Here is a 57,313-nt window from a genome sequence, read left to right as displayed (position 1 = left end):
ACACCATTTCAATATAGTCCAATTGTATTTTTGTCATATCGAGCGCAGTCGAGATGTGACGAGGGTTCTCGACTGCGCTCGAACTGACAAAATGGACTATTTTATAAGTTATAGGTATTATTTTTGAAAAGATTGTGGGGGAGAATGGCCACGAATGCACGAATTGTTTTTGAAAAGTTTGTGGGGAGAATGACCGCAAATTCGCTAATTGTTTTGAAAAGATTGTGGGGGAGAATGACCGCAATTTCGCAAATTTATTGAATTTTCTATTTTCGGGTTTGCTTTGTGAGATGCTGATTGATTATATTTTTTAACCCTTTCTGAGTTTTTGACTCTGAAAGGGTTTTGTTGTTTAGTACGGATGACCGCAAATTACTTCGTCTGTTCTATCGCTCGAGTCATGAATTATAGGAAACACCATTTCAATATAGTCCAATTGTATTTTTGTCATATCGAGCGCAGTCGAGATTTAACGAGGGTTCTCGACTGCGCTCGAACTGACAAAATGGACTGTTTTATAAGTTATAGGTATTATTTTTGAAAAGATTGTGGGGGGAATGGCCACGAATGCATGAATTGTTTTTGAAAAGTTTGTGGGGAGAATGACCGCAAATTCGCAAATTATTTTTGAAAAGTTTGTGGAGGGAATGGCCACGAATGCACGAATTCTTTTTGAAAGATTGTGTGGGGAATTGCCACGAATGCACGAATTGTTTTTGAAAAGTTTATGGGGAGAATGGCCACGAATGCACGAATTGTTTTTTGAAAAGATTGTGGGGAGAATGACCGCAAATTCGCAAATTATTTTTGAAAAGTTTGTGGGGAGAATGACCGCAAATTCGCGAATTATTTTTGAAAAGATTGTGGGGGAATAACCGCAAATTCGCAAATTTTTTTTTGAAAAGATTGTGGGGGGAATGGCCACGAATGCACGAATTGTTTTTGAAAAGTTTGTGGGTTGAATGGTCGCGAATTACTTCGTCTGTTCGCTATCGCTCGAGTCGCAAATTGGTTTTGATATTGGGACGGTTAAAAAACTAAAACTATGGTTGTTTTCTATCAAGTGTTGTCTGTTTTCATTGAGGCTTGTTGTTGTTTGTTATGCAAGATTAATGTTATCTTTGTCCAAACAATTTAGAGTGCCATTCTTTTTGGCTCTAGCTTATTAATATCCATGAATACCATACCTACTCAAAACGACGATTGGTTGTTTGAAATAACACCCAAAAATTCTTTTTTTTCGTTTCCTCTCAAAGAAGTATGGCACTATCGTGATTTGTTGTTGCTTTTTGTTAAACGGGACATCGTTACGGTATATAAGCAAACCATTTTGGGCCCCCTTTGGTATTTGATACAGCCTTTATTTACGGCGATCACTTTTACCATTATTTTTAATTCGGTTGCAGGTATACAAACTGGAACGGTACCACCTTTTTTATTCAATATGGCGGGGATTACCGTTTGGAATTACTTTACGGCCTGTCTAACGGGGACTTCGGATACGTTTCGAGCGAATGCTAGTATTTTTGGGAAAGTGTATTTTCCAAGAATTATTACGCCGCTTTCGATTGTGATTTCTAATTTGATCAAATTGGGGATTCAGTTTGGTATTTTCTTTGCTTTTTATACTTTCTTTTATTTTCAAGGTGCTGCCGTAGCCCTTCATTGGTCGGTTGTTTTTCTTCCGTTGCTTATTACTATTATGGGTCTTTTGGGCTTAGGGTTAGGTATGCTTATCTCTTCATTGGTTACTAAATACCGCGATTTTAGCCATCTCATAGGTTTTGGTGTGCAACTGTTGATGTATTTGTCGGCAGTGATGTATCCTCTGTCATTGATTGAAGACAAACTGCCTAAGTACGGATGGCTCGTTCATTATAATCCTTTGGCTTATATCATCGAAACGTCACGCTTTATGTTATTAAATGTGGGAACCTTGTCTGTAAACGGACTCCTTTTTACTTTTGTCGTAACGATGTTTGTTTTCTTTGCAGGTCTTTTGGTTTTTAATCGAACCGAGAAGCGTTTTATTGATACGGTGTAGGAAGTGTTCAGTAGTCAGTTTTTAGTACTCAGTTGATTTATAGTTCGATAATAAATGTGTAAAGATATTATTTTAAAAGCCGAAAACATCTCCAAACAATACCGCTTGGGTACTGTTGGAACCGGTACGCTCAGTCACGATTTGAACCGTTGGTGGCATAGAATACGAGGGAAAGAAGATCCGTATTTGAAGATAGGCGAAACCAACGACCGCAGTACGAAAGGGACTTCCGATTATGTTTGGGCCTTGCAAGACATCAATTTTGAGGTACAACGTGGCGAAGTGTTGGGCATCATTGGAAAGAATGGCGCTGGGAAGTCGACTTTATTGAAGATTTTATCCAAAGTCACCGCACCCACCACGGGGAGTATCAAATCGCGAGGACGTATTGCCTCTTTATTGGAAGTAGGCACTGGATTTAATGGAGAACTCACCGGACGCGAAAATGTCTATTTAAACGGTGCCATTTTAGGCATGACCAAAAAAGAAATCACCGAGAAGTTAGATGCAATTATAGCTTTCTCAGGTTGTGAACGTTATATAGATACTCCTGTTAAAAGATATAGTAGCGGAATGACCGTGCGTTTGGCCTTTGCCGTAGCCGCATTCCTAGAACCTGAAATATTGGTGATAGATGAGGTCTTAGCGGTAGGGGATGCCGAGTTTCAGAAAAAAGCTATTGGGAAGATGCAAGATATCTCGAAAGGCGAAGGAAGAACGGTCTTGTTTGTGAGTCATGATTTAAGTGCAATAAGCACTCTTGCTACAAGAACTATTGTTTTAAAAAATGGTAATATTTTTGCCATTGAAGAAACTAATAAAGCAATATCAATATATTCTTCTATGGATCAAGATGATAAGGTTTTTGTTCAAAAGGAAGTTATTGGTATGCCCTCGGTAACTAAAGTAGAAGTAGTTACTTCTGAAGGGGGAACATTGCAAGCAAACGGAAAATCTTTAATGATTAATTTCGAGATATTAATGCCTAAGGAAAATTACGAAAATTTGTCTCTTTCTTTTCAAGTTATTGACAATCTAAATAAAGCAGTTTTATTTGCTTATGTTTTTGATAATGATTCCCCAATTTGTAGAAAAAAAGGGATTAACAAAATAAATTATGAGTTTGATAACCTCAGACTTTATAAAGGGAACTATTATCTTAAGATTCATTTAGCAAATTCAAAAACAAGAGAGAAATTTCAAGAATTTGACTGTTGTGGTTTTGAAGTAGAGATGATTAATCAAAAAGAACCAGAATGGGGTTGGCAAAATAATGTTTGCCAATATATAGATGATGGTAAATGGACCACTGATTATTGATAAGAATGAAAAAAATAATAAAAACAATTGTAAGCAAATTAAAGTTAGCCTTAAAAGAGCAAAAGGCGAAAAATGTTTACAATAAGTATAAAGACTATACGATGATACCATCTTTAATCTTTATTGATAATGTATTGTTATGTGATAGCATCAATTCAATAGATGGTTGTGTCGTGGAGTGTGGTGTTTGGAGAGGAGGAATGATCGCAGGAATTTACGATTATTCAAAACTAAAAAGAAAATGTATTTTGTTTGATAGTTTTGAAGGATTACCCAGCGTGAAAGAAAATGATGGAGATGCAGCAAAAGTATGGCAGGAATCAAATAATGGAGTGGGCTTAGATAATTGCAAAGCAGAAATTTCTTTTGCAGAAAAAGCAATGAAATTAGCCAATTCAAAAGATCATAGTATTGTTAGAGGTTGGTTTGATCAAACTTTGCCTATAGCGAATATTAATGAACCTATTGCTATTTTGCGTCTCGATGGTGATTGGTATGATTCTACAATGGTCTGTTTAGTAAATTTATACCCTTTAGTTGCTGAAAATGGTATAATCATAATTGATGATTACTATGCTTGGGATGGCTGTTCAAGAGCGATTCATGATTATTTGTCACAAAATAATTTGCCTTTAAGAATTTCCCAGACAACAAATGGGGTATGTTATATAAAGAACACAAAACAAGGAAGAAAATTCTAAAATTATGACTCCAAAAGATTATAAAGATGATTTTCATGCTATACACTTTCAAAACTCAATAGATTCTGCTAATGAGGTAGTGCCACTATTTTTGTCTTACTTTAAGCCAAAAAAGGTTTTAGATATTGGTTGTGGACTAGGAACTTGGTTGAAAATATTTGAAGAAAATCAATGTGATATTTTCGGAATTGATGGCGATTATATTGCAGTCAAAGATTTGGTTATAGGAAGCAACAAGTTTAAACCCTATAATTTAAATTTAGAATACAATTTACAGACAAAATTTGATTTGGTTATATCATTAGAAGTTGCTGAGCATATTTTGCCGGAAAATGCTGAAATATTTATTGAATCAATGTGTTTGCATGGTGATGTTATCTTGTTTTCGGCTGCTATTCCTGGCCAAGAAGGAACTTTACATTATAATGAACAATACAATGACTATTGGATTGATCTTTTTTCTCAAAATGGTTATCAGTGTGTTGATTTTTTAAGACATAAAATTTGGAATAATAGCAAAATTAGCTGGTGGTACAGGCAAAATATTTTGATTTTTATTAAAGAAACAGAAATAAATAACCCAACTTATGACTTAATGACAAAAGAAAAAAGTCAGAACCAAAACTCGTATGTACATCCAGAATTGTATAAATACAAGTGCGCAAAAGTCGAAGGATTAGAGAAATTAGTAAATAGTCCGACTAAACTGTTGAAATATTATTTAAGACGAGTAAAAGCAAAATTGAAATGACAAGAGAAGCAAATCTTATTCGATTAGAAAATGTAGAAAAAATAAATATTTCAAATAGAGATTATTTAGTTTACTTATCTTTTCATAAAGAATTAAAGATAGCCATACAGAATTATGCTAAAGGTAAATTGTTAGATATTGGTTGTGGCAATAAGCCTTATGAGATTTGGTTTAAAGGGAAAATCTCGGCCTATATGGGTTGTGATATTGTACAGTCAAGTTTAAATAAAGTTGATGTTTTATGCGAGGCCAATAATATACCTCTTCAAAGCAATAGTTTTGAAACGATTATTTCTACACAGGCTATAGAACACATAGAAGATTATCAAGGAATGATTCATGAGGCCTTTAGATTGTTGAAGAATGATGGGTGTTTTATTTTATCAGGTCCTTTTTATTGGCATTTGCATGAAGAGCCCTATGATTTTTTTAGATTCACAAAATATGGGCTAAAATATATTTTAGAAAAATCTGGATTCGAAATAATTGAAATTACTCCAAATGGTGGAGCATGGGCGACTCTTGGTCAAATGATAAATCACACTTTTGGGTTTAATAACACCAATGCAAATTCAATTGCCAGAGGAATCAAATATCTGTTTCGTAAATTGAGAATTTATATTTTGGTAAATAGAATTTTTAGTTATTTGGATGCAAAAGATTTCAATTCTATAAATACAATAAATTATGTTGTTGTTGCAAGAAAAAAATAAATTATGATCCCAATTTTATCCATAATTATTCCTTGTTTCAATTCTGAAGCAACTTTAGAAAGCACTTTGGAGTCTGTTTTACACCAAGATTTTCAAGAGTGGGAAGCTATAATCATAAATGATGGTTCAATTGATTTAACTGAAGAGATTGCTTTAAAATGGATAAATCGTGATAACAGGTTTAACTATTTTTCAAAGCAAAATGAGGGTTTAGGTAAGACTAGAAATTTTGGCATTTCAAGAGCAAAAGGGAAGTATATTTTACCATTGGATTCTGATAATTTAGTAGCGAAAGATTTTGCAAATGAAGCGGTATCAATTTTAGAAAATAATATTAAAATTGGTGTGGTCCATGGTGATGCAGAATATTTTGGAGAAAAATCAGGATTATGGAAGGTTAATGAATTTGATTTGACTAAGATGCTCATTGGAAATTATATAGATGCTTGTGCAATTTATAGAAAAAAAAATTGGGTTGAGGTTGGAGGCTATGATGAGAATATGCCATATCAAGGTCATGAAGACTGGGAATTATGGATTGCTTTTGGTAGTATTGGAGTACAATTTAAATATTTAGATAAAATCACTTTTAAGTATAGAGTGACTAGCAATTCAATGATTAGATCCTTTACTGATACGATGGAACAACTAAACAAAGATTATATCTTTAAAAAATATAGTAAACAGTATCAGAAATCTTACAGAGATGTTTATTCGTTGTATAAAAAGAACGAAAGAAGATACGTTAATAATTTAAAAAGCGAAAAATTTGTAATTAATCTTTTCACAAAGAAATTTTTGGGAATCAGACTTTTTAATATTAATGATGAAATTATTTAAAATGATAAACAGTAATCCTTTAGTTTCAATATGCATTCCTACCTATAATGGGGGTAAGTTTATTAAAGAAGCGTTACAATCTGCCGTAGAACAAACATATAAAAATATTGAAATTATAATATCAGACGATAATTCTAATGACGAGACATTGATTATTATCAAAGATGTTCTAAAAGATTGTACCGTACCTTTTTATATTTATAATCACGAACCAAAAGGGATTGGTGAAAATTGGAATCATTGTGTTAAAAAGTCAAAAGGAACTTATATTAAGTTTCTTTTTCAAGATGATGTTTTAGCAATTGATTGTGTAGAAAAAATGATTAATCTAATAGAATCAGATCCGAAAATCGGAATGGTTTATTGCAAGAGGAACATTATTTATGATGCAAATAATCGTGATCATATTTCATGGATAAATAATTATGCAATACTTCATAAAAGCTGGTTTGAGTTTGAGGTTGAAGAAGGCATTACAAAAGGGACAACATATTTGAAAAATATTAATTTGATGAAAAATCCTTTAAATAAAATAGGGGAGCCGACTGCTGTTTTGATTAAAAAGGAATGTTTTGAGAAAATAGGATATTTTAATATAAAGCTAAAACAATCTTTAGATTTTGAATATTGGTATCGATTGATGAAATTTTATGACATTGGGTTTGTAAATGAGAAGTTGATTTTTTTTCGCTTACATCCTGACCAAGCTACATTTGCAAATAGAAAATCAAATTTGAACGAAATGGAATCTTTGAGAGAGTCATTATATAGAACTATATTTTGGCAGTTACACCCTGAAAGGAGATGGAAGCTTTTTAAAACTCAGAGTAAAATTGCTAATTTGGTTAGATTTTTTAAAAGATTATTGTCAAAGAATTAAGAACCCTTTTTTTAGAATCCTATTTATGCTCGCCACCATCATCCCATACTGCAAACTTACCTTCTTCGAGGCTGCATTACAATCATTTGCCAATCAAAGCCGTCAGCAATTGGAAATGTATATTGGGGATGATTATCTATCGGCAATAACCATTTTAAAAATACAATTGGTAGTATAGTCTTGCTAAAAGTTGTTGCTATAACGAAAATTTTATGTAAAAAAAATAAAACTTTATCGCATATCGATAACTTTTGTTGTAAATATAAAAAGTTATCGATATATCGAAAACTTATTGTATTTTTGTACTTGATGAATAGATACAATCACCATGACAGCAATTCTATATCCCGAACAAATACAAGCTCGAAACCATTATATAGATAGGGTTAGGCCGTTTGTTGGACAAAATATAATAAAAGTGCTTACTGGGCAAAGACGCGTTGGAAAGAGTTATTTACTTTTTCAGATTATGCAAGAAATTGAAAAAAGTGCTACGGCTCAAATTTTGTATATCAATAAAGAAGATTTGGCATTTTCGTTTCTAAAAACAGCCGAAGATTTGCATCGTTATGTTGTTGAAAACAAGTCGAAAACAGGGAAAACTGCTGTTTTTATTGACGAAATTCAGGATATAGAAAATTTTGGATCCGCTTTGCGTTCTTTGCTTTTACATCCCTATTTGGATTTGTATTGCACAGGGAGTAATGCCAATTTATTGTCAGGTGATATTGCGGGGTATTTGAGCGGTCGTTATATCGAAATAGTGGTTTATAGTCTTTCCTATACCGAATTTTTAGATTTTCATCATTTAGAATCCAATTCCCAGAATTTGGATAAGTATATAAAATACGGAGGCTTACCCTATTTGAAACACTTGCCCTTAGAGGAAAATATTGTCTTTGAATATCTCAAGAATATATATGCTACTATTGTATATCGAGACATCATTAATCGATTTGCAGTACGAAATACTCCCTTTTTAGAACAATTAGTTTTGTTTTTGGCTGGGAATACGGGCAGTATTTTTTCATCCAAAAAAATAAGCGATTTTTTGAAATCACAACAGGTAAAAATGTTGCCAAAGCAAGTACAAACCTATATTTCGTATTTGACCAATGCTTTTTTGATACACAAAGTGGTGCGCTATGATCTGATTGGGAAACGCGTTTTTGAGTTTGGAGATAAATACTATTTTGAGAATTTAGGCATTCGAAACGGAATTTGTGGCTATCGATTAGAAGACCGAGGGAAGCTATTAGAAAATGCCGTTTATAATCATTTACTGTTCAAAGGATATAAGGTTAGTGTTGGGAAATTAGATCAGCTAGAAATTGATTTTATTGCTCAAAAAGGGGGGGAAACTCATTATTTTCAAGTGGCATTAACATTGAATGCCCCCAAGACCATTGAAAGAGAGTTCGGGAATTTGGCCGCAATAAAAGATAATTACCCCAAAACAGTGATCACTTTTGATGCTTTTTCGGGAAATACTTATGGTGGTATCAACGCCATTTCGTTAGAAGAATTTTTGTTGTCTTAAATAGCTGTTATGCTCGCCATCATCATCCCATATTACAAACTTACTTTCTTCGAGGCTACCTTACAGTCCTTGGCGGCGCAAACCTGTCAAGATTTTAAAGTGTATATTGGCGATGATGCGAGTCCCGAAAAACCAACGGAATTGTTGGAACATTTTCAAGGGCAATTTGATTTTGTCTACCACCGTTTTGAATTCAATTTGGGAGGTGTGTCTTTGACCCAACAATGGGAGCGCTGTATAGCCTTATCTGATAATGAACCCTGGTTGATGATTTTGGGGGATGACGATGTGTTGGGGGAGAATGTAGTGGAGGCGTTTTATAACAACTAAAAAGAGATAAATAGAAAAAAAATTACTGTAGTGCGTTATGCAACAGAGGTTATTGATGAGGTTGGAGTTGGAATATCTAGATTATGTATGCTCTCTCAAATTAAATAATTTAAAACAATTTAAAAATGAAAATGTATTTATATAAGTTATTTAGAAAATTAGGTTATAAAATTTCTAATGAGTCAAAGAGGAAAAAAGGATTACAAGCTGAAATCAAAAAATTAGGTATAAGGAAAGACTATAACAATTTAGTTTATAGGTCTTTTAATTTTTTTTCTCTGATCAAAGAGGAATATCCAAACATTATTTTGAGAGAGTATAAAAATGGTGTTTATGCAGAATTCGATGATTTAAAATTCTACGTGGAAAGCCCTGAAGAATTTTATATTTTAAAAGAGGTATTTGTTGAAAAAGATTACAACTTTTTATCTAATGGAAGTTGTGTAGTTTTTGATATTGGGATGAATATTGGAATAAGCTCATTATTTTTTGCATTGAAAGATAATATAACTAAAATTTATTCTTTTGAACCAGTTGTAGCAACATTTAATCAAGCGCTTTATAATTTCGATTTAAATAAAAAGTATTCTAATAAAATTGAATCATTTAATTTTGGTTTAGGTGGATCTACAAGAGCTGAAAAAGTTCTATATGACTCACAAATGAAAGGAAATTGTGGAATACGATTAGATTTAAGTCCAAGTATAACTATTGATAAAGCACAAGAAATTGAAATCCAAATAATATCGATAGAAAAAATAATTAAAGATATTATTGATAGGCATCCTCACCAAAAAATTGTATTAAAAATAGATTGTGAGGGTGCAGAATATGAAATATTAAAAAAATTAGAAAAAGAGGACTTGTTAATTAAAATAGATGTTTTTATGATTGAATGGCATGATAAGGGTTCGGAAATTCTTGAAGAAATTTTGATAAAGAGTGATTTTAATATTGTTTCTAGAGCGTTAAGCCCAATTACAGGAATGATCTATGCCTTTAAATAAGTAAGATATGACGCCATTAATCTCCATTATTATACCTACCTACAATCGAGCGCATTTAATTGGTGAAACGCTTAATAGTGTTTTGGAACAAACTTACACGAATTGGGAATGTATTATTGTGGATGATGGGAGTATGGATACTACCGATGAGGTAGTGGGGAATTATGTAAAAAAAGATAGTCGCTTTCAATATCATTATAGGCCAAAAGATAGGAAAAAGGGACCCAATTCTTGTCGTAATTACGGTTTTGTGTTGAGTAAAGGAGAATTTATAAAATGGTTTGACAGTGATGATGTGATGCATTCAACGCTGCTTGAACAACAAATAGCATCTTTCGAAGAAGCCATTGATTGTAGTGTATGTAAAGTAGCACATTATGATTTTGAAAATAAAATAACTTTAAAGGAAAATACAATTTACTCTAATCAGTTAATAGAAGATTATTTGGTAGGTCGAATAACTTTTTATGTTTCTGGACCTTTATGGAGAAAAAGTTTTTTAAATAATCAAAATGAATTATTTGACGATAACCTTTCTAATTTAGATGATTGGGATTTTAATTTGCGGATGCTGTATTGTGAATCTAAAATTGCTTTTATTGACATACCCTTGATTAAATATAGGATTCATAAGGATTCTTTGTCCAAAGAAATTGGGAAATTTAATTTTGATGAAATACAATCTGAGATAAAAGCAAGAGAAAAGCATATACGGATATTATGTAATAATCAATTGGTCAATCCAACCATTTTGATAATGTATATAAAAGCAAGATATCAGTATTTTTTGAGAGAAGCTTTAGTTCGAAAGGATGAATACAAATGGCATTATTTAAAAGGTCTTTTGAAATATCAAATGCAATTATTAGACATTACAGGTATAATGAAAACCTTTTTTGGGTTTATTCTTTATTCATTATTCAATAAGGGATATAAGTTTTTGTAGTTATGAAAATTCTCTTTGTTTCTATGCCTTCCGTTCATGTGATTCGCTGGATTGAAAATCTAAAAGATACTTCTCACGAATTGTATTGGTTTGATGTATTAGGTCGGGGACGGCTAGATACTTTAGATTCGGTAACCCAATTTGTAGATTGGAAGAAAAGAAAAGTGAAATATATCAAAGGCGAATATTTTTTAAATAAAAAATTTCCAGTGGTTTATGAAAAAGTACAGCCTTTTCTTGAAGTAATTGCAAATGAAGCATTAGAAAATATAATTAATGAAATTCAGCCTGATTTAATTCATAGTTTTGAAATGCAAGGATGTTCCTATCCTATTTTAAAAACTATGCAAAAATACAAGTGTATTAAATGGTTGTATTCTTGTTGGGGAAGTGATTTGTATTATTATCAACAGTTTGCATCACAATTGATAAAAATAAATCAAGTATTGTCTAGGGTTAATTTTTTGCATACTGATTGTAAACGAGATTTTGATTTAGCGAAAAAGTTGGGATTTCAAGGAAAACATTTGGGTGTTATTCCAGGTGGAACAGGGTATCATATACAGGAATTAGAGCCCAACAAATTACCTGTAGCAAGTCGAAACATAATTCTAGTAAAAGGATACGAACATCATTTGGGTAGAGGATTGAATATTTTAAAGGCCTTACATGGTATTCAAAATAAAATCCAGAATTATGAAGTGGTGGTATTTGGGGCACATACAAAAGTGATAGACTACATTAATTCTCAAAACCTAAATTTTACAGTTTTTGACCGTCATGGGCTTTCACATGATGAATTATTGAAAATAATGGGAAAATCATTAATCTATGTAGGGAATAGTATATCGGATGGTATGCCCAATACCCTTTTAGAAGCGATTGTAATGGGTGCTTTTCCGATACAGTCCAATCCAGGTGGAGTTACAGAAGAGATAATTGAAAATGGTAAAAATGGTTTTTTAATTAAAGATCCTAACAACATAAAAGAAATCCAGCAGTATATCGAAGAGTCATTGAAAGATGAAGAAAGATTAAGAAATGCTCAAAGTATTAATCATACTATCTCTAGACAATTAGATTATTTTTTAAACCAGAAAAAAGTTGTTGAACTATACGAAAGATTTAGATAGATGCTCGCCATAATACTCCCATACTATAAAATCACTTTTTTCGAGGCTACCTTGCAGTCTTTGTCGGCGCAAACCTGCCAAGATTTTAAGGTGTATATTGGAGACGATGCTAGTCCTGAAGATCCTGCAGCTTTGCTAGAGCGGTTTCAAGGGCAATTTAATTTTGTTTACCATCGTTTTGAATCCAATTTAGGAGGTACTTCACTGACCCAACAATGGGAGCGTTGTATAGTCTTATCCGATAATGAACCCTGGTTGATGATTTTGGGGGATGATGATGTGTTGGGGGAGAATGTGGTGGAGGCGTTTTATCAAAATTTGCATAAAATGAACCAAGAAGTAATTAATGTGGTTCGGTTTGCAACGCAGATCATTGATGAGAAAGGAGAAATAATTACAACTATTTATCTTCATAAAGTCATTGAAAAATCTACTGATTTTTTGGTAAAAAAGTTCTCTAAACAAACCAGAAGTTCATTAAGCGAATATATTTTTAAGAAAAGCGTTGTTCTTGATATTGGCTTCAGAAACTTTCCCATTGCTTGGCATGCAGATGATATGGCGGTTTTGGAGTTTTCTAATTTTGGCAATTGTTATTCCATTAACGAAAGTTTAGTGTATGTTAGACTCTCTTCGATGAATCTAACCGGTGATGGGTCTTTGGATGATCTAAAGAATAGCGCTACCTTTGAATTCTGTAAAGTGTTGTTTGAAGAGTATTCGTCAAGATTTACGCTATCTCAAAAAGCCATTATTTTAAAAAAATTAGAAATGGCTTTTTGGAATATTCCTAGTTTTAAACATTATGGTGGTTTAGTGGCGCATTATGCTAAACAATTAGGGGGCGGAAAAACAATTGGCTTTCTAATTGGGACCTTTCGAACTTTGCTTATACTGTTCTTAAAAAAAACACATTTATTTTCTAGTGTTCATTTAATTCATTCCAAATTATATAAGAAATGAAAAATTTCTTTTTAGTCATTCCTACTCGAGATCGTATTGATTTTCTTTCCAATCTGTTGTTGGATTTGAACGTTTTTGCTCCTTATATCTCTCAGGTGGTTATCGTGGATCAAAGTGTTGAAGATTATACCACTAATCTTGAAAAGCTGCAATTGAACTATCCATACACTTTAGTTAAAAATGATCGGTCTCATTCGGTGAATCATTCTAGAAATCAGGCTTTAGCTTTTTACAAAGAGGAAGATTGGTTGTTTTTTTTGGACGATGATTTGCGCATACCAAGTCAAGCTTTTGAACAAATTGTAGCCACCTTGCAATCTAATGTTATTGATGTGCTGATTCCTGGGATTCAATTTGAAGGAATGGCAGAAAAGGAGTTTCAATATCACACGGTTTTAGATACTATTGCTAAACCGCATAATTTTTCGAAAGGGCGGTTTCGTTTGCAAGTGTGCTCAGGTCTCAATATTGTCAAAAAAGAGGTATTTAAAGAAGCTGGTTTTTATTTTGACGAGCACTTTACCATTTGGGGTGACGATTGGGATTACGGGATGCGCTTGTTGCAGGCTGGTGCGAATATTTATTTTGAACCAAAGATATTAGTTGAGCATTTACATGCTCCGTCAGGTGGACAAAGGGACAAAGGTAAAACATTGGATGTAGGGTTAGAGAAACAAAAACTATATTTTTATTTTTTTAGAAAACATTTTTCTAGAGCGGTGGTAAAACAACAATTGTATTTGGGAGTCATTGAAGGCGCCAAAATAGTATTGCGTTCAGGAAGTATAACCCAGCTAAAGAATACTATAAAAGGATACAAAGTATCAAATTTGAAGAAAAATAAACAATGCGAATAGGCTTCAATCCACAAAAAGATAAAAAACAAGCGCCTAATGATTTTTTTCATCAGGTTGTTATTCCAGTTTACATCCCCAATCAAGAAGGTTATTTTAAGGACAGTTTTGCGATTTTGAAATTGTGTTTGGAATCATTATTTAAAACAATCCACAGTAAAACATACGTTACGATTGTCAATAATGGAAGTGATACGATTGTAGTAGATTATCTTGATTTGCTTTTCAAAGAAAATAAAATTCAGGAATTAATTCATATCGAGAATATTGGGAAGATGAATGCTGTTCTAAAGGGATTAGCAGGTCATGCGTTTGAATTAGTCACTATTTCGGATTCGGATGTGTTTTTTTTAGCAGGTTGGCAAAAAGAAACTTATCAAGTATTTGATTCATTTCCAAGAGCAGGTTCAGTTTCTCCTTGTCCTAATTCAAGATTGATTCGGTATTATACATCAAACATTATTTTTGAAACTTTTTTTTCAAAATCCTTATCTTTTCGAGAAGTAAAAAATCCTGAAGCCATGATGTGTTTTGCTAAGAGTATTTCAGATCCCAACTTGTTTAATGAAAGTCATTTGTCGAAATGTTTAACAATTGGGAATAACGATTTTTTTGCTTTGATTGGAGGAGGACATTTCGTTAGTACTTATCGTTCCATAATTTTTAGTAAGCAAGATTTGAGTCGAATTGATTATAAGTTAGGAGGAGATAGCGAGACCGAAATCCTTGACAAGCCTATTGCTTTTCAAGGTTATTGGCGTTTGTCTACAGCTGATAATTATGCTTTTCATATGGGGAATACACTCGAAGACTGGATGTTAAAATCAGTTGAAGATTTAAAAGAAAATAATGTGACTTATGATAAAGTTCCTCTATTGACAAACATAGAATCAAATGCTTTTATGAACTGGTTTAAAATTAAAATATTTTCGAAGATATTATTCAGAAAATCAATTTGGAGATTATTTTTGAGGTATAAAGGATTGACAAAGGAAGAGGCTGCTTCTTATTAATTCTTGATGGGTTTTCAATAAAAATCATGCAAATTGAAAGTAATATTTTCAATTTGCATGATTTTTTGTTTTTTAATATTTAATGCATTGGTAATTAAAGCATTAGTTATTGTTTTTGTTTCGATAAAAAGTTGTTTTATTCTTTAAATTTGTCTTTTTCGACTGTTATTCTTGTTTTTTAGATAGTTTTTTTGATTAAATTTGTGCAAATTGAAAATGTAATTTACAATATGCGTGATTTTATCCAAAGAAAGATAGAAGCTACTATTCAACAGTATCTTAAAATATTTCCAGTTGTTGCTGTTTTAGGGCCTAGACAATGTGGTAAATCTACGTTGGTTAAAAACTTGTCTCAACATTGGGGGGCTTCGTTGTTTTTGGATTTGCAATATGATGCTGATTTGGGGAAACTCGATCAGCCGACCTTTTTCTTTGCATCCAATGCTGATAAAATTATCTGTTTGGATGAAATTCAGTTGGTTCCACAATTGTTTTCGGTCTTGCGAAGCGTGGTAGATCAAAATCGTCAAAATGGAAAGTTTGTGTTGTTGGGTTCTGCTTCTCGGGATTTGATTCAACATACTTCAGAGAGTTTAGCAGGCAGAATTGGAATGGTATATTTATCGCCTTTTACCCTCAACGAATTGGATGATTTACAAGATTTTGACCTCAAAAAGTTTTGGTTACGTGGTGGTTTTCCAGATAGTTATTTAGCGGATAGCGATGATTTTAGTGGGATTTGGCGGGATAATTTTATTAAAACGTTTGTAGAGCGCGATATTCCGCAGTTGGGTTTTCAAATTCCAGCCTTACAGTTGCGGCGCTTTTTAATGATGTGCGCGCATCACCAAGGGCAATTGATTAATTATTCCAAATTAGGAGAATCTTTAGGCTTGACCCATCCTACCATTCGTCGTTATGTCGACTTGTTGGAGCATACCTTTATATTGAGGACGCTTCCTCCGTATGAAGTAAATGTAAAAAAACGCTTGGTGAAAGCCCCAAAGGTTTTTGTTCGTGATTCAGGATTATTACATCAATTACTTGCCATTTCAGATTTTAATGCACTGCTGGGCCATCCTATTTTTGGCGCTTCTTGGGAAGCAGTAGTGATCGAAAATATACTAGTGAATTATCCAGATTGGGATTGTTATTTTTATCGTACCGCAACGGGAGATGAGTTAGATTTGGTTTTAGAAAAAGGGATGCAACGTCTTGCTATTGAATGTAAGGCTTCTACTGTACCTAACTTAACCAAAGGATTTTATCGTGCGCTAGAAGTAGTACAACCCCAACAAACGTTTGTTATTATCCCAGCACCAGTTTCCTATGAAATAGCTCCAAATATTACAGTATGTGGATTATCGGAGTTTTTGAAACGCTAAACTTTGTCAAAGTTTTGAACTTTGATAAAGTTAAAGTTTGCTTTTCTTATCTTTGACCGCCAAAAATAGTGCATTTGAAAACCATTGCTATTATACCCGCTCGAGGCGGATCGAAACGCTTAAAAGATAAAAACATCAAAGTCCTCAATGGCTTGCCTTTGTTGGTGCATAGTATTCGGTATGCACAACAATTTCCAGATCTTATTGATGGAATTTTTGTCAGTACCAATGACAAAGGGATTAAACAAGTAGCCCTTGAGTATGGCGCTCAAGTAATCGATCGTCCCGAAGCTTTATCGGGGGATCACGCTACCACCATTTCAGCTTTACAACATGTGTTGGATAACTTACCCGATACGGTACAAGATGTTGTTTTATTACAACCCACCAATCCGTTGCGCCCTGATGCTTTATTACCTGATGCGCTGCAGCTTTATTTCGAAGGAAATTACCAAAGCCTATTTACTGTAAGTAGAAACCATCAAAAATTAGGAAAAATTATCGATAATCAATTTGTACCTTATAATTATGAATTGGGACAACGGAGTCAAGACTTAGAACCTTTGTATTTCGAAAACGGATTGTTGTATATCTTACAATCGGATTTGATTCGGCAAGGGAAAATTATGGGAGAGCATTCTTTTCCATTTGTAGTTGATAATCCTTTTTCGGAAGTAGATATTGATACCCAAGCCGATTTTGACTATGCAGCGTATTTGATGGGGAAAGAGAAAATAGTCGATAGAAAATAGACTATCCAATAAAGAACAACCAAACCGAAACCCAAAACAGATAACCGACAACTGATAACCGACAACTGAAAACCGACAACAGAAAACTGATAACCGATAACAGAAATAATGAATCCTTACATAGAAATAGCAGGCAGAAAAATTGGAATTGATTTTCCACCCTTGGTCATAGCCGAAATTGGTATTAACCATGAAGGTTCTTTGGAAGTAGCCAAAGCGATGGTGGATGCCGCCCAACGTGCAGGCGTGGAAGTAGTGAAACACCAGACCCATATTGTTGAAGATGAAATGGCAGGAGCGGCTAAGAACGTAATTCCAGGGAATGCCGATGTTTCCATTTATGAAATTATGAAACGTTGTTCGTTGAATGAAGCAGATGAATTAGAATTAAAAAACTACGTGGAGCGTAAAGGGATGATTTTTATTTCTACACCCTTCTCTCGAGCTGCAGCCGAACGATTGAAAAAGTTTGATGTACCCGCTTATAAAATTGGATCAGGAGAGTGCAATAATTATCCGCTTCTAGAGCACATTGCTTCTTTTGGCAAACCGGTTATTTTGAGTACCGGAATGAATACCATAGAAAGCATTCGCAAAGCGGTGGCTATTTTTGACCGTCATGAAGTGCCAGTGGCTTTGTTGCATACCACCAATTTATATCCAACCCCCATACATTTGGTGCGATTGGGAGCTATGACTCAAATGCATGAAGTTTTTCCAGACAAAGTATTTGGATTAAGCGATCATACACTCAATAATAATGCCTGTTTGGGAGCTGTCGCCTTGGGTGCTAGTATTTTGGAACGCCATTTTACGGATCATATGCAGCGCACCGGACCCGATATTGTGTGCAGTATGGATGAGTCCACTACCAAAGAATTGATAGGTAGTTCGAATGAGATTTGGCAAATGCGAGGCGGTGTTAAAGCACCTGCTCGAGAAGAACAAGTGACCATTGACTTTGCTTTCGCGACCGTTTGCGCTATAGCGGATATCAAAGAAGGCGAAATTTTTACCAAAGAAAATATTTGGGTAAAACGCCCAGGAACGGGAAAGATTTTGGCGGAACATTTTGAGTCACTAATAGGTAAAAAAGCAACTCGGGTTATTGCAAATGATGAACAATTGAGTTGGGAGGATGTAGAATAAATTCTAAATCTTTTCAGAGTAAACCCTGTCAGCGTTCAAAACGCTGACAGGGTTGATTGACAAAAAAATAAATGAAAAAAATAGTATTTCTTACCGGTACTCGTGCCGATTTTGGTAAAATAAAATCATTGATTTCCATTCTGGAAGGGCACCCTGAATTTGAAGTCTTTGTTTTTGTGACGGGTATGCATTTGCAGGAAGAGTACGGCTATACTTTATTAGAAATTGAACGCTGTGGATTTCAAAACATTCATACTTTTTCTAATCATACCCACGAAACGACTATGGATTTGACGTTGGCCAAAACTATAGAAGGTTTATCTGGCTATGCCAAAGCAATACAACCGGATTTAATTGTTGTGCATGGGGATCGAGTAGAGACTTTGGCGGGAGCGATTGTGGGTTCTTTGAATAATATTTTGGTAGCCCATATAGAAGGAGGCGAGGTATCGGGAACAGTCGATGAATTGATTCGGCACAGTGTGAGTAAATTGAGCCATATTCATTTTGTTTCTAATGCTGAGGCAGCACAACGATTGCAACAGATGGGTGAAATCAACGAATCTATTTTTACTATTGGTTCACCTGATATTGATATTATGTTCTCGGAACAACTTCCAGATGTAGTGAAGGCTAAAAGCTATTATCAATTGGATTTCGAAGCCTACGCCATTGCCATGTTTCATCCTGTAACGACCGAGATTGATCATATGGAAGCCTACGCCCAGAACTTCGTAGCCGCTTTACTAGCCGATCATCATAATTATTTGGTAGTCTATCCAAATAATGATTTAGGGAGTCGATTGGTTTTGAAAGCCTACGAAGCCTTGAAAGGCAATCCAAGATTCCGTATCATACCTTCTTTGCGTTTTGAATATTTTCTGACCTTGTTGAAAAACAGTCAATTCATCATTGGCAACAGCAGTGCAGGGATACGTGAGGCACCTTATTACGGCATTCCGATTATCAATATAGGAACGCGTCAACAAAATAGAGCGGTGCATGCCGATATTATTCATGTCGATTATGATGAAAAGAATATTTCAGAAGCTTTAAAAAGTATTGATTTGCACCAAGTACAACCTACAGCTACTGATTTTGGACAAGGAAATAGTGCACAGTTGTTTTTAGATTGTCTTAAGGAAGCAACGCTATGGAATAGTAATCATCAAAAACAGTTTAGGGATTTGTAATATTCGACCCTTTCAGAGTTTTAAACTCTGAAAGGTTTTTAATCAACTAGAGAAAGATTTTTCATGAATTAAAACCTAGTTTTGTTAGATAAAGAGCTGAATGCTTTTGTAGTTAATAATGCATATAACAGTAGTTAACCCTTTCATAGTTTAAAACTATGAAAGGGTTGAAAATAAAAACAAAAAATTGAAAACAACCCCCAAAATATTCATTTTACTACCCGATGGAATAGGGTTACGAAATTTCGCCTATTCTGACTTTCATACTATAGGCGACAAAGAAAATTTTGACCTCGTATTTTGGAATAACACTCCTTTTGATCTAACGACACTAGGATTTACCGAAATTAAAATCGGAAATTCTAAATCACATCCACTAACCGAGACGTATAAGAATGCGCGTAAGCAAATAGAGTTAAATCTAAATATTCGCAGGACTAAAGACAAGGTTTACGATACCTATCGTTTTCCTTTCTCATATACTACATTGAAAAAAGCTATAAAAAGTAGTGCAACTAAGTGGTTATCTTTTACGCATTCTTCTCCATTTGGATTGACTCGCATTCGAAAAAAAATTAAGGAAGAAGAACGTAAAACCTTGTATTATCATCAATGCTTGGAGACCTTACAAAAAGAAAAACCCGCTTTGATATTTTGTACCAATCAACGTCCAATGACAGCTATTGCTCCTTTATTGGCGGCACAAGAATTGGGAATACCAACAGCTACGTTTATTTTTTCATGGGATAATTTGCCTAAAGCGACCATGGTCGTCGAAACAGATTATTATTTTGTTTGGAGTGATTTGATGGAAAAAGAATTACTGTTCTATTATCCTTACATTAAAAAGGAACAGGTTTTTGTAACGGGCACTCCGCAGTTTGAGTCTCATTTTGATAAGACCAAGATACTATCTAGAGCAAATTTTTTTAAACAGCACCACTTAGATTTTGACAAAAAATACATCTGTTACTCCGGTGACGATGTGACTACTTGTCCAGATGATCCCAACTATTTAGAAGATGTGGCCTTAGCCATTCGTGAATTGAATAAAAAAGGGCATGGATTAGGTATTATTTTTAGACGCTGTCCCGTTGATTTTTCTACTCGTTATGATCAAGTCTTGGAAAACTATAAAGATGTAATTACTCCAATTGTTCCTCTATGGGATCGAATCGGTGAAGGCTGGAATACCATACTACCAACCCCAAAGGATATTGATTTGCAAATGAATGTCATAGCGCATACGGAGTTGGTGATCAATTTAGGATCTTCAATGGTGTTTGATTATGTAGCCCACCAAAAACCATGTGCATTTATTAATTATGACGTCGCGGATAAACGAATTACCAATTGGTCGGTTAAAAAAATATACAATTATGTCCACTTTCGTTCTATGCCCAATAAAGAAGCCGTTTTGTGGATCAATAATCCAAAAGAGATTTCAGCTATTATTGAAAAAGGAATTGCAACCCCTTCATCGGTAATAGAAAATGCTCAAAAATGGTTCGAAGTGATCAATCAACAGCCACCGCAAGAAGCCTCAAAACGTATTTGGGAAGCCATAAAAACTATCATTTCTGAAGAATAATACGTTTCTTTGCAAAGCAATAATCAAATCCATCCAACACTACTACAATAGACGTACTATAGTTTGTGAATTAGTGGCAATTAGTGTAATTAGTGTTATTTTTTTTCTATAAAATATGTTTTTCAACTCCTTGGCGTTTGCCATTTTTTTACCTGTAGTTTTTTTTCTGTATTGGTTTGTTTTCAATAAAACAAAAAATACACAAAACGCTTTACTGATACTAGCCAGTTATTATTTTTATTCTTGTTGGGATTGGCGTTTTTTATTTCTGTTAGTTTTCTCTACTTTTTTAGACTATTACACGGGTATTAGAATTGAAAAAAGCACGAATGAAAAAGGGCGAAAATTTTGGTTTTGGCTTAGTGTTATTGTTAACTTAGGATTTTTAGGGGTTTTTAAATACTTCAATTTTTTCTCGGATTCGTTTGCTCAACTACTTACTTCTGTTGGATTTAAAGCGAGTCCAATACTGCTTGATGTGATTCTTCCTGTTGGGATATCCTTTTACACCTTTCATGGCTTGTCTTATGTGATAGACATTTATTACAAGCGTATCAAAGCGGAGTATAACTTTGTTGATTATTCTTTGTTTGTGAGTTATTTCCCTTTGTTGGTGGCTGGGCCTATAGAAAGAGCCACTCATTTATTGCCACAGGTAAAAATAAAACGATCCTTTGATTTGGAAAAAGCCAAAGAAGGTTTAGCACAATTCGTATGGGGATTGGTCAAAAAAGTAGTGATAGCGGATACTTGTGCTACTTATGCCAATGCCGTTTTTGATAACTATCCTTCGATGAATTCGCTATCCTTGATTTTGGGAGCTATTTATTTTGCGTTTCAAATTTATGGGGATTTCTCAGGCTACTCCGATATGGCTTTAGGAATGTCGAAACTGTTCGGCATTGATTTACTAAAAAACTTCAATTATCCCTATTTTTCAAGAGACATAGCCGAATTTTGGCGCCGCTGGCACATTTCGTTATCGTCTTGGTTTCGGGATTATTTGTACATTCCGCTGGGAGGCAGTCAAGGGGGAATGTGGGGTAAAGTACGCAATACTTTTATTATTTTCTTAGTGAGTGGCTTTTGGCATGGCGCCAATTGGACTTATGTAGTTTGGGGATTGCTAAATGCCGCCTATTTCTTGCCGCTATTACTTTTGAATAAAAATAGAAACAATACAGGTCCTTTAATCATGAGTTATGACTGGAAGGGGGTAAGAATGATTGGGAACATCTTTTTGACGTTTATTTTAAGTACTATCGCTTGGGTCTTTTTTAGAGCGAAATCCATAACCGATGCTCTTTTGTATTTAAAACAACTTGTTGTGAATGGCGATTTTGGCTCGCAATATTTAGCTAACGAACGCTATAACTACGAAATACTTCTTTTAATTGGTGCTTTTGTAGTGGTAGAATGGAATAATAGAAATCGAGTAGAGCCCCTATCAGGACGCTATAGTCTCCTTAAGTTTGGTTTGGCTATCGCGGTCATTATGGCTTTAGGTACGTTTTCGGATTATAAGGAGTTTATTTATTTTCAGTTTTAGGAATAAAGCGTCTCGACTGCGCTCGACGTGACATAGAAATGTGATTAAATTAGTTGTCAAATCGAGCGCAGTCGAGATTGTTGTTTATAAAGAGAATTAGTTGTTATAAAAGGGTCTCGACTGCGCTCGACCTGACAGTTTGAGTTGAGTGGTTTTGTTGTCAAATCGAGCGCAGTCGAGATTATTGTTTATAAAGAAAAATTGCTGTTTAAAAGGGGTCTCGACTGCGCTCGACTTGACAGTTTGAGTTGAGAGGTTTTGTTGTCAAATCGAGCGCAGTCGAGATTATTGTTTAAGATATAAATTATGAAATTCTACTATGTTTATATTTTGTGTTGTAAAGATGATTCACTTTATGTGGGGATCACTTCTGATATTGATAGGAGGTTAATGGAACATAATGCTGGAAAATACCCAGAAGCTTATACGCATTCTCGAAGACCAGTAAAATTGGTTTTTTATCAAGAATTTATGGATCCTAATCAGGCAATTGAGTTTGAGAAAAAAATTAAGAAGTGGAGTAGATTAAAAAAACAAGCTTTGATTGATGGCAATTTTGATAGGTTGCAAAATTTATCAGAATGTAGAAACGCTACTCATTATAAATATGATCCTAATAAGGGTGAAGAGTTTGAGTAAAGGGGTCTCGACTGCGCTCGACCTGACAGTTTGAGTCGAGATTTTTTGTTGTCAAATCGAGCGCAGTCGAGATTGTTGTTTATAAAGAGGATTAGTTGTAAAAAAGCGTCTCGACTGCGCTCGACCTGACAGTTTGAGTCGAGTTTTTTTGTTGTCAAATCGAGCGCAGTCGAGATTGTTGTTTATAAAGAAGATTAGTTGTTAAAAAAGGGTCTCGACTGCGCTCGACGTGACAGTTTGAGTCGAGTTTTTTTGTTGTCAAATCGAGCGCAGTCGAGATTATTGTTTATAAAGAGAATTAGTTGTTAAATAAGGGTCTCGACTGCGCTCGACCTGACAGTTTGAGTTGAGAGGTTTTGTTGTCAAATCGAGCGCAATCGAGATTGTTTTTAAGATATAAATTATGAAATTCTACTATGTTTATATTTTGTGTTGTAAAGATGATTCACTTTATGTGGGGATCACTTCTGATATTGATAGGAGGTTAATGGAACATAATGCTGGAAAATACCCAGAAGCTTATACGCATTCTCGAAGACCAGTAAAATTGGTTTTTTATCAAGAATTTATGGATCCTAATCAGGCAATTGAGTTTGAGAAAAAAATTAAGAAGTGGAGTAGATTAAAAAAACAAGCTTTGATTGATGGCAATTTTGATAGGTTGCAAAATTTATCAGAATGTAGAAACGCTACTCATTATAAATATGATCCTAATAAGGGTGAAGAGTTTGAGTAAAGGGGTCTCGACTGCGCTCGACCTGACAGTTTGAGTCGAGATTTTTTGTTGTCAAATCGAGCGCAGTCGAGATTGTTGTTTATAAAGAGGATTAGTTGTAAAAAAGCGTCTCGACTGCGCTCGACCTGACAGTTTGAGTCGAGTTTTTTTGTTGTCAAATCGAGCGCAGTCGAGATTGTTGTTTATTAAGAAGATTAGTTGTTTAAAAAAGGGTCTCGACTGCGCTCGACCTGACAGTTTGAGTCGAGAGGTTTTGTTGTCAAATCGAGCGCAGTCGAGATGGTTTGTTTGTCAAGAGAATTTGTGGTTAGAAAGGGTCTCGACTGCGCTCGACCTGACAGGGTAAGGAATGACATTTAGTTGTCAAATCGAGCGCAATCGAGATTGTTGTTTTAAAGAGAATTAGTTGTTTAATAAGGGTCTCCACTGCGCTCGACCTGACATAGAAGATAAAATAACATAGGAATAAGATAGAATCACCAATGAAAAAATTTTTACTATACATTTTAAAAATAGGATTACTAACAGTATTTATCGCTGTAGTATTAGATTTTGGTTACACCAAAGTTTTTTTGCAATCCACGAATAGAGGGAAAATTGAAAAAGTCTTCAATTCTAAAGACGAAAAGTATGATGTGGTGATTCTGGGATCATCAAGGGCGAACAATCATTTTGTTTCCCAAATGTTTGTAGACAAAGGATTAAAAACCTTTAATTACGGGATGAGTGGTGGCCATTTGTTCGAAGCTTCGTTATTGCTTAAATTGATGTTGGAGCGCAATTATCAAATTAAAAATGTCATCTTAGAAGCCGATTTGAATTTGTCAAACGACCATCAAGCGGAAGGAATAGCGGCGAAATTTTTGCCGTTTCTTCACGAATCCGAAACCATCAAAACCCATTTTGAAAACGAAACCGATTTTATGGAGTTGTATTATATTCCTTTTTACCGTTATGTAAAATATGACGCCAAAATTGGAGTACGGGAAGTTTTTTTTACAGCTATTGGAAAGAAGACTTCGCTTATGGAAAACAAAGGCTATTATCCTTTGGGTAAGAAACCGAATGCTAACATGAAAAATAATTTGGACAACTTAAAACCTTTACCAAAAAACCAATACTACGAAGAAATTAAGCAACTTTGTAAACAGAACGGTATTAAGTTTATCCCCATAATGACTCCAATATGTGAAAACACAAAAGGAATGAATTATTTTGATAAAGTAAAAAAATTATATCCAGAAATTCACAATTATGAAAATGTAGTACTAGAGGACCAATATTTTTCTTCTTGTGGGCATTTGAATGATGCTGGAGCGAGATTGTTTACGGCTCGAATTTTAAAGGATTTTTTTAATTAATTGAGTTAACTCTTTCAGAGTTCCAAACCCTGAAAGGGTTAAAAACGCAAAAGAATATAAATATATTACCGCTATACTATGCACATCGCTTTTTTAACTCCTGAATATCCTCATCCTCGTGTATTGCATGCTGCGGGAATTGGCACAAGTATCCAGAATTTGGTAGAGGCTTTAGTTACAAAAGGAGTCCAAGTTTCTGTTTTTGTGTACGGGCAAAGTGAAGCGGCTGTTTTTGAGGAAGCTGGAATTAGAATACACTTATTAAAGACTCAAAAATATAAGATATTGGGGTGGTATTGCCATCGAAAATTTATTCAAAGATATCTCAATAAACATATTGTTTCAGAAAAAATTGATTTGATTGAAGCGCCAGATTGGACAGGAATTACAGCTTTTATGAATCTGAAAGCGCCATTAGTGATTCGTTTTCACGGGAGTGATACCTATTTTTGTCATTTGGAAAAAAGAAAGCAAAAACGAAAAAATTATTGGTTTGAGAAATTAGCCATCATGCGAGCTACCGCTTTTGTAGCTCCAACAGCTTTTGCCGCTGATGTGACAAAGGAATTGTTTGGACTTGCCCGCAAAAGCAGTAAGGTTATTTATAATGGGATAAACCAGCATGAGTTTAAAAATGATTTCCCTTTGCTTTATGAAAAAGGACTAATTTTATATGTTGGTACGATTATTCGAAAAAAAGGAGTGTTAGAGCTACCTGCAATTTTTAATAAAGTGAGAGAAGCAATTCCAGAAGCTCGATTGGTACTTATTGGAAGTGATGCTGCAGATATTCAAACGCAATCTTCGTCCACTTGGGAATTACTGAAAAAAGAATTTGAAGAGGTTGACCTTGAGCAAGTTTCGTATTTGGGAAAGATGCCCTATGCTAACGTACAAGAGTGTATTAGAAAAGCCAATGTATGTGTTTTTCCTAGCTTTGCTGAAACGTTTGGCATGGTAACGATTGAAGCTATGGCTATGCAAAAACCAGTAGTATGTAATGATTTTGGATGGTCTCAAGAATTGATTGTAGATGGAGAAAGTGGTTTTTTGGTACCGCCTGCAAACCACGCCGAGTTTGCCAAGCATATTGTAACACTTTTAGATAATCAGAATCTTTGTAAAAAAATTGGACATGCAGCCAGACAAAGAGTGGAATCTACTTTTGATATCCAGCAAATTGCCCAACAGAATATTGATTTTTATGAATCTATAATTAGTAAATAGTGATTGTTATCTATCATAATACTAGACAAGTTAGTCGGGTTACATCGGATAATCTAGAGGTCATTGACTTTGAATCATCAAAGTCAATAGCTTCGGTATTGATGCAATTAGCCATGCAATTTCCTGATAAAAAAGTAGCTTGGTGTCATGAAGATTGTGAAGAGTTTGTGAAGTGGAACGAATTCCCAAAGGTTTTGCATCATGAAACACAATAGCCAAGAACAAATTTTAGGATACAAAACCATACTTTTTTTTAAATTTTATCGCTTGCAAAAGATTAAAAACCCTTTTCGTTATTTTTCCACTTTCCAAAGACAATGGAAAGTAAGTCTGTTTTGGTCGAAACAATTAAGAGATCAAAACGGATAATGACTATAGTTTAAATTAATCTTCGTTTTTTGTATTGGATTAAGTTACCTTGAAAATTTTGTGATTTTGAAAAGCGATACCACTTCTGTACACTTTTGTATATTTGTGTTTTATTTAAGTTAGCATGACTTTGATTGCCTTTAAGAAATCAAACCCAACAAGCTCTTTTTTTGAATAATCCTGCCATATTTTGATACACTCCATTTCTATTGTTTTACCTACAGCAACAAAACAAGTGGTTTACGACAATAGTCAACCCCATAAAGTAAGCCTGTCGCTTGAGCCGTTTTTGTCTACTGAACTCATGTTTTTTGATTTAGAAATCAAATTTACAATACCTATTGCGTACTATCGGTCCCATGATTACCAATGGATCAAGTCTGATAGGGATTGGGTAGCCAATGCATTTTGTCCCAAAATTATCAAATTAAATGATGGGACATTGGTACAAGCCAATGTTTTAGAGGGACTATGGGAAGTGCATCAAAAAAATAAATCCGTACTCTTATGGCGCTTTAACCCACAGTATGCGGCTACAATCACGGAATACACTAATCCAAGTAATGATAGAGTTTTAAGGCAGGTAACTCCTAATTTCACAAACTTACCCTCATTATCCTTGTTGTTTGCTAAACAAAATGCCATTGAATTTAGCCGGTCAAAAATTCCCTTTTCAGCCATTGTATGCTTTACGGACCATTGCGATTTTGATACCGCTGAAAATTTAGTACTGCAAAGACAGTTTTTTAAAGAAAATAATATCAAAGTAACGAAAGGATTTTTCATAAATCATTTTTCAAAACGAACTGAAAATGCCTCCTATGAGCATGATGCAGCCGAACTGGAACTTTGGCGGCAAGATGGACATGAATTGTGTTATCATTCGTTGACGCAATCCTTGCGTTCTCCAGCGGAAAGTCGAGGGGAGTTTTTTAGTTTTTGTCCTCCTTTTCCCGACCTCACCACTTGGATTGATCATGGGTATCAGCCTTATAATTTTTCATTGTATGCCCAACATACTATGGCTAATCGCGAGTATGAAGCAAATTTGAAGGATAAAAACATTCAAAATCTTTGGAATTATATCGATTCTGGGACAGCTACACAAGGCGTGATCAACCAATTGAATCCCCAGCATTTTACTCTAGGAAGCTTCTGGAAGGGGGCTAAAGGCTTTGGGATTTACAAGAAAGCACAATTGATGATTAAAAACATCGTGTTTCATTTTTACGGACATCCCAAAATATTGAGTCAATACCGAAAAGTTGCGGGACATTTTAAGAAAGTAGTATATCAAAAAGATTTTGGCCAACTCAGAGCATTATTTAAAAATGGAAGTGCTTTAGTATATCAGCTTTTCAAAGTTTTTTTACTTTGGAATAGCACTAAAAACAAACCTTATCCTTTAGCAAAATACCAACCAGTTTTTTTTAAACATAAGCTTTTCGAGAAGGAGTTTTGTGTTTTTCAAACGCTAGAAATGGTAGATTTTAAAAAGGCGTTGTGTCGTGAAAATATTGATGTATTAATAAAAGAAAAAGGCGTTTGTATAGCGCATACCTATTTTTCCGTTCCTTTGTCGTATCATAGGGGCAAATTGTTCGGCACGCCTACTACGATTGATCCAATAGTGGCTCAAAATTTTAAAGGGTTAAGTCAAGAAATTCAAAATAAATCGATTTGGAATCCTACTTTACAAGAGTGGGTTGAGTATTGGAAGCCTGCTGAAAATATTGAATTGGATGTTGATACCAATGGGAAGATATATGTTATACTGCCGACTACTATAAAGTTTAGAACAATAAATTAATGGAGTTTTTATTTACAAAAGATGTTGATTGGTTGTCAAAATGGGATCACTATGTGCAAACCAATGATAGAGGAAGTCATTTGTTGTTGTCCGATTGGTTAAACTCTTACGAAACCTATAATTTTGATTATGAAGTGTGTATTGTTTTACATAAGGGAGAAATAGTGGGGGGCTTTGGAGCTGTAATTGCAAAAGCTTTGTTTTTAAAATTTTATATAATTCCGTATGGCCCCATAGTCAGTGTCGGATTTGAAAAGGAATTAAATGCACTGATTCAACACGTTGTAAATAGAGCTACTTTCCATAAATCGTGTTATTGTCATATTACTTTGCCCTTGGCCTCTTATGAAAACCCTCATGTTATGGCTGAAACATCAAAGTTAGAATTTTTAACTACTGCTTCTTCAGGGCATCTATTCCATCATGTTTATTCCTCTAGTGGACTTAATTGGGTGGATTTAAAAAAATATGCTTCAGAAAATCATTTGCTAACCGATTTGAAATTATCTCCAAGAAGGTATATCCGAAAAGCATTGAAAAACAACCTCATAGTAAAAGCTGTGACCCACGAGCATGATATTGAAAGTGCTTACCAAATTTGCATCGAAAATGCCAAAAGCAGAAAGTATAGCGTAAGAGAATGGAGGGCAATTAAAGATACTTTGATTCATTTAATTCAAAAAAATCACGCAAAATTTTTAGTTGCGAGTTCAGGCAATGTCATCAAAGGATCACTCTTAATCATTAAAGCAGGGAATCATTTTACCTATATTTTAGGAGGGACTCAAAAAGAAAAACCTGATTTGTATGTGGGGCATTTATTGCATTGGGAAGCAATTAAGTTGTCTTTTCAAAAGGGCTATGATGGGTATAATATTTCTTTGGGCGGATCTGTTGGAGTGCAGCGATTTAAATCGGGTTTTAATTCAGAATCGGTATATTTTCAAGGATCTAAACATCATTGGATTTTGAACCCTTTTTATTTTAAAATATATTTGTTTTTTAAAGTGAATTTAAAAAAACATAAGCATAGAATTGGTAGTTTTTTAACCGTAATTAAAAGAAAACATGAAAATAGAAAATAAATTGTTTTGGGAAAACGAAATGATTATCGCTACTCAAGATATCTCTAAAAACATTTCCAATTTTGAAGCTTTTTTATTTGAAAAAGCCAAAGAAAGATATGCTAAAGTTGGACCAATTAAAAGGGTGAAGGTGTTTGGTTGTGGTACTGGAAGAGAAATTAAATCAATTAATGAACTATTTCATCCCAATCAAATTATAGCTTCAGATATATCAGAAAATATGATTTTAAAGTGTAGAGAAAATCTAAAGCTTTGGGATATTGATGCCAAAACCGAGACCTTAGTTTGTGATGCTTATGAGTATACTCAAGAAAGTAATCCATTTGATATGGTTACGCTTTTGAACAGTATGCTAACCTATGTGCCAGAAAGGAAAAAAAGAATTGGGATTTTTAAAAATACTTTGAGGATTTTAAACAAAGATGCCGTTGTAGTAGGTACAGTCCATAATCAAATAGGAACCCAAAAGAAAACCTTGTATTTTAAAGTAAGAAATCTTTTTTCTTTTATTTTAGGAGATAGCGTTGGCAATAGAAATACGGGATTCAATGGATTCAAGGTTCCTGGCTATTATTATACAAAAAAAGGATTGCAAATGGATTTGGAAGCGGCAGGATTTAAAGAGATTGAAATTTATTCTTTAGAGGAATTTTCATTGTTAAAAGGAGGGAAATATGATCGAAAAAAAGGTTACAATAATTTAATATTTATTGCATCAAAATAAGGAAAATGAAAATTTCGCTCATCATCTGTACTTATCAACGTCCTAAATCCTTGCTACAATTGTTGCAATCGGTTCAGGAACAAACTTTATATCCCGATGAAATTCTGATTATTGATGGGTCAACAAATGACGCAACGCAACAGGCTTTGGAACGCAATCATTTCGAAAAACTGCACTATTTTTTAGTAAGCAAAGAACAAAGAGGATTGACCAAGCAACGCAATTTTGGTATTGCCAAAGTAAGTGCGGACATAGAAATTGTTTGCTTTTTAGACGATGATACGGTTTTAGAAAAAGAATATTTTGAGGAATTGTTAAAGACTTACAAAAAATTCCCAGAGGCTCTCGGAGTTGGAGGATATATTCATAATGAAACGAAATGGGAAGATGTTGAACCTAGCTACGAGCCAAAAATAAATGAGTTCTATTTTGATGGATGGAAACGAAAAGACGGAAGTCGTTTTGTAGTAAGAAAAAAAATAGGTTTAGATAGTGATTGTCCTCCAGGGTTTTCTTCTTTGTTTTCGCACGGAAGAAGTGTGGGTTTTTTGCCACCCAGTGGGAAAGTATATGAAGTTGAGCAACTAATGGGAGGGGTTTCCTCTTTTAAGAAAGTTGTTTTTGAAACGTTTCAATTTTCTACTTATTTTGAAGGCTATGGCTTGTACGAAGATGCCGATTTTTGTCTGAGAGTAGCTAAAAAAGGTAAGTTATACCTCAATACCGCGGCAAAGTTGAACCATTATCACGCAGTATCTGGTCGCCCGAATCAATATCAGTACGGCAAAATGGTCGTACGTAACGGTTGGTATGTATGGCGCGTAAAAAATGCCAATCCCGCTTTAAAAGATCGTTTCAAATGGCATGCAATAACGTTGCTTTTGACGATCATTCGATTTAGTAATGCCTTTACGACAGCTAAGCGTAGGGAAGCTTTTACGGAAGCACTAGGAAGAACCGTGGGTTGGTGGAGTTTGATGTTTAATCAACCAAAAGTACACCAATGAAATTCGCCATCATCACCCACGTCGTTCACAAGAAGCAGGGAAATGAATATTTTGCCTATGCTCCTTATGTTCGAGAAATGAATGTTTGGGCCAAATATGTTACGGACTTACTTGTTGTTGGAGCCCTTGAAGAAAAAGAGCCCACAGCTATTGATAGTGCTTATGGTCATAAGAAGATTACTTTTTTTCCAATTGACACGATTGATGTATTGAGTTGGAAGTCCAGACTAAAGGCCTTCTTTGCCCTTCCAAGAATAGTTTGGCAAATTTTCAAAGCCATGTCCCAAGCGGATCATATTCACTTGCGTTGTCCTGGCAATATTGGATTATTGGGGTGTTTGGTGCAAATCTTGTTCCCTAATAAACCTAAAACAGCAAAATATGCTGGCAACTGGGATCCAAAAGCAAAACAACCGTGGAGTTATCGCGTTCAAAAATGGATTTTGAGCAATACCTTTTTAACCCGAAACATGCAAGTATTGGTGTATGGCGAATGGGAGAGAAACAGCAAAAATGTTCACCCCTTTTTTACGGCCACCTATTGGGAAGCGGAGAAAGTACCGCTAAAAACACTTACTTTTGTTAGACCTATTCGGTTTATTTTTGTAGGGACCTTGTCTCAAGGAAAACGTCCGATGTATGCTGTAGCTTTGGTGGAAGCCTTGTTTAAAAGAGGGTATGAAGTGCATTTGGAGTTGTATGGCGAAGGGCCAGAGCGAAAGGTTGTCGAAGACTATGTCATAAAAAACAAATTGGGAGCCTTGATTACTTTAAAAGGGAACCAATCGCAAGCAGCCGTAAAAGTAGCCTATCAAAACAGTCATTTTGTAGTGTTGCCGTCCCAAAGTGAAGGATGGCCTAAAGCCTTGGCCGAAGGCATGTTTTGGGGATGCGTGCCTGTTGCTTCACCCATTTCTTGTGTGCCCTTTATGTTGGGCTACGGTGAATATGGTGTTTTATTAGATATGCAATTGAATGCTGATGTAGCACAACTAGAGGCAATGTTTATATATCAAGATATGTATTTGCATAAAAGAGTTGCGGCAGCGAATTGGTCTCGCCACTATACTTTGGATAGGTTCGAAAACGAAATTAAAAGAATGTTGCGGTGATGCTTAGTCATCGGTCCCACTCACATTAAAAATAAGATATGCGCATTGTACAACTTATAGATTCTTTAGAAGCCGGCGGTGCTGAACGGATGGCGGTGAATTACGCCAATGTGCTCGCGGATGAAATCGAGTTTTCAATGTTAGTAGCTACCCGAAAAGAAGGGCCTTTAGTGTCACAAATCGGAGACAAAGTAGCTTATCTTTTTCTACATAAAAAGAAACCACTAGATTTTGGTGCGCTAAGGCGCTTGCGGTCTTTCGTGTTACAACATAAAGTGACACATGTTCATGCTCATAGCACTTCATTTTTTTTAGCCTTTCTTTTAAAATTAAGTCTTCCTTCGCTAAAAGTGATTCGACATGATCATTATGGGAATAATGAGTTTTTAGTATCTCGTCCCATTTTTGTCCTAAAAATAACAGCGCCTTTTTTTGCAGGAGTGATTGCTGTAAATAGTAATCTTAAGACATGGACACAAACTCGTCTTAAGGTTAAAAATGCGACCTATTTACCTAATTTTTCACAAAAACCGACCCATCAGGAAAGGTATACCACTTTGCTTGGAAAGGATAATAAACGTATTGTATGTTTGGCTAATTTGAGAATGCAAAAAAACCATTTGTTGCTTTTGGAGGTGGCGGTTCGATTACAAAAAACACACCCTGACTGGACCTTTCATTTGGTAGGAAAAGATTTTGAGGACGACTACGCTGCCGAAATTAAAAGTAAAATTCAAGAGTTAGCATTGCAAAATCAGGTATTTTTGTACGGGTCTAGAACCGATACCTCAGCTATTTTACAACAAGCGACTATCGGGATTTTAACTTCGGCTTCTGAGGGATTGCCGTTATCGGTGTTGGAATATGGGATGCATCAATTACCTGTTGTGGTTACGGCTGTTGGCGCCTTGCCCGAAATGATTCAGCACCCAACCAATGGTTTGTTGGTTCCCAATAACGACACTGCTGCTTTTACTGATGCATTACTGCGCTTGATTGAAAATGAGGCGTTTCGAAAACAAACCGGAGCCGCTTTTTACGCTACGGTTCAGGAACAGTTTGCGGCAGAGGCTATTGTAAATCGCTATTTGAACTGGTTAGCAACACTATAAGATGAAAAAAGAAGAAAAAGTATATCTGTTTTTATTGGCCTTTCATGCTTTTTTGGGTATGGCGCTATTTGCTATTCCGTTATTGAGTAAAGTATACGGCATTGCAATTCTTGTTTTTGGGATCTACTATATTGTTCAAAGTCAAAACCGAAACAATGAGGCCTTGTTAATGGCGGCCTATGCGATTAGTGCCGAAATTATTTTGCGAATGACAGGAGGTGCCTTTGTCAACGAATATGGGAAATATCTGGTGATGCTTTTTCTTTTTTTGGGAATGCTATATGCTGGTTTTTCTAGAAGCGCTTTAGTCTATTGGTTATTTTTGTTCTTCTTAGTGCCTAGCGTGGTGCTTTCAACTATAACTTTGGATATTACTACCGATGTTAAAAAAGCCATAGTATTTAATATATCAGGCCCCGTTTGTTTGGGGATTGCAGCTATTTATTGCTTTAAACGGCAAATATCTTTTCAACGATTAGTAGGAGTTGTTACTGCATTTTCTTTGCCTTTACTTTGTTTAATAGCTTATTTGTACGTGTATAGTCCTAGCGTTCAAGATGTGGTGACAGGAACGCAGTCTAACTTTGAAACTTCTGGTGGATTTGGCCCCAATCAAGTTTCCACCATTTTGGGGTTTGGGATATTTATCTTTTTTGTCCAATTGCTCTTAAATTCTTCCAATGCCCTGTTGCAACTAATTAATGGCGGTCTAGTTGTAGTTTTTGCTTTTAGAGGCCTGGTTACCTTTTCTAGAGGGGGAGTGTACACTGGAGTAGTGATGATTCTTTTGTTAGTAGTGATTTTATATTTTCAAGCCAATTTTCAAACCAAACCTAAGATTGCAGGAATTATACTTTTATCTTTTTTGGGAATGCTGGCGGTTTGGAGTTACAGCTCAATTCAAACCAATGGGTTGCTCAATAAGCGCTATGCTAATCAGGATGCCTCAGGGCGAGAGAAAAAAAGTATCCTGACTGGAAGAGAATATTTGATGGAGACTGAACTTAAAATGTTTTTCGAAAATCCAGTTTTGGGGGTTGGTGTAGGGAAGAACAAAGAATTACGACAATCTCTAACCGGAATTGAAGCTGCTTCTCATAATGAAATAACACGGATGCTGGCGGAACATGGTGCTTTGGGTGTAGTTTGCCTGTTGATTTTACTGCTAACACCATTGTATTTATTTGCCGTAGATCAGCAAAATCTTTTGGCGCTTTCTTTTTATATATTTTGGTTATTGACCATCAATCATGCGGCTATGCGTTTGGCGGCGCCTGCCTTTGTTTATGCCTTATCTCTTTTAAAAGTTCATCGTGAAGCACCTGCTGTACATAGGAAATAAATTAGCACGCAATGGAGCCAATCCAACGGCTATTGATACTTTGGGGCCTTTACTAGAAAAAGAAGGATTCAAAATTAGCTATGCATCTACTAAATCTAACAAGATCATGCGCCTACTAGACATGATGAGCACCGCTTGTTTTACCCGAAAAGTAGATTATGTATTGCTTGATACTTACAGTACTACTAATTTTTGGTATGCTTTTGTAGTGAGTCGAATATGCAACCTTAGAAATTTGAGGTATATCCCTATTTTGCATGGTGGTAATTTGCCTCAACGATGGCTAACTAATCCTAAAAGTTGTACATTGCTTTTTCATCAAGCGTATCGCAATGTGTGTCCTTCACCTTATCTCCTACAAGTTTTTGAGACGTTAGCTTGTCCGAATCTATTGCTTATTCCAAATGCTTTAGAGGGGAGCCATTATTTTTTTAAAGAAAGAACGTTTGTAAAGCCTAAACTATTATGGGTGCGCGCTTTTGCTGAATTGTATAATCCGATGATGGCTGTAAACGTTTTTGCTCAATTGGTGGAAGAATTTCCCGATGCCGAACTGTGCATGGTAGGACCCGATAAAGATGGGAGTCTTGAAAAAACAAAACAATTAGCCCAAGGTCTAGGCTTAAAAGTCACTTTTCCGGGGCAATTGTCTAGATCAGAATGGAGCGTACTTTCTGAGCAGTATGATATTTTTATTAATACCACGCATTTTGATAATATGCCCGTGAGTGTAATTGAGGCCATGAGTTTAGGATTGGCTGTAGTTTCCACCAGCGTAGGCGGAATTCCTTTTTTGATTGAAGATGGCGAAGAGGGACTCTTGGTGGGAGACAACGAGGTACAAGACATGGGGAATACCATTAAAAGTATAGTAAAAGATCCTTCAGTTTTTATTGGAATTACTAAAAAAGCAAGAGAGAAAGCGTCAAGTTATGAATGGGAAAAAGTAAAAGAAAAATGGCTTACAATTTTTAATAATCCCTGATAATATGGGTAAAATTGAGTAACTTGCGTACGAATACGACCGTCTATGAATAAAAAAAGAATGCATTTCGAACTTTCGGAAAGAAAGTTTCTATTACTTATAGTCGATATTCTTGTAGTATTGGGAGCTTTGTATTTGGTATCGAAAGTGTTTCATTTCACTTATTTTGTTTTTTCTGCGGCAACCTATTATTGGCCAATAGTTTTTGCTATTTATTTGTTGCTCTTTGGTGCTGTTTTTGAAATGTACAATCTTCAAGTAGCTAGCCATCCGTTTCAGGTATTGAAAAGCACCATTTTGACGACTACCGCGACTGTTTTGGTCTATTTATTAACCCCTTTTTTATCCCCTCATTTACCCGAAAGTAGATTACAGTTGATAGGGTTTTATGCGATAGTTTTTTTAGCGTTATATCTTTGGCGTTTTTTTTATGTAAAGTTTTTAGCGACCAATCGTTTTGTACAAAATGTAGTGTTGATTTGTGATAAAGGACAGTTAGAGCAATTAGTGGTCGATTTAGAAGATGCCGACCCCTATTACAGAATCATAGGCTTTGTAAATTCAGACCTGTCTAATAAAAAAGAGCAAAAGCGTACCCTTAAAAAAGAAATTCCAGTAGCGCTGTTAACTAAATTTGTCACTAGAAGTGGTGTTTCCGAGATTGTGGTGGCTTCACAAAAGACAGATGGAATTACAACCGAATTATACCAACAATTATTGCATTTACTTGAGTCCGGTAAGAGCATCAGAGAGTATGTTCATGTGTATGAAAATAAAACACAGCGCATACCAGTACATCAAATAGCAGAAGATTTTTATCGTTTTTTCCCTTTTAGTAGAAGTAATCAGAATAAATTGTATTTGTATCAAGTTCGTTTATTTGAACTTTTATTTTCGTTTATAGGGATTGTAATTGGAGCATTACTTGTTCCTTTTTTGGTGGTAGCCAATTGGTTTTGGAACCAAGGGCCTTTGTTTTATACTCAGGAAAGAGTAGGAAAAGACGGTGCTTTGTTCAAAATCTATAAATTTAGAAGTATGGTAAAAAATGCTGAAAAACACGGCGCAGTCTTCTCTTCGATAGGTGATGCTAGAGTTACTCCTTTTGGGAAATTCTTGAGAAAAACCCGTATTGATGAAATCCCACAGTTTTTGAATATTCTAAAAGGCGAAATGGGGGTGATTGGTCCACGCCCGGAGCGACCTATGTTTGTGCAAGAAATATCAGCTATTATGCCTTTTTATGAAACCCGTCACATCATTAAACCAGGCCTTACCGGATGGGCACAGGTGAATTATAATTATGGGGAGTCTATAGAAGAGAGTTTAGTGAAATTGCAATATGATTTGTATTATATCAAACATCGAAGTATTTTTATTGATGTTAGTATCATTTTTAAAACCATCTCTACAGTATTGTTTTACAGAGGACAATAAGGATCTTACATTTTAAAAGAGTAAGAAGTAAGAAGTCGAATTGAAAGATTCCCAAATCCTAACTTCCAAATCCCAAATCCCAAATCCCAAATTCTAAATCCCAATCCTAATTCCCAAATTCCCAACACCTGAATCAACTATTTAGTTCCTCGTTGTATTCTGTAGACCAGAAAAGAAGTAATTCCAATCAAGGGCAATAAGAATAAAAAAGGAGCTTTAGTAAGAAGTATTATAGCGTAAATCAAAAAGCAGCCCCAAATAACATAAGCCAACCACTGCGTGGTTTTTTTGTTTTTTTGAACTACAAAAAAGACCAATAAAATTAGTAATGGATTGAATAGTAATGTGTTATAATTATTAGCTAATTCAGGATGTAAAGAGTAGCAACCCATAAAAAGGAAGAACAGTCCTAAAATCCCCATCAAAGTCAAAAATGCCAGTGTAACACTTCTTTTTTTCCAGAAGGCAAGCAACAACAAAAAAGCACCATAGGTATAAGCATTATTCCACCAAGAATGAGGGGTAATGGGAGCTATTGTTAAAAGCGAAACGACAGGTTCGCTGAGGGCTTGCTGCTTAAATTTAGTAACCTTGAGGCTTTCTAACAACTCAAAAGGAAGGAACAAGGTGCTAGCTTTTTCGTCTACTTTAGTGCCAAAGATGATGCTGGTACCCAATTGCTCATAAAAATGATGATTGAAATAAGGAAACAAAACACTGCGATACGTAGTGTCAGTTGCATTAGTTTTGGTAATCACTCGGTCGCCTAGAGCATTGTTAAGTAAATCGACTACCATAGTAGTACAGTTTTTATCAATGAATTTATAGGTGTAAAAGCGATCTTCTGATTGTAGAGTTTGGTTGAGTTGATCAAAAAGGCGCTGTTTTAAAGGAGTGGATATGCGCAATTTTTGTTCATACACGCTTCTTCCTTCGTATTGGTACTGATTGATAAAGTCCAAATAAGCGTGTGCGATCACAAAATATTGAAGATCCCCTTTGGCAAATTTAGCCACAAAATTAGGAGTCGAAAAGTCAAATGCACCGTAATTATAGACTACATCTAAGGATTGACTAGGATCGCTAATTCGGAGCGCCGTATGCCCGAAAAGAGAATAAGATTCATTCCCCGTTGCACAGGTCAATACACTCACGGTCGCTTTAGGCGAAAGCGGCAAAAGTTGTGCGGAAGTCCATGAGCTCCATAAGATAACAACGAATAATGAAAATTTATTTAGCACAGCAGATGAAGGAATCCATTTCATAAAAACAAGCAATTAGTAAGTGGTGTAAAAATAGCGTATTCTCTTAACTTGTTGGTATTCGCAAGGAAAAAATGTTTTTAAGTTGTAGTTTTGGATTTACAGTAATTTGGTTAATTATTTAACTGGTTAATTGGTTTAAAACTTTGCGCACTTTGTGTAAAACTTTGTGCCCTTTGCGGTTAAGTTTTTAGCTGCTGATTTGCAGTAATTTGGTTAATCGTTTAACAGATTAATTGTTTTTAAAACTTTGCGCACTTTGCGTAAATCTTTGTGACCTTTGCGTTTAAATTTTTCAACCATGCATTTTTGCTAAACTCCCATGTTCTTATTCGCCTTATATGGTTTTAAAAAAAACGCATTTTATGGTACCGTAAAGAAGGAGGATTGTTTTAATTGTTTTAAACGTTGCTTTCCTTGTGGTCACTATTTTTACCACAAAGCTACACGAATACAAAATACTAAGCACATAACTTCATAACCGAAAACTTAAAATTGAACAACTAATATTACCTTCTAAATTGTCCCAAATCCACTTTTACCGAAAAAATATTCGAATACAAAGCCACACCTTGATTGCCTAAATTCGTCAAAGCATAATCTATTTGGATGCCTTTGTACTGAAATCCTAATCCAATATTGGGCTGAAAATTTGTTTTTTCGCTAGCGTCTAATTGGGTTACTTTTTGAAAATTACCCACCCCTGCTCTCAGAAAAACCAAATCCGTATAGCCCAATTCGAACCCTAGAGCAGGGTCAATACTCACGAAATCAGTAGCTATAATATCATTGGTTTTGGTAAAGCGCATGTTGAGGTTGGCAGCGGCTAATAGACTATAGTCATAGTGAAAAACGAATCTTTTAGAAATGCCAAGTTGGGCTTTTGGGGCTGTAATTTCAGTGCTTTCAGGAAGTTCTTGATTTTGTCCCGGAATGGCATTGGAGATGGCTTGGTATTTTTTTTCGTCAATATTCCAGATATTGTAAGTGGTGGTTAGGTCTCGAATAAGCAAACCAAATTGCCAATGGTTGCGTTCGAATTGCAAGCCTACATCAAAACCAAACCCCCAAGAATTGGCAAAATCTCCAATGATTCGGCGAACCACTTTGGAATTAACGCCAAATTGAAAACCGGGTACAGGTAGTTTTCGAGCATAAGAAAAGGTAAAACCATAATCGGCAGTAGAGAATAGTTTTATACGATTGTAATCGATATTGCCTTGATTGTCTATGAGTTCTGTAGTGTTTAAGATATCGTCTACCCCGAAACGAATCAATGAAATTCCCCAGCTGCTTCTATCGTCTATAGGCGTGGCATAAGCCAAATAGTCGTATTGCGCAATGTTGGCAAAATAATTGGCGTGCATAGCGGCAACTTGGTGGTCTTGGAGATGGGTTAAACCAGCAGGGTTCCAATAGCCTGCATTGACATCATTAGTAAAAGAAACCGCGGTATTCGACATCCCCAAAGCAGCGGCATCTACACCAATGCTTAAAAACTCATTAGAGTATTTACGAACGGTTTGTGAGCATAGGGAACAAGTACAGAGTACTAAAAAAAGCGAAAGTATCTTTTTCAAAAGCTATGGGGCTAGTTAGGATGAATATTTTTTTTCAAAAATAGAATTTTTTAGGGAGCTTAGTCCTCACTTTCAACAGAATTCTGTTTTCTTTAAAAATTGCCGCAGAAACTCTTAAGAAAAACGTTCTTCTCTTTCACTTATTATCTTACTTTTGTTACTACAATTTTTAATACAATTCCAATGTCTTTCAAAAAACACATTCCTAACATTATTACGTTACTAAACTTATTTTGTGGTTGTATTGCGGTCACTTTTGTGGTGCAACAACGATTCGAAATGGCCTTTTATTTTGTGTGTTTGGGCATTTTTCTCGATTTTTTTGATGGATTTTTTGCGCGCTTGTTTCAGGTTGCTAGCCCATTAGGTTTGCAATTGGACTCTTTGGCGGATATGGTGACCAGCGGCGTGGTACCTGGATTGGCAATGTTTTATATGATGCTGGAAGCCTTTGGTTTACAAATTAATGATCCGTTTTCAGGTCAATATGCGCTCGCCTTTTTAGGTTTTTTGGTCACCTTGGGTTCTTGTTATCGATTGGCTAATTTTAACATTGATACGCGACAAACCGACTCTTTTATAGGTTTACCTACTCCAGCCAATGCGTTGTTTATTCTGAGTTTGCCTCTGGTTGTTCGTCATTTCGATTCTTTGTTGATGTTAGAATTATTGTCTAATTATGGAGTGCTTTTAGCCATTAGTATCGGAAGTGCTTATATCCTGAACGCCGAAATCCCTTTGTTTTCTTTGAAAGTAAAAAAGTTGACCATTCAAGATAATAAATTAACCGTTTTCTTTTTGATTGTTTCTTTGTTGTTATTGGTAACACTTCAGTTTTTAGGGATTCCTTTGGTGATTCTTTTTTATGTTTTTCTTTCTATAATTAATAATAAATGGATAAAGCAATAGGGGTTTCAAAATGAGGAAAGTTGCAAAAACCTATTCTAAACGTCGTCCGACTAAAAAAACTCGAGGTTTAGCCACGCTGAAAAAAATGATTTGGGCAGTCCTTGGACTACTTTTTCTAGGAAGTATACTCTATCACTACAGAACGGCCTTTGCTTATTATTTAGGTTTTAAATCTGATAAAATAAGTAAGATGGATGTTTTTTCGGAAGCCAGAAATGTGCGTGTACTCGAAAAACATGAAGGAAAGACCGTTGGAATTGATGTTTCTGAGTATCAAGGAGAGATTAGCTGGTCTTATGTAGATACGATTGAGAATAAATATCCTTTGCATTTTGTCTTTATCAGAGCCACTGCAGGCAATAATGTGGTAGACAGACGATTCAAACGCAATTGGGAAGGAGCTAAAAAGAATAAAATGATTCGTGGCGCTTACCACTATTATCGTCCTAATGAGAATTCCTTAGAACAAGCCGAGTTATTTATCAAAACGGTTAAGTTGAAGACAGGAGATTTGCCACCGGTGTTGGATATTGAAAAATTACCCAAAAATCAATCGATGACCAATCTCAAAAAAGGACTTCGAAGATGGTTGCAAGCCATCGAAAATCATTACAAAGTAAAGCCCATTATTTACACGGGGGAGAAATATTATGATGATTTTCTAAAAGAAGAATTCAGTGATTACCTCTTTTGGATCGCCAATTATAATTTTTATCGAGAAGAAATTCAAGACGATTGGCTGTTTTGGCAATTTACCGAAAGAGCTGCCGTTCCTGGAATTGAAGAAAATGTGGACGTCAATATTTACAATGGCGACTTACAACAATTGCAATTTATTACGGTAGAGTAGCGAATACGCTGTAAAAGGTAAACGTCGCTTAGAAAATTAATTCTTAATCTGATTTTGTCTATTTTGGAGTATTGAAATCAATCTTGGTTTTTCTCAACTCAAAATTTTGTCCTAGATATACTCTTCTAACCATTTCATCTTCTACTAGTTCTTCTGGAGTTCCGGCTTTTAGGATACCTCCTTCAAACATCAAATAGGTTTTGTCGGTAATGGCTAAAGTTTCTTGTACGTTGTGATCGGTAATTAGAATACCAATATTTTTGTTTTTTAACTGTGCCACGATGCGTTGAATATCTTCTACCGCAACGGGGTCAACACCCGCAAAAGGTTCGTCCAATAAGATGAATTTTGGGTCAGTAGCTAAACAACGTGCAATTTCAGTTCTTCTTCTTTCGCCTCCTGAAAGCAAATCGCCTCGGTTGGTTCGGATGTGTTCCAAACTAAATTCAGCAATTAGGTTTTCCATTTTGGCAATTTGCTCTTCTTTAGTATGATTCGTCAATTGCAAAACACTCAGAATATTATCTTCGATACTCAATTTTCTAAAAACAGAAGCTTCTTGAGCCAAATAACCTACCCCTTGTTGCGCACGTTTGTACATTGGATATTCGGTAATGTCCAAATCATCCAAATAAATATGGCCAGAATTGGGTTTTACCAATCCTACAATCATATAAAAAGAGGTAGTTTTACCTGCGCCGTTAGGTCCCAAAAGACCAACAATTTGTCCTTGGTTTACTTCTAAAGAAATGCCCTTTACAACACTACGGCCTTTATACGTTTTGATGAGGTTTTCTGCTCTTAATTTCATGGTATTTGAATTGCTAAAATCTTGAGATTTTACAGATTAATAAGTTGGGAGGGGATACTTTATAGAAATTTTAGTTCTAAGTAACTTAGTAACTTCAAGTCTAGTGTTGCTCTTCCAAAGCTTCCCAAAATTCGTAAGCTCTACGCAAATGAGGTACTACTATAGTTCCGCCTACCAAAGTAGCGATTCCCATGGCTTCCATCATTTCTTCACGTGTAACTCCTTCTTTATAGCTGGTTTCTAAATGATATTTGATACAGTCGTCGCATCGTAAAACTGCCGAAGCCACCAATCCTAATAATTCTTTGGTTTTTACATCCAAGGCGCCAGCAGCATAAGCATTCGTGTCTAAATTAAAGATGCGTTTTACAATTTTATTTTTGTCTGCTAGTAATTTTTCGTTCATTTTTGAACGGTAGTCGTTGAATTCTTGAATTAAATCAGCCATTTTGTTTCTTTTGGTTGCGAACAACAAGTTTAGAAATTAATATACTTACTTCATAAATCAATAGCATCGGTATAGCTACGATAGTTTGACTCACTACATCTGGAGGGGTAACAATGGCAGCAACAATCAAGATAATGATTACGGCATACTTCCAATATTTTCTTAGAAATTCGGGGGTAACTAGGCCTAGTTTGGTCAAGAAATAAATTACGATGGGTAATTCAAAAAACAGGCCGCCTGCCAAAACAGAAGTTTTAACTAGCCCTATATACGATTCCAACGTGAATTGGTTTTTAACGACATCAGATACCGTAAAGGTTGCTACAAAGTTAACCGACATGGGTATGATAATAAAATAACCAAAAAGAACCCCCAAAAAGAAAAGTACCGAGGAAACGCCAATGAAGAATTTAGCTCCTTTTTTTTCTTGATCATACAATGCAGGACTAATGAATTTCCATACTTCGAATAAAATATAGGGGAAACTCAAAATAAAGCCTGCCAGCAAACACATCCAAACGAACATATTTACCTGTCCTTCCATTTGGGTGTTTTGAATGATGAATGGAAGTTCAGTGATACAAATGCTATCTACAAAGCCTAATTGATGTGATAAGTCACAAAAAAAACGATAGGTAAAAAAACTGGGGCGTGTTGGTCCAAAAATAATATCGTTGAACAAGAAATCGCTTACGAAGTAAGTGACAAAAGCCATAATCAATATAGCCGTTGTACTTCTTACCAATACCCATCTTAATTCTTCAAGATGGTCTAAGAACGACATTTCGTTTAGGTTTTTCTTTGCCATTATACAATTCCTTCTTTTAAAATGTCATGTAAATGCAAAACCCCTTGATAGCTTCCATTGTCAATTACAATTAATTGGGTAATAGAAAAATCTTCCATCAAGTTAAAAGCATCAATAGCCATAGCTTCTGAATGGATTTGTTTTGGGTTTTGGGTCATAATATCTTTGGCTAGTACCCCCGATATACTATCGTGGTCGTTGAGCATTCTTCGGATATCTCCATCAGTAATGATGCCCACTACTTTTTCATTCTCTATAACAGCAGTGACTCCCAAACGCTTTTCTGATATTTCGAAAATCGCTTTTTTGATAGAAGTTTCCGGGGTAACCATAGGTTTTAGGGAATGTTCAATTAAGTCTTTTACTTTTAATAAAAGTTTTTTTCCAAGAGCACCTCCTGGATGGTATTTGGCAAAATCTTCCGCTTGAAAGCCTCTCATCTCCATCAAGCAAACTGTAATAGCGTCGCCCATAACTAATTGTGCTGTGGTGCTATTCGTTGGAGCCAAATTCATTGGACAAGATTCTGCATCAACCGTGGTGTTCAATACAAAATGGGATCCTTTGGCCAAAAACGAAGTCATGTTACCCGTCATCCCAATTAAGGTGTTTCCAAAACGTTTTAACAAGGGCACCAATACCTTTATTTCTGGACTGTTCCCGCTTTTAGAAATACAAATAATCACATCTTCATCTTGAATCATGCCTAAATCACCATGAATGGCTTCTGAGGCATGCAGGAATAAAGCAGGCGTACCAGTTGAGTTAAGTGAGGCTACAATTTTTTGAGCAATAATGGCACTTTTTCCAATGCCAGTAATCACTACACGACCGTTAGATTGGTAAATTTTTTGAACCGTGGTAAGGAACTGATCATCCAAAAAAGTGGTCAATTTAGCAATAGATTCACTTTCAGAAAGTATAGTTTTTTTGGCCAAAGCCAATAGGTTTTCGTTGCTTATCAAAACAGAATGTTTAAATTTGTATCTACAAAAGATTTTTGTACCTTTAGTGATGCAAATTTATACAAATTACCACATAATAAAGAATGAATTCAAACGAAATTGATATACACAAAGAATTAAAAAAGTATTTTGGCTTCAGTCAATTCAAAGGATTGCAGGAACAAGTCATAAAAAGTCTCTTGAATAAAGAGAATACTTTTGTAATTATGCCAACTGGTGGAGGTAAATCGCTTTGTTACCAATTGCCTGCTTTAATTCTCGACGGAACAGCAATTGTAGTGTCTCCATTGATTGCTTTGATGAAAAATCAAGTAGATGCTATCAGAAGTTTGTCGTCTGATAACGGAGTAGCGCATGTATTAAATTCTTCATTGACCAAAACAGAGATTGCCCAAGTTAAGAAAGACATTACCTCAGGAGTGACTAAGCTATTATATGTGGCGCCAGAGTCTTTAACCAAAGAGGAATATGTACAGTTTTTGCAACAGGTTCCGCTCTCTTTTGTAGCCATTGATGAGGCACATTGTATTTCAGAATGGGGACATGACTTTAGACCCGAATATCGAAATTTACGACATATCATAAAGCAATTAGGAGAAGTACCAGTAATTGGGTTAACGGCTACGGCCACTCCAAAGGTACAAGAAGACATTCTGAAAAATTTAGATATGTCTGATGCGGTAACCTATAAAGCGTCATTTAATAGACCCAATCTTTTTTATGAAGTACGCACCAAAACCAAAAACATAGAGTCAGATATTATTCGATTCATTCGTCAACACAAAGGCAAATCAGGGATCATCTACTGCTTAAGTCGAAAAAAAGTAGAATCCATTGCCGAAGTACTCCAAGTAAATGGCATTAGTGCCGTTCCTTATCATGCAGGTTTAGATGCAAAAACTAGAGCGAAACATCAAGACATGTTTCTAATGGAGGATGTGGATGTTGTGGTAGCTACAATCGCTTTTGGAATGGGAATTGACAAACCGGATGTGCGTTATGTTATTCATCATGATATCCCAAAATCATTAGAAAGTTATTATCAAGAAACGGGTCGTGCCGGTAGAGATGGAGGAGAAGGACACTGCTTGGCGTATTATTCTTATAAAGATGTCGAAAAATTAGAAAAGTTCCTGTCGGGTAAACCGGTGGCTGAACAAGAAATTGGTTTTGCTTTGCTACAAGAAGTCGTGGCCTATGCCGAAACATCCATGTCGAGACGTAAATTCTTATTGCATTATTTTGGTGAAGAATACGACAACGAGACCGGAGAAGGAGGCAATATGGACGACAATGTTAGGAATCCAAAGACAAAAGTAGAAGCCATGAATGAAGTGGTCAAACTGCTTGAAGTGGTAAAAGAAACCAAACATATTTATAAATCTAAAGAAATTGTTTTTACCTTAATTGGTCGCGTCAACGCAGTGATTAAAGCGCATAAAACAGATACACAGTCTTTCTTTGGAAGTGGTGCCGATCATGATGAAAAGTTTTGGATGGCTTTGTTACGCCAAGTCCTGGTAGATGGATTGTTGACAAAAGATATTGAAACTTACGGTATTGTAAAAATCACCAAAAAAGGACTCACCTTTATTAAAAAACCTGAATCTTTCATGATGTCTGAAGATCATGAATACAATGAGTCCGAAGATGAGGCTATTGTGACCGCAGCCAAATCATCAGGAACAGCTGATGAAACGCTGATGGCCATGCTTAAAGAATTGCGAAAAAAAGAAGCCAAAAAATTAGGAGTTCCACCTTTTGTAGTGTTTCAAGATCCTTCTCTAGAGGATATGGCTTTAAAATATCCCATCTCGTTAGAGGAACTGACTAATATTCATGGAGTAGGGGAAGGGAAAGCGCGTAAATATGGTAAAGCATTTGTTACATTAATCCAACGTTATGTAGAAGATAATGATATTGTTCGTCCAGACGATTTAGTAGTGAAATCCACTGGTGTCAATTCAGCCAACAAATTATATATTATTCAAAACATTGATAGAAAATTGGCGTTAACAGATATAGCTTCCGCCAAAGGACTTACAATGGGTGCATTAATTAAAGAAATGGAACAAATCGTATATTCCGGTACTAAATTAAATATCAATTATTGGGTAGATGAACTGTTGGATGAAGATCAGCAAGAAGAAATTCATGATTATTTCATGGAATCCCATTCAGACAATATTGAGGAAGCATTAAAAGAATTTGACGGCGATTATGATATTGATGAGTTGCGATTGATGCGCATTAAATTCATTAGTGAAGTAGCGAATTAAATTTTCAAGTTCCAAAATTTTAAATTCCAAATTCCAATGACCGTTAAGGTTATTGGAATTTGGAATTTTCGTTTTTGGGATTTAGTTTTCATAAACTTCCCCTCGATGAGGTTTCAAAGCATCACGCACTGGAATCATATCTCTTTCTTCTACAACCATGAAAGCAATAGCATGCATTTCGCCATAGGTTTTAAATCCAGTGATGTCAAGGGGTAGCTTTTCGATTTTGATAAATTCTTTCAAATGGATTTCGTGATGTTCGGCGGTTTTGGCAGAAGAGGGGCCGCGAAAATCCCAAATTAATTTTATTTGTCTAGTCATTTTTTTTGATTTAAAAGGAGGTCACAAAACTACAAATACTTATCCGAAGCGTTGGTATAAAATCGACCGATCCGACAACGGATTAAAATTTGTTGCAGCAAAATCCATTCGTTTCGCAGGAACTAGTAGAGGTGCAAAAAAGAGTCGTAGACTCGACCGATGTTGTAGCGCTGGATTATAATGCAGAGGAAATATAGCAATTGAATTTTCCTCACAGATTACACAGATTTTCACAGATTTAAAAAAAAAAGTAGTATTTTGTTGTTTTTTAGGAATGGTTTGAAATGTGTTTAAACAAAATCCATTCGTTCCCCAGGAACTAGTAGAGGTGCAAAAAAGAGTCGTAGACTCGACCGATGTTGTAGCGCTGGATTATAATGCAGAGGAAATGTAGCAATTGAATTTTCCACACAGATTACACAGATTTTCACAGATTTAAAAAAGTTGTCTTAATCGTTTTTTAGTAATGGTTTGAAATGTGTTTTAACAAAATCCATTCGTATCGCTCGAGCTAGAAGAAGTACAAAAAAGAGTCGTAGACTCAACTAATATTGTAGCGCTGGATTTTAATCCAGCACAAGAAAAAGATGCCAATTGATTTTTTTACACAGATATTCAAAAAAGAGCAATAAGATTGAAGGATTTCATGGTGTAACTTATACGCCCTTAAATGCCATATATGGTTTTAAATGCACACACTTAGTTTCAATTAAAAACCCCTATGCCTTATATTTTTAGCGCCCCTTGCGTAACCCTTTGCGCTCCTTGCGGTTAATTTTTTTTTAAATTTTGATAAGGATTTTAGTAGAATTTATATGCCTTTAAATGCCTTATTTGGTTTAAAAACACAAAAACTCCCATGACTTATATGTTTTTTTTTTTTTTTTTAGAACCTCCAGTCGTTTTTCATTCTAATTCTAAAAATTGATTTCAAAATAGTACTTTTGTACCCTGAGTAAACGAAGGCGTTTTGCTCTAAAAATTGAAGTATTCAGATACCATGCCACAAGAACTCCTATTACAAGTTGCTCCCGAAATTGCTGCTAGCGAAACGTTACTACATGATTATTTGTCTCGACAATTAAAAATATCGGCTAAAGAAATTCAGCAGGTTACTATTGTAAAACGTTCTATTGATGCGCGTCAAAAAGCTGTCAAAATCAATTTAAAGTTGATGGTTTACTTAAAAGGAGAACCTTTTTTGGAACAAAAAATAGCTTTGCCAGACTATAAAAACGTAGCGAATGCACAAGAAGTGATTGTGGTGGGTGCAGGACCTGCTGGACTTTTTGCGGCACTTCAATTGATAGAACTGGGTTTGAAACCTATAGTTATTGAACGCGGAAAAGATGTTCGCGGCCGACGTAGGGATTTGAAGGCCATCAACAGAGATCATATTGTAAACGAAGATTCGAATTATTGTTTTGGTGAAGGTGGAGCAGGAACCTATTCGGATGGAAAATTATATACACGCTCTAAAAAAAGAGGCGACGTGAATCGAATATTAGAATTATTAGTGGCTTTTGGAGCAACACCTGATATTTTGGTCGACGCCCATCCACATATTGGAACCAATAAATTACCGCAAATCATTCAAGACATTCGCGAGAAAATTATCGAATGCGGCGGTCAAGTGCTTTTTGAAACTAGAGTTGCAGATATTATTATAAAAAGCAATGAAGTTCAAGGAGTCATCACTCAGGATGGCACTATCATTTCAGCTAATAAATTAATTTTAGCCACAGGCCATTCGGCACGAGATATTTTCGAGTTGTTAGATAAAAAGAAAGTTTTTATTGAGGCAAAACCGTTTGCACTTGGCGTTAGAGCCGAACATCCTCAGTCGTTAATAGATAGCATTCAATATAGTTGTGATTACCGAGGTGAACATTTACCACCAGCGCCGTATTCTATCGTAAAACAGGTAAATGGTCGTGGGATGTATTCGTTTTGTATGTGCCCAGGAGGTGTAATTGCACCCTGTGCCACTAGCCCTGGTGAAGTGGTGACCAATGGTTGGTCGCCCTCTAAAAGAGATCAGCATACGGCCAATTCTGGAATTGTAGTCGAATTGAAATTGGAGGATTTTAAACCCTTTGAAAAATTTGGAGCACTTGCTGGCATGGAGTTTCAAAAGAGTATTGAACAAAAAGCATGGCAATTGGCGGGTCAGACGCAAAAAGTGCCTGCACAACGTTTAGTCGATTTTACCCAAAGTAAAACATCCTCTGATATTCCTAAGACATCTTATGTTCCAGGAACAACATCAGTGGAATTGGGACAGGTTTTTCCAGGATTTTTAACCCAAATTTTGCGTCAAGGATTTTCAGAATTTGGAAAATCAATGAAAGGCTATGCTACAAACGAAGCGATTTTGCACGCTCCAGAATCTAGAACCTCTTCGCCTGTGCGAATTTCAAGAGATAATTATACGTTAGAACACCTTCAAATTAAAGGATTGTATCCTTGTGGAGAAGGAGCGGGGTATGCAGGCGGCATTATTTCGGCAGCGATTGATGGTGAGAAATGTGCTTTGAAAATTGCTGAGGTATTGAAAAATTAAATGTTGTGGTTAGCTGAGAAAGGCAATGTCATTAAGTTAAGGAAAATAGACTTGATTTTGTCATTCCGACAAAGGAGGAATCTCACAAGCTGTTCGTATTATGTGATTCTTCGTTCCTCAGAATGACAAAAAAAAATGCTTAGCTTTATGCTATTTTGCGTGAGGGATAGGAGCAAAGTACCAATGTACTGCGGATAGCCCGACAGCATAAAACAAAGGGGCCGACTCACTACTAGGATGAGTTGGCCCCTTTGTTTTATGGTGGCACGCCCTGAATATGATTAAAATTGATTTATGACGAATGCGTTTTAATGGTCATAACTTATCATTCGTGAAACTTTCCATTGATTGCCTATTTTTTTCCAAATCGCTACAAATTTAAAGGTGCCTACTTCTTCTTTTCCGTTTTCGATATGTCGGAATTGATGTTGGGCTACTTCAATGGCTCCAAAATCTTTTATGGGATGTACTTCAAGGCTTCCTTTGACTAACGTTCGAGTAAGTTTGTTTTCGTTTTGGAACATTTTTTCAAAATTGGCAAAAACAGTGTCATACGACAAAAAACCACCATTGTCTTGGTACCATTCTAAGTCTTCGGTAAACAGGGGTTTAAATTTAGACATGTCTTTTGCGTTGAAAGCCTCAAAAAGTTGAGTGTCCATAGCTGCGATTTCATTGTACAACTCTTGTGAAGTTGGGGCTACTTTTTTTTCTTGCGCTCGTGTAGTTGTGATTACAAAGAAGCTACAGCATAGGTAAATTAGGAAAGGATTGATTTTCATAAAAACTTATTTTTTGGAATTGGTTTTCATTTCCATATAATCCAAGGTGAGATGGGCCATGCTGGTCATGCCTAAAACAAAGCTTCCTTCGTCTATATAAAAATCAGGGGTATGATGTGAAGGCATGTCACTGGCTTTTTTTCCTTTGGGCATTCCTCCAATAAAATAAAACAATCCTGAAATTTTAGCTTGATAAAAGGAGAAATCTTCGGCTCCAGTTAAGGCTTCGGTTAGATGAACGTGGTCTTTTCCTGCGGCTGCTTGCAAAGTGGGAAGCATTTGTTCCGTAAGCGAAGGTTCATTATAAGTGATTAATGTTTTTTTAGCAATGCTTACTTCTGCGCTAGCTCCAGCACTTTCGGCTATATTGGTAGCAATGGTTTTGATTCTTCCATGAATGAAATCTTGGGTTTCGGAATCCAGAGTTCGAATCGTACCACTCAGCGTCAATGATTCGGGGATGATGTTGCTTCGAACGCCCCCATTTATTTGCCCAACGCTAACTACAGCGGCATTTTGGGTTAAATTCACATTGCGGCTTACGATGGTTTGTAGTCCCAAAACAATTTGGGAGGCGGTAACAATAGGATCTATCGATTGCCAAGGGTAAGCACCATGCGATTGTTTTCCGTTGACTTGTATGGTAAACCAATCAGAGGATGCCATAGTGCCTTTGGGGCGGTACTTAATTTGACCCACTTCGGTTTGTGCATTAATATGAAGACCAAATATCACATCTACTTTTGGGTTAGTCAGAACGCCTTCTTTTACCATTAACTCAGCGCCGCCTTCTTCTCCTTCTGGTGGGCCTTCTTCGGCGGGCTGAAAAATGAATTTTACAGTGCCTTTAATTTCATTTTTTATAGAGGCTAAAACTTCAGCCGTTCCCATCAGCATGGCTACATGCGTATCATGTCCGCAAGCATGCATCACGCCAACAGCTTGTCCGTTATATTCGCCCATAACTTTGGAAGCAAAAGGCAAGTTGACACGTTCTTTTACGGGAAGTGCATCCATATCGGCTCTAAGTGCTACTACCGGTCCTGGTTTTCCTCCTTTTAGAATGCCAACAACTCCGGTTTTTGCGACTCCTGTTTGGACTTCAATTCCCAAAGAACGTAAGTGTGCCGCGATGGTTTCGGCGGTTTTAAATTCTCTGTTGCCTAATTCTGGATTTTGATGAAAGTCGCGTCGCCAGTTCACTACTTTTGATTCTAGACTGGCCGCTTTTTGAGCGACTTTAGTTTTTAATGCTTGGTTTTGTGCCTGCCCACCAATTGAAGATAGCGCAAAACCCAGACATAAAAGTGTTTTTTTCATGGGGTTGGTTTTTGGTTACCAACAAATATAGCGAAAGGAGTAGTGAATAGGTTGGTTGGAAGACCAAAAAAAAGCCGATACTTCGGCTTTATTTAGTTTTTAGATTTCAATCGGCTTTTGAATACTTTTTCAAATTTTTCTAATTTGGGTTGAATCACCATTTGACAATAGGGTTGATTGCTGTTTTTTTCATAATAATTTTGATGACTCTCTTTGGCTTTATAAAAACCAGTTAATGGTTCTAAGGTAGTAACAATAGGACTATTGTATGCTTTTGCTTTGGTCAACGCTTGAATAATTTGTTGACCTGCTTTTTTTTGGCCTTCATTTTTATAAAATATAGCAGAACGATATTGAGTACCTACATCCGCACCTTGACGATTCAAAGTTGTGGGGTCATGTACCGTAAAAAAGACCTTGAAAATCTCATTTAGGTTGGTGACGGCTGGATCGAAAGTGATTTGAACTACTTCGGCTGCTCCAGTGTCACCTGACGACACGGCTTCATAACTCGGATTTTTAACGGTTCCTCCTGCAAAACCTGAGACTACTTTTTCAACCCCCATTAGGTTTTCATATACCGCTTCAACACACCAATAACAGCCACCGGCCAAAACGATGGTGTCCAATCGAGAAGGTGAGGAGGGAAGTGCTTTTTTTTGAGCAAATCCAAAAGTAGTGGCCAAAAGACTAAGGAACATTATTTTTTTCATAGCGTGAGTTTATTTAGTGTTGGGTACAAAATCTAAAGAAATAGCATTCATGCAATAGCGTTTTCCTGTTGGAGCAGGTCCATCATCAAAAAGATGACCCAAATGACTGTCACAACGACCACAATTGGCTTCTATGCGTTGCATTCCATAAGAGTTATCGGCTTTGAACGTAATACTCTCTTTGTTTTCTTGTTCAAAAAAACTGGGCCATCCACAACTGCTTACAAATTTTTGATTGGATTGAAATAACAAATAACCGCAAGCAGCACAGTAATAGGTGCCTTTGGTTTCCGAATTCCACATCGTTCCGGTAAAAGCTCTTTCGGTATCGGCTTCACGAGCTACGGCGTACAAATCTGGTGAAAGCACTTTTTTCCATTCTGAATTTGGAATAGTGATTTTTTGGGTATCGGTATTGGAATAATAAGGATTCTCGGGTTTGTGAAGGACTTCTTTCATAGGTGTTGTTTTAGATGTTTTAGAATTCGATGAGGTAGTTTGCCCGCAAGCCTGAAAAAGTAGGCTGTTTAGGGCTAAGAATAGAATGAGTTGTTTTTTCATTTATTTTGGTTTTAAAAGATAAAAGTAGTGGCTTATTAAGTCGTCAATTGTCTTGAGGTTTACAATTAGAATTGTTTTGTAACACATTTAACTTTTGTTCATCTATATTGTGGATTTAAGGGAACAGGATCTTAAAATAATCAATACTTTTGAAGAGTAAAATGCTTTTTATTTTAATGATGGCAATAAAAAAAAGTAAAGGAAATACCTTTAGCATATACACCAAAAAGCCTCAATGGTACATCATAAAGTACTTTGTTGGTGTAGATGAGCCTATTCAAAGATACAAAAGTTAAGGATTCGTAACAGCAGGATGGAGGAATTACCAATTCATAAAAAGAAAAGGTTTCAACAAAACGAAAGTCAACGTTAAAGCGCTATGTTTTTCTAATCATTTTTGTACTTTTGAGCAGTAATAGTATTTATGGAAGAAGAAAAAGTTATCTTAGTCAACGAACTAGACGAACCCATCGGTCTAATGCCTAAATTAGAGGCGCATCAAAAAGCAAGGCTACATCGTGCATTTTCTGTTTTTATCTTGAATGATAAAAAAGAAATCATGTTGCAGCAAAGAGCCCAACACAAATACCATTCACCTTTACTTTGGACCAACACTTGTTGTAGTCACCAAAGAGAAGGGGAAACCAATGTGCAAGCAGGAAAAAGACGTTTGTATGAAGAAATGGGCTTCAAAACCGAAATTAAGGAATTGTTTCATTTTATATACAAAGCACCTTTCGATAACGGATTGACAGAACACGAGCTGGATCATGTAATGGTAGGCTATTATAATGAGGCACCCGAAATTAATCTTGAAGAGGTAGAAGATTGGAAATGGATGAATATTGAAGAGGTAAAAAAGGATATGCTAATCCATCCAGAAAAATATACGGTATGGTTCAAAATTATTTTTGATGAATTTTACCATTTTTTAGAAGAGCACACCATTTAGTTTCTTTAAATCAAAATCAAAAACACCGTATGAGAGTAACTTTATCTCGAAAAGCACATTTTAATGCTGCACATCGTTTGTATCGAAAAGATTGGACTTTTGAACAAAACGACGCCGTTTTTGGGAAATGTAATAATCCTAATTTTCATGGTCATAATTACGAATTGATTGTAAGTGTCACCGGCGAAATAGATCCTGAGACGGGGTATGTGTTGGATGTGAAATTTTTGACCGACATTATAAAAGCCGAAGTAGAAGATCAAATGGACCACAAAAATCTAAATTTAGACGTCCCTGAATTTGAAAATCTTAACCCAACTGCGGAAAATATTGCAGTGGTAATTTGGAATAAGATAAGAGCCAAAATGAATAGAGATTTAGATTTAGAAGTAGTGCTCTATGAAACCCCTCGTAATTTTGTAACGTATAAAGGAGAATAATAATTAAAAGAAAGGAAGTTTTACTTATGACAATTGAATTAGGCGATTTATTGCCCCATTTTACAGCATTAGATGCACATGGAAACACATTTGATTCGAGAGATTATGTAGGAAAGAAACCATTAGTTATTTATTTTTATCCCAAAGATAATACGCCAGGTTGCATTGAGCAAGCTTGTGGGTTTAGAGATAGACATCAAGAATTTAAAGATTTGGAGGCAGAAATTATAGGTGTTAGCAGTGATTCGGTAGATTCTCATGTTGCATTTGCCAAGCAATACCAACTCCCATTTATTCTGTTATCAGATGGGGACAAAAGTATTAGAAAGTTGTTCGGAGTACCCTCAGGATTGTTAGGTATTCTGCCCGGACGCGTAACTTATGTAGTAGATAAGGAAGGAAAAGTAATTTTGGTCTTCGATAATAGTATCAATGCCACAAAACATATTTCCAAAGCACTTGAAGCAATTAAAGCAATTGGCTCAAATCAATAATATAATAGCCATTCAAACAAAATGAATAGGCGATATTTAAAAAAAAAATGCAAAAAAAACTATATCCCTTACAATTTGACCCAATTTTAAAAGAACGCATTTGGGGAGGTGAAAAACTCAAATCCTTATTAAATAAACCAATTGTTTCTTCAATTACTGGTGAAAGTTGGGAATTGTCTACTGTCGAAGGAGATTGTAGTGTGATAGCCAATGGCGATTTAAAAGGGACTACTTTAATGCAAATTATCGAAGAACAACCCCTAGACGTATTAGGGACACGCGTTTTTCATAAGTTTGGAAAACAATTCCCCTTGCTTTTTAAATTTCTAGATGCCCGAGAGGATTTGTCGATTCAAGTACATCCCAATGATGCCTTGGCCAAAAAGAGGCACAATTCCTTTGGTAAGACCGAAATGTGGTATGTCATGCAGGCCGATCCAAAATCACGCTTGATTGTTGGTTTCAAAGAAGATTCCAACCCCACAGAGTACCTTCAAAAATTAGAAAGCAAAGAAATATTGACCATTCTAGATACGAAAGAGGTTCAAAAAGGTGACGTATTCTTTTTGGAAACCGGTACGGTTCATGCTATAGGGGCAGGGTTAGTGATTGCCGAAATCCAACAAACTTCTGATATAACGTATCGTTTATACGACTTTGATCGCAAAGACGCACAAGGAAACACTAGAGAATTACATGTTGATCTAGCATTAGAGGCGATTAATTACAAGAAAGTAAACACCCAGAAGGAATATTCTAAAACGAGTAACCATTCTAATGGGGTAGTAGTTTGCCCTTATTTTACGACCAACTTCATTCCGCTCGATGGGAAAATGGAGGTAACAAAAGATAAGGAATCATTTACAGTGTATATGGTAGTCGAAGGTAGTTGTATGCTTAAGATCGATGATGAAGAATATGATTATAAAACTGGAGATACCGTTTTGATTCCTGCTGCGCTACAGTTGTTTACCCTAAGCGGAAAAGCTTCTATTTTAGAAATTTACATTTCATAGTTCGTAATCAAAAGATTATGTGTACTTTTGCAAACGCAAATTTTAATACACTATATAAATTAAATAAAAATGGCAAACGTTAAGAATTTAAAGAAAGACATCAACTACGTTTTAGGAGATATTATTGAGGCAGTTTACTTGTATGAATTAACAACTACAGGGAAACCAACAGAAGAAACGAACGCTTTAATTGACGAAGCTATTGCTGCTTTTGATGCTTTGATCGCAAAAGTGAACCAAAAAAATGTAGAAAGTAAAAAAGCGCATTTCAAACAAATTAATTTGGAGTTAGAACAAGCTGCAAATCAATTAATTGCCAAAATCAACGAATTGTAGATAAAAAAAAGTCTGAATTTGTTTTGGATAATACAAATTCAGACTTATATTTGCACCCGAAATAAGACGCCAGCGTAGCTCAGTCGGCTAGAGCAGCTGATTTGTAATCAGCAGGTCGTGGGTTCGAGTCCCTCCGCCGGCTCTAAAGAAAACCATCTAAGTAATTAGATGGTTTTTTCGTTTTATAGTTGATTTTAATTTTGTGTCAAAACTTTCTAGATTTGTTTTGGAAATTTAAATTATGTAGCTATATTTGCACCCGAAATAAGACGCCAGCGTAGCTCAGTCGGCTAGAGCAGCTGA

At 35.6% G+C, this 57,313-nt stretch carries 57 protein-coding genes and 1 tRNA gene; 47 read left to right on the top strand and 11 right to left on the bottom strand.

Translation table 11 applies throughout. From position 1 onward, the window contains the following. Positions 1–602: 602 nt before the first annotated feature. The 37 genes from FLB_RS01090 to FLB_RS00920 all read left to right on the top strand — a co-directional run bounded on the left by FLB_RS01090 (position 603) and on the right by FLB_RS00920 (position 37,600). Positions 603–875 (top strand): hypothetical protein, encoded by a 273-nt coding sequence (locus FLB_RS01090; RefSeq protein ID WP_064714124.1) that lies wholly within the window; start codon positions 603–605, stop codon positions 873–875. 299 nt (positions 876–1,174) lie between these two features. After that, complete coding sequence (locus tag FLB_RS01085; RefSeq protein WP_064714123.1) at positions 1,175–2,044, top strand: ABC transporter permease; 870 nt, start codon at positions 1,175–1,177, stop codon at positions 2,042–2,044. Positions 2,045–2,098: 54 nt separating this feature from the next. After that, on the top strand, positions 2,099–3,364 hold the full coding sequence (locus FLB_RS01080; protein WP_064714122.1) for an ABC transporter ATP-binding protein: 1,266 nt from the start codon (positions 2,099–2,101) through the stop codon (positions 3,362–3,364). A 5-nt stretch (positions 3,365–3,369) separates the two neighbouring features. Next, complete coding sequence (locus tag FLB_RS01075) at positions 3,370–4,065, top strand: TylF/MycF/NovP-related O-methyltransferase (protein ID WP_064714121.1); 696 nt, start codon at positions 3,370–3,372, stop codon at positions 4,063–4,065. Positions 4,066–4,069: 4 nt separating this feature from the next. Next, positions 4,070–4,816, top strand: coding sequence for a class I SAM-dependent methyltransferase (locus FLB_RS01070; protein ID WP_064714120.1), 747 nt, complete (start codon positions 4,070–4,072; stop codon positions 4,814–4,816). Next, positions 4,813–5,529 carry a class I SAM-dependent methyltransferase gene (locus FLB_RS01065; protein ID WP_064714119.1) on the top strand — a complete coding sequence of 239 codons (717 nt, stop codon included), beginning with the start codon at positions 4,813–4,815 and terminating at the stop codon, positions 5,527–5,529. Before FLB_RS01070 ends, FLB_RS01065 begins: the two co-directional genes overlap by 4 nt. A gap of 3 nt (positions 5,530–5,532) precedes the next feature. Next, entirely contained in the window at positions 5,533–6,369 is an 837-nt protein-coding gene (locus FLB_RS01060; protein ID WP_064714118.1) for a glycosyltransferase family 2 protein, read from the top strand. Next, positions 6,353–7,249 carry a glycosyltransferase gene (locus FLB_RS01055; RefSeq protein WP_064714117.1) on the top strand — a complete coding sequence of 299 codons (897 nt, stop codon included), beginning with the start codon at positions 6,353–6,355 and terminating at the stop codon, positions 7,247–7,249. Before FLB_RS01060 ends, FLB_RS01055 begins: the two co-directional genes overlap by 17 nt. A gap of 25 nt (positions 7,250–7,274) precedes the next feature. Further along, positions 7,275–7,427 (top strand): hypothetical protein, encoded by a 153-nt coding sequence (locus FLB_RS14205; protein WP_157490504.1) that lies wholly within the window; start codon positions 7,275–7,277, stop codon positions 7,425–7,427. Positions 7,428–7,577: 150 nt separating this feature from the next. Next, on the top strand, positions 7,578–8,789 hold the full coding sequence (locus FLB_RS01050) for an ATP-binding protein (RefSeq protein WP_064714116.1): 1,212 nt from the start codon (positions 7,578–7,580) through the stop codon (positions 8,787–8,789). Between the two features lie 9 nt (positions 8,790–8,798). Beyond that, the gene (locus FLB_RS01045) at positions 8,799–9,119 is read left to right on the top strand and encodes a glycosyltransferase family 2 protein (protein ID WP_082923184.1); all 321 of its coding nucleotides are present in this window, start codon (positions 8,799–8,801) and stop codon (positions 9,117–9,119) included. Positions 9,120–9,244: 125 nt separating this feature from the next. Further along, positions 9,245–10,126: an FkbM family methyltransferase gene (locus FLB_RS01040; RefSeq protein ID WP_064714115.1), complete on the top strand. Its 882-nt coding sequence runs from the start codon at positions 9,245–9,247 to the stop codon at positions 10,124–10,126. 7 nt (positions 10,127–10,133) lie between these two features. Beyond that, positions 10,134–11,072, top strand: coding sequence for a glycosyltransferase family 2 protein (locus tag FLB_RS01035; protein WP_064714114.1), 939 nt, complete (start codon positions 10,134–10,136; stop codon positions 11,070–11,072). A 2-nt stretch (positions 11,073–11,074) separates the two neighbouring features. Then, positions 11,075–12,205 (top strand): glycosyltransferase, encoded by a 1,131-nt coding sequence (locus FLB_RS01030; protein ID WP_064714113.1) that lies wholly within the window; start codon positions 11,075–11,077, stop codon positions 12,203–12,205. Next, positions 12,206–13,168: a glycosyltransferase family 2 protein gene (locus tag FLB_RS01025; RefSeq protein ID WP_064714112.1), complete on the top strand. Its 963-nt coding sequence runs from the start codon at positions 12,206–12,208 to the stop codon at positions 13,166–13,168. Beyond that, positions 13,165–14,025, top strand: coding sequence for a glycosyltransferase family 2 protein (locus tag FLB_RS01020; protein ID WP_064714111.1), 861 nt, complete (start codon positions 13,165–13,167; stop codon positions 14,023–14,025). Before FLB_RS01025 ends, FLB_RS01020 begins: the two co-directional genes overlap by 4 nt. Further along, positions 14,016–15,035 carry a glycosyltransferase family A protein gene (locus tag FLB_RS01015; protein ID WP_064714110.1) on the top strand — a complete coding sequence of 340 codons (1,020 nt, stop codon included), beginning with the start codon at positions 14,016–14,018 and terminating at the stop codon, positions 15,033–15,035. Before FLB_RS01020 ends, FLB_RS01015 begins: the two co-directional genes overlap by 10 nt. A gap of 230 nt (positions 15,036–15,265) precedes the next feature. Continuing rightward, positions 15,266–16,420 carry an ATP-binding protein gene (locus FLB_RS01010; RefSeq protein ID WP_064714126.1) on the top strand — a complete coding sequence of 385 codons (1,155 nt, stop codon included), beginning with the start codon at positions 15,266–15,268 and terminating at the stop codon, positions 16,418–16,420. 74 nt (positions 16,421–16,494) lie between these two features. Then, positions 16,495–17,172 carry a cytidylyltransferase domain-containing protein gene (locus FLB_RS01005; RefSeq protein WP_064714109.1) on the top strand — a complete coding sequence of 226 codons (678 nt, stop codon included), beginning with the start codon at positions 16,495–16,497 and terminating at the stop codon, positions 17,170–17,172. Between the two features lie 108 nt (positions 17,173–17,280). Next, on the top strand, positions 17,281–18,321 hold the full coding sequence (locus FLB_RS01000) for an N-acetylneuraminate synthase family protein (RefSeq protein ID WP_064714108.1): 1,041 nt from the start codon (positions 17,281–17,283) through the stop codon (positions 18,319–18,321). 71 nt (positions 18,322–18,392) lie between these two features. Further along, positions 18,393–19,514: a UDP-N-acetylglucosamine 2-epimerase gene (neuC, locus tag FLB_RS00995; RefSeq protein WP_064714107.1), complete on the top strand. Its 1,122-nt coding sequence runs from the start codon at positions 18,393–18,395 to the stop codon at positions 19,512–19,514. Positions 19,515–19,701: 187 nt separating this feature from the next. Then, a complete protein-coding gene (locus tag FLB_RS00990) occupies positions 19,702–21,105 on the top strand; it encodes a hypothetical protein (protein WP_064714106.1) in 1,404 nt (467 codons plus the stop codon). A 115-nt stretch (positions 21,106–21,220) separates the two neighbouring features. Next, positions 21,221–22,654: an MBOAT family O-acyltransferase gene (locus tag FLB_RS00985; protein ID WP_064714105.1), complete on the top strand. Its 1,434-nt coding sequence runs from the start codon at positions 21,221–21,223 to the stop codon at positions 22,652–22,654. 306 nt (positions 22,655–22,960) lie between these two features. Beyond that, entirely contained in the window at positions 22,961–23,293 is a 333-nt protein-coding gene (locus FLB_RS00980) for a GIY-YIG nuclease family protein (protein WP_064714104.1), read from the top strand. A gap of 403 nt (positions 23,294–23,696) precedes the next feature. Continuing rightward, the gene (locus FLB_RS00975) at positions 23,697–24,029 is read left to right on the top strand and encodes a GIY-YIG nuclease family protein (protein WP_064714104.1); all 333 of its coding nucleotides are present in this window, start codon (positions 23,697–23,699) and stop codon (positions 24,027–24,029) included. 482 nt (positions 24,030–24,511) lie between these two features. Further along, positions 24,512–25,390 (top strand): hypothetical protein, encoded by an 879-nt coding sequence (locus FLB_RS00970; RefSeq protein WP_064714103.1) that lies wholly within the window; start codon positions 24,512–24,514, stop codon positions 25,388–25,390. A 78-nt stretch (positions 25,391–25,468) separates the two neighbouring features. Next, the gene (locus FLB_RS00965) at positions 25,469–26,617 is read left to right on the top strand and encodes a glycosyltransferase family 4 protein (protein WP_064714102.1); all 1,149 of its coding nucleotides are present in this window, start codon (positions 25,469–25,471) and stop codon (positions 26,615–26,617) included. Continuing rightward, positions 26,617–26,832, top strand: coding sequence for a hypothetical protein (locus FLB_RS14200; RefSeq protein WP_157490503.1), 216 nt, complete (start codon positions 26,617–26,619; stop codon positions 26,830–26,832). Before FLB_RS00965 ends, FLB_RS14200 begins: the two co-directional genes overlap by 1 nt. A 344-nt stretch (positions 26,833–27,176) precedes the next feature. Continuing rightward, positions 27,177–28,796, top strand: coding sequence for a hypothetical protein (locus FLB_RS00960; RefSeq protein WP_157490502.1), 1,620 nt, complete (start codon positions 27,177–27,179; stop codon positions 28,794–28,796). Beyond that, positions 28,796–29,881, top strand: a complete 1,086-nt coding sequence (locus tag FLB_RS00955; protein WP_064714100.1) for a lipid II:glycine glycyltransferase FemX — start codon at positions 28,796–28,798, stop codon at positions 29,879–29,881. The genes FLB_RS00960 and FLB_RS00955 overlap by 1 nt, the downstream gene beginning before the upstream one ends. Then, positions 29,865–30,605 carry a class I SAM-dependent methyltransferase gene (locus FLB_RS00950; protein ID WP_064714099.1) on the top strand — a complete coding sequence of 247 codons (741 nt, stop codon included), beginning with the start codon at positions 29,865–29,867 and terminating at the stop codon, positions 30,603–30,605. Before FLB_RS00955 ends, FLB_RS00950 begins: the two co-directional genes overlap by 17 nt. 5 nt (positions 30,606–30,610) lie before the next feature. Beyond that, positions 30,611–31,612, top strand: coding sequence for a glycosyltransferase family 2 protein (locus tag FLB_RS00945; RefSeq protein ID WP_064714098.1), 1,002 nt, complete (start codon positions 30,611–30,613; stop codon positions 31,610–31,612). Further along, complete coding sequence (locus tag FLB_RS00940) at positions 31,609–32,724, top strand: glycosyltransferase (RefSeq protein WP_064714097.1); 1,116 nt, start codon at positions 31,609–31,611, stop codon at positions 32,722–32,724. Before FLB_RS00945 ends, FLB_RS00940 begins: the two co-directional genes overlap by 4 nt. A 38-nt stretch (positions 32,725–32,762) precedes the next feature. After that, on the top strand, positions 32,763–33,836 hold the full coding sequence (locus FLB_RS00935; RefSeq protein ID WP_064714096.1) for a glycosyltransferase family 4 protein: 1,074 nt from the start codon (positions 32,763–32,765) through the stop codon (positions 33,834–33,836). 1 nt (position 33,837) lies between these two features. Continuing rightward, positions 33,838–35,178: an O-antigen ligase family protein gene (locus FLB_RS00930; RefSeq protein WP_064714095.1), complete on the top strand. Its 1,341-nt coding sequence runs from the start codon at positions 33,838–33,840 to the stop codon at positions 35,176–35,178. Then, the gene (locus FLB_RS00925) at positions 35,150–36,163 is read left to right on the top strand and encodes a glycosyltransferase family 4 protein (RefSeq protein WP_064714094.1); all 1,014 of its coding nucleotides are present in this window, start codon (positions 35,150–35,152) and stop codon (positions 36,161–36,163) included. Before FLB_RS00930 ends, FLB_RS00925 begins: the two co-directional genes overlap by 29 nt. A 45-nt stretch (positions 36,164–36,208) precedes the next feature. Next, on the top strand, positions 36,209–37,600 hold the full coding sequence (locus FLB_RS00920; protein ID WP_064714093.1) for a sugar transferase: 1,392 nt from the start codon (positions 36,209–36,211) through the stop codon (positions 37,598–37,600). A 137-nt stretch (positions 37,601–37,737) separates the two neighbouring features. On the opposite strand, the gene FLB_RS00915 is transcribed toward FLB_RS00920, so the two are convergent. Together FLB_RS00915 and FLB_RS00910 are read right to left on the bottom strand one after the other, a co-directional pair. Continuing rightward, positions 37,738–38,865: a DUF4105 domain-containing protein gene (locus tag FLB_RS00915; RefSeq protein WP_082923181.1), complete on the bottom strand. Its 1,128-nt coding sequence runs from the start codon at positions 38,863–38,865 to the stop codon at positions 37,738–37,740. 506 nt (positions 38,866–39,371) lie between these two features. Beyond that, entirely contained in the window at positions 39,372–40,352 is a 981-nt protein-coding gene (locus tag FLB_RS00910) for a PorV/PorQ family protein (RefSeq protein WP_262487450.1), read from the bottom strand. A 273-nt stretch (positions 40,353–40,625) separates the two neighbouring features. Between FLB_RS00910 and FLB_RS00905 the strand changes: the two genes are divergently transcribed. Both FLB_RS00905 and FLB_RS00900 read left to right on the top strand, forming a co-directional pair. Further along, positions 40,626–41,351 (top strand): CDP-alcohol phosphatidyltransferase family protein, encoded by a 726-nt coding sequence (locus FLB_RS00905; protein ID WP_064714091.1) that lies wholly within the window; start codon positions 40,626–40,628, stop codon positions 41,349–41,351. A gap of 10 nt (positions 41,352–41,361) precedes the next feature. Next, on the top strand, positions 41,362–42,201 hold the full coding sequence (locus FLB_RS00900; protein ID WP_064714090.1) for a glycoside hydrolase family 25 protein: 840 nt from the start codon (positions 41,362–41,364) through the stop codon (positions 42,199–42,201). A gap of 58 nt (positions 42,202–42,259) precedes the next feature. Here FLB_RS00900 and lptB read toward each other — a convergent pair whose 3' ends face one another. From lptB to FLB_RS00880, 4 genes are all read right to left on the bottom strand, one after another. Then, positions 42,260–43,012 (bottom strand): LPS export ABC transporter ATP-binding protein, encoded by a 753-nt coding sequence (lptB, locus tag FLB_RS00895; RefSeq protein WP_064714089.1) that lies wholly within the window; start codon positions 43,010–43,012, stop codon positions 42,260–42,262. 100 nt (positions 43,013–43,112) lie between these two features. Continuing rightward, on the bottom strand, positions 43,113–43,460 hold the full coding sequence (locus FLB_RS00890; protein WP_064714088.1) for a carboxymuconolactone decarboxylase family protein: 348 nt from the start codon (positions 43,458–43,460) through the stop codon (positions 43,113–43,115). After that, on the bottom strand, positions 43,453–44,268 hold the full coding sequence (tatC, locus tag FLB_RS00885) for a twin-arginine translocase subunit TatC (protein WP_064714087.1): 816 nt from the start codon (positions 44,266–44,268) through the stop codon (positions 43,453–43,455). Before tatC ends, FLB_RS00890 begins: the two co-directional genes overlap by 8 nt. After that, positions 44,268–45,233 carry an SIS domain-containing protein gene (locus FLB_RS00880; protein WP_064714086.1) on the bottom strand — a complete coding sequence of 322 codons (966 nt, stop codon included), beginning with the start codon at positions 45,231–45,233 and terminating at the stop codon, positions 44,268–44,270. The genes tatC and FLB_RS00880 overlap by 1 nt, the downstream gene beginning before the upstream one ends. 83 nt (positions 45,234–45,316) lie before the next feature. Between FLB_RS00880 and recQ the strand changes: the two genes are divergently transcribed. Next, positions 45,317–47,512, top strand: coding sequence for a DNA helicase RecQ (gene recQ, locus FLB_RS00875; protein ID WP_064714085.1), 2,196 nt, complete (start codon positions 45,317–45,319; stop codon positions 47,510–47,512). Between the two features lie 81 nt (positions 47,513–47,593). On the opposite strand, the gene FLB_RS00870 is transcribed toward recQ, so the two are convergent. Beyond that, a complete protein-coding gene (locus FLB_RS00870; RefSeq protein ID WP_064714084.1) occupies positions 47,594–47,833 on the bottom strand; it encodes a hypothetical protein in 240 nt (79 codons plus the stop codon). A 1,000-nt stretch (positions 47,834–48,833) separates the two neighbouring features. Here FLB_RS00870 and FLB_RS00865 point away from each other — a divergent pair. Continuing rightward, positions 48,834–50,396 (top strand): NAD(P)/FAD-dependent oxidoreductase, encoded by a 1,563-nt coding sequence (locus tag FLB_RS00865; protein WP_064714083.1) that lies wholly within the window; start codon positions 48,834–48,836, stop codon positions 50,394–50,396. A 308-nt stretch (positions 50,397–50,704) separates the two neighbouring features. Here FLB_RS00865 and FLB_RS00860 read toward each other — a convergent pair whose 3' ends face one another. The 4 genes from FLB_RS00860 to msrB all read right to left on the bottom strand — a co-directional run bounded on the left by FLB_RS00860 (position 50,705) and on the right by msrB (position 53,772). Beyond that, positions 50,705–51,178, bottom strand: a complete 474-nt coding sequence (locus FLB_RS00860) for a nuclear transport factor 2 family protein (protein ID WP_064714082.1) — start codon at positions 51,176–51,178, stop codon at positions 50,705–50,707. Between the two features lie 6 nt (positions 51,179–51,184). Continuing rightward, positions 51,185–52,498 carry an amidohydrolase gene (locus FLB_RS00855; protein WP_064714081.1) on the bottom strand — a complete coding sequence of 438 codons (1,314 nt, stop codon included), beginning with the start codon at positions 52,496–52,498 and terminating at the stop codon, positions 51,185–51,187. Positions 52,499–52,590: 92 nt separating this feature from the next. Then, positions 52,591–53,211 (bottom strand): peptide-methionine (S)-S-oxide reductase MsrA, encoded by a 621-nt coding sequence (gene msrA / locus FLB_RS00850; protein ID WP_064714080.1) that lies wholly within the window; start codon positions 53,209–53,211, stop codon positions 52,591–52,593. Between the two features lie 9 nt (positions 53,212–53,220). Next, positions 53,221–53,772: a peptide-methionine (R)-S-oxide reductase MsrB gene (msrB, locus tag FLB_RS00845; protein WP_064714079.1), complete on the bottom strand. Its 552-nt coding sequence runs from the start codon at positions 53,770–53,772 to the stop codon at positions 53,221–53,223. Positions 53,773–54,196: 424 nt separating this feature from the next. Here msrB and idi point away from each other — a divergent pair, with 424 nt between their 5' ends. The 6 genes from idi to FLB_RS00815 all read left to right on the top strand — a co-directional run bounded on the left by idi (position 54,197) and on the right by FLB_RS00815 (position 57,152). After that, positions 54,197–54,724 (top strand): isopentenyl-diphosphate Delta-isomerase, encoded by a 528-nt coding sequence (idi, locus tag FLB_RS00840; protein ID WP_064714078.1) that lies wholly within the window; start codon positions 54,197–54,199, stop codon positions 54,722–54,724. A gap of 29 nt (positions 54,725–54,753) precedes the next feature. Continuing rightward, the gene (locus tag FLB_RS00835; protein WP_064714077.1) at positions 54,754–55,164 is read left to right on the top strand and encodes a 6-pyruvoyl trahydropterin synthase family protein; all 411 of its coding nucleotides are present in this window, start codon (positions 54,754–54,756) and stop codon (positions 55,162–55,164) included. A 26-nt stretch (positions 55,165–55,190) separates the two neighbouring features. After that, entirely contained in the window at positions 55,191–55,658 is a 468-nt protein-coding gene (locus FLB_RS00830) for a peroxiredoxin (RefSeq protein WP_064714076.1), read from the top strand. 47 nt (positions 55,659–55,705) lie between these two features. Then, on the top strand, positions 55,706–56,674 hold the full coding sequence (locus FLB_RS00825) for a type I phosphomannose isomerase catalytic subunit (RefSeq protein WP_064714075.1): 969 nt from the start codon (positions 55,706–55,708) through the stop codon (positions 56,672–56,674). Between the two features lie 69 nt (positions 56,675–56,743). Further along, positions 56,744–57,010 carry a hypothetical protein gene (locus FLB_RS00820; RefSeq protein WP_064714074.1) on the top strand — a complete coding sequence of 89 codons (267 nt, stop codon included), beginning with the start codon at positions 56,744–56,746 and terminating at the stop codon, positions 57,008–57,010. Positions 57,011–57,078: 68 nt separating this feature from the next. After that, positions 57,079–57,152, top strand: a tRNA-Thr gene (locus FLB_RS00815). Positions 57,153–57,313 lie beyond the last annotated feature (161 nt).

Source organism: Flavobacterium succinicans (assembly GCF_001662485.1).
GTDB lineage: Bacteria > Bacteroidota > Bacteroidia > Flavobacteriales > Flavobacteriaceae > Flavobacterium > Flavobacterium succinicans_A.
This window is presented reverse-complemented; position numbering and strand designations above follow the sequence as displayed.

What these genes read in the sequence shown, in the direction of transcription:
- FLB_RS01090 (WP_064714124.1), top strand. Translation starts at nt 603, where the DNA reads ATGACCGCAAATTCGCAAATTATTTTTGAAAAGTTTGTGGAGGGAATG.
- FLB_RS01085 (WP_064714123.1), top strand. Translation starts at nt 1,175, where the DNA reads ATGAATACCATACCTACTCAAAACGACGATTGGTTGTTTGAAATAACA.
- FLB_RS01080 (WP_064714122.1), top strand. Translation starts at nt 2,099, where the DNA reads ATGTGTAAAGATATTATTTTAAAAGCCGAAAACATCTCCAAACAATAC.
- FLB_RS01075 (WP_064714121.1), top strand. Translation starts at nt 3,370, where the DNA reads ATGAAAAAAATAATAAAAACAATTGTAAGCAAATTAAAGTTAGCCTTA.
- FLB_RS01070 (WP_064714120.1), top strand. Translation starts at nt 4,070, where the DNA reads ATGACTCCAAAAGATTATAAAGATGATTTTCATGCTATACACTTTCAA.
- FLB_RS01065 (WP_064714119.1), top strand. Translation starts at nt 4,813, where the DNA reads ATGACAAGAGAAGCAAATCTTATTCGATTAGAAAATGTAGAAAAAATA.
- FLB_RS01060 (WP_064714118.1), top strand. Translation starts at nt 5,533, where the DNA reads ATGATCCCAATTTTATCCATAATTATTCCTTGTTTCAATTCTGAAGCA.
- FLB_RS01055 (WP_064714117.1), top strand. Translation starts at nt 6,353, where the DNA reads ATGATGAAATTATTTAAAATGATAAACAGTAATCCTTTAGTTTCAATA.
- FLB_RS14205 (WP_157490504.1), top strand. Translation starts at nt 7,275, where the DNA reads ATGCTCGCCACCATCATCCCATACTGCAAACTTACCTTCTTCGAGGCT.
- FLB_RS01050 (WP_064714116.1), top strand. Translation starts at nt 7,578, where the DNA reads ATGACAGCAATTCTATATCCCGAACAAATACAAGCTCGAAACCATTAT.
- FLB_RS01045 (WP_082923184.1), top strand. Translation starts at nt 8,799, where the DNA reads ATGCTCGCCATCATCATCCCATATTACAAACTTACTTTCTTCGAGGCT.
- FLB_RS01040 (WP_064714115.1), top strand. Translation starts at nt 9,245, where the DNA reads ATGAAAATGTATTTATATAAGTTATTTAGAAAATTAGGTTATAAAATT.
- FLB_RS01035 (WP_064714114.1), top strand. Translation starts at nt 10,134, where the DNA reads ATGACGCCATTAATCTCCATTATTATACCTACCTACAATCGAGCGCAT.
- FLB_RS01030 (WP_064714113.1), top strand. Translation starts at nt 11,075, where the DNA reads ATGAAAATTCTCTTTGTTTCTATGCCTTCCGTTCATGTGATTCGCTGG.
- FLB_RS01025 (WP_064714112.1), top strand. Translation starts at nt 12,206, where the DNA reads ATGCTCGCCATAATACTCCCATACTATAAAATCACTTTTTTCGAGGCT.
- FLB_RS01020 (WP_064714111.1), top strand. Translation starts at nt 13,165, where the DNA reads ATGAAAAATTTCTTTTTAGTCATTCCTACTCGAGATCGTATTGATTTT.
- FLB_RS01015 (WP_064714110.1), top strand. Translation starts at nt 14,016, where the DNA reads ATGCGAATAGGCTTCAATCCACAAAAAGATAAAAAACAAGCGCCTAAT.
- FLB_RS01010 (WP_064714126.1), top strand. Translation starts at nt 15,266, where the DNA reads ATGCGTGATTTTATCCAAAGAAAGATAGAAGCTACTATTCAACAGTAT.
- FLB_RS01000 (WP_064714108.1), top strand. Translation starts at nt 17,281, where the DNA reads ATGAATCCTTACATAGAAATAGCAGGCAGAAAAATTGGAATTGATTTT.
- neuC (WP_064714107.1), top strand. Translation starts at nt 18,393, where the DNA reads ATGAAAAAAATAGTATTTCTTACCGGTACTCGTGCCGATTTTGGTAAA.
- FLB_RS00985 (WP_064714105.1), top strand. Translation starts at nt 21,221, where the DNA reads ATGTTTTTCAACTCCTTGGCGTTTGCCATTTTTTTACCTGTAGTTTTT.
- FLB_RS00980 (WP_064714104.1), top strand. Translation starts at nt 22,961, where the DNA reads ATGAAATTCTACTATGTTTATATTTTGTGTTGTAAAGATGATTCACTT.
- FLB_RS00975 (WP_064714104.1), top strand. Translation starts at nt 23,697, where the DNA reads ATGAAATTCTACTATGTTTATATTTTGTGTTGTAAAGATGATTCACTT.
- FLB_RS00970 (WP_064714103.1), top strand. Translation starts at nt 24,512, where the DNA reads ATGAAAAAATTTTTACTATACATTTTAAAAATAGGATTACTAACAGTA.
- FLB_RS00965 (WP_064714102.1), top strand. Translation starts at nt 25,469, where the DNA reads ATGCACATCGCTTTTTTAACTCCTGAATATCCTCATCCTCGTGTATTG.
- FLB_RS00955 (WP_064714100.1), top strand. Translation starts at nt 28,796, where the DNA reads ATGGAGTTTTTATTTACAAAAGATGTTGATTGGTTGTCAAAATGGGAT.
- FLB_RS00950 (WP_064714099.1), top strand. Translation starts at nt 29,865, where the DNA reads ATGAAAATAGAAAATAAATTGTTTTGGGAAAACGAAATGATTATCGCT.
- FLB_RS00945 (WP_064714098.1), top strand. Translation starts at nt 30,611, where the DNA reads ATGAAAATTTCGCTCATCATCTGTACTTATCAACGTCCTAAATCCTTG.
- FLB_RS00940 (WP_064714097.1), top strand. Translation starts at nt 31,609, where the DNA reads ATGAAATTCGCCATCATCACCCACGTCGTTCACAAGAAGCAGGGAAAT.
- FLB_RS00935 (WP_064714096.1), top strand. Translation starts at nt 32,763, where the DNA reads ATGCGCATTGTACAACTTATAGATTCTTTAGAAGCCGGCGGTGCTGAA.
- FLB_RS00930 (WP_064714095.1), top strand. Translation starts at nt 33,838, where the DNA reads ATGAAAAAAGAAGAAAAAGTATATCTGTTTTTATTGGCCTTTCATGCT.
- FLB_RS00920 (WP_064714093.1), top strand. Translation starts at nt 36,209, where the DNA reads ATGAATAAAAAAAGAATGCATTTCGAACTTTCGGAAAGAAAGTTTCTA.
- FLB_RS00915 (WP_082923181.1), bottom strand. Translation starts at nt 38,865, where the DNA reads ATGAAATGGATTCCTTCATCTGCTGTGCTAAATAAATTTTCATTATTC.
- FLB_RS00905 (WP_064714091.1), top strand. Translation starts at nt 40,626, where the DNA reads ATGTCTTTCAAAAAACACATTCCTAACATTATTACGTTACTAAACTTA.
- FLB_RS00900 (WP_064714090.1), top strand. Translation starts at nt 41,362, where the DNA reads ATGAGGAAAGTTGCAAAAACCTATTCTAAACGTCGTCCGACTAAAAAA.
- lptB (WP_064714089.1), bottom strand. Translation starts at nt 43,012, where the DNA reads ATGAAATTAAGAGCAGAAAACCTCATCAAAACGTATAAAGGCCGTAGT.
- FLB_RS00890 (WP_064714088.1), bottom strand. Translation starts at nt 43,460, where the DNA reads ATGGCTGATTTAATTCAAGAATTCAACGACTACCGTTCAAAAATGAAC.
- tatC (WP_064714087.1), bottom strand. Translation starts at nt 44,268, where the DNA reads ATGGCAAAGAAAAACCTAAACGAAATGTCGTTCTTAGACCATCTTGAA.
- recQ (WP_064714085.1), top strand. Translation starts at nt 45,317, where the DNA reads ATGAATTCAAACGAAATTGATATACACAAAGAATTAAAAAAGTATTTT.
- FLB_RS00870 (WP_064714084.1), bottom strand. Translation starts at nt 47,833, where the DNA reads ATGACTAGACAAATAAAATTAATTTGGGATTTTCGCGGCCCCTCTTCT.
- FLB_RS00865 (WP_064714083.1), top strand. Translation starts at nt 48,834, where the DNA reads ATGCCACAAGAACTCCTATTACAAGTTGCTCCCGAAATTGCTGCTAGC.
- FLB_RS00860 (WP_064714082.1), bottom strand. Translation starts at nt 51,178, where the DNA reads ATGAAAATCAATCCTTTCCTAATTTACCTATGCTGTAGCTTCTTTGTA.
- FLB_RS00855 (WP_064714081.1), bottom strand. Translation starts at nt 52,498, where the DNA reads ATGAAAAAAACACTTTTATGTCTGGGTTTTGCGCTATCTTCAATTGGT.
- msrA (WP_064714080.1), bottom strand. Translation starts at nt 53,211, where the DNA reads ATGAAAAAAATAATGTTCCTTAGTCTTTTGGCCACTACTTTTGGATTT.
- msrB (WP_064714079.1), bottom strand. Translation starts at nt 53,772, where the DNA reads ATGAAAAAACAACTCATTCTATTCTTAGCCCTAAACAGCCTACTTTTT.
- idi (WP_064714078.1), top strand. Translation starts at nt 54,197, where the DNA reads ATGGAAGAAGAAAAAGTTATCTTAGTCAACGAACTAGACGAACCCATC.
- FLB_RS00835 (WP_064714077.1), top strand. Translation starts at nt 54,754, where the DNA reads ATGAGAGTAACTTTATCTCGAAAAGCACATTTTAATGCTGCACATCGT.
- FLB_RS00830 (WP_064714076.1), top strand. Translation starts at nt 55,191, where the DNA reads ATGACAATTGAATTAGGCGATTTATTGCCCCATTTTACAGCATTAGAT.
- FLB_RS00825 (WP_064714075.1), top strand. Translation starts at nt 55,706, where the DNA reads ATGCAAAAAAAACTATATCCCTTACAATTTGACCCAATTTTAAAAGAA.
- FLB_RS00820 (WP_064714074.1), top strand. Translation starts at nt 56,744, where the DNA reads ATGGCAAACGTTAAGAATTTAAAGAAAGACATCAACTACGTTTTAGGA.